Raw genomic sequence first — 55219 nt, 5'->3', positions numbered from 1 at the left:
CACGGCACCTCGCCGCACGGGTGCAAAGGCCACGATGCTCCGCATCGAGACCTTCGCCCCCGCACGCCGATGCACCGCACCGAGCACCTCCTCGCAACGGCGCTGGACCACCAGACAGGACCTAGAGCGCACGCTCGAGCGCTGCGGTCAGTGCGACCGGGCGCACCTCGAGCCCGTCGAACCGCCAGCCCTCGTCGGTGCGGCGCGCGCTGTACAGGTGCACGGCGGCCGCGATCGCCTCGGTGTTGTCGTCGAGGACGTAGACCGCGGTGTCGTGCGCGCGCACGGTCGCGGTGTCGCCGTCGACCTCGATCACCAGGTTCGACTTGTTGTGCAGAGTGCGGACGTAGTCGTCGTGACGCGCTCGCGCCATGGCGATGATCGCCTCGACGCCCTTGGCCTCGCCGCGGCGGGACCTGACGACGACGTCCTGGGTGAACAGGCGGTCGCTCTCGTCGTACCGGTGCTCGTCGATCCACAGGCTGTGGCGGGCGACCAGGTCGGCCAGTTCGGTGCGGTCGATCAGTTCTTGCAGGTCAGTCATGGCGGACTCCTGAATGATTAGTCTGTCTAACGTTGGCTGTGCCAATGAATATAGATCGTTAGTCCGACTAACGCAAGCGGCGTATGCTGGCTCTCATGGAGCCGGGTGAGCTGCGTTTCGACCACGGCGACGAAACGCCGGAGCGCCTCAAGGTGCAGCTGTCACGCCTGCTCGGGATGACCGCGGGCCAGACCCAACGCGTCGCGGCGGACGCGCTCCGTGCCGTGGGCGCACACAAGGACCACTTCGTGGTGCTGGCCGCACTCGACGAGTTCGGCCCCGCGAGCCAGGCGGCCGTCGCCGGTCGCGCCCGCGTCTACAAGAGCGACCTGGTAGCGGTCCTCAACGAACTCGAAGCCGGCGGCTGGATCCGCCGCACCCCCGACCCCGCCGACAAACGCCGCAACGTCATCACCCTCACGCCTACCGGCCACGACCGCGTCGCAGAGCTGGACCGCATCCTCACAACCGTCAACGCCCACATCACCGCACCCCTGACCACCGAGGAACGCACCCAGCTCTTCACCCTCCTCAACCGAATCAACACCCACCTGTCCCCACAACAACCGCCCCCGCGACGCTGACGCCCCGGCGGCTAACCGCGTCTAACCGCCGCGCCGCCTGCTTACCGCGCTGACGCCGGCTCGCCGGAGGCTCAGCGTCAGGGCGCTTGGTGGGTGTCTGGGTTGGTGGGCGACGTCGGGGAGTCTGAGGTGCCGGCGGTCTGCAAGACGCCGGTGTGGTGGAGATGTGAGCGGGCAGCCTGGATCGCCTCGGGCGTGCTGGCGAAGACCCGGCCTGCCGCGTACAGGTCGTGGATCACCTCGAGTGCGTCCAGCGTGCGATGGTGACCGGCGCGGATTCCGGACATCAGAACCGTGATGCCGCGACGCTGGAGTTTCTCGATGGCGTCTTTGAGCACGAGCGCACCGCTCGCGTCGATCGCGCTGACCGCTGACATACGCAAGATGACGACGGAGACGTGCGCGACCTCGGACAGTTCGAGCAGGAACCGGTGCGCGGCGAACAGCAGCGGCCCATCGATGCGGTAGGCAACGATGTGCTCGTCCAGCAGGGCACGTTCCTCGACGGTGTGGTCACCAGGCAGATCCGGATGAAGAGGCATCTTCCGCAGACGGGCGCTGCGCGCGACCGCTCGCAACGCGAGCGCGCCGGCGACGACGAGTCCGAGCAGCACAGCCTTGACCAGGTCCAGGGCGAGGGTCGCGACAGCAGTCAGAGCCAGTACGACGGCGTCGGATCGTGTCGCGCGCGCCATTGCCCGGATCGAGCCGACTTCGACCATACGGATCGAGGTGGCCAGCAGCACCCCAGCCAGCGCCGCGAGCGGGATCCGCGCGACCAGCGGCGCCGCGGTGTAGACGATCGCCGCGAGCAGCGCGGCGTGGACGAGCGCGGCCAAGCGCGAGCCTGCTCCGGAGCGGACATTGACGGCGGTCCGGGCGATCGCGCCGGTGGCGGGTACACCTCCGAACAGTGGTGCGGCCAGGTTGGCCAGTCCCTGGCCGAACAGTTCGCGGTCCGGGTCATGTTTGTGGTTCACGCCCATACCGTCGGCGACCGCCGCCGACAGCAGTGACTCCAGCGCCGCCAGCGCCGCGACTGCAACCGCTGCTCCGGCGAGCGACCCGAGCGCCGACAGATCGAGGAACGACAGCGACGGTGCGGCGAGGCCGTCCGGCAAGCTGCCGATCCGCGCGACGTCCAGACCGGCGACCTCGGCGATGACCGTTACCGCCACAACCGCGACGATCGACAATGGAACCGTCGGCCGGATCCGGGCGCCGACCAGGATGATCACCGCGACACCGATCGCGATCGCGGCGGCCACCCAGTGCGGGTGTGCCGCGAACGCCGCGACCGAGCGAGCGGCCACCACGGCGACCTGGTCACCATGTGGCGTCGCAACACCCAGCGCGGCCGGCAGCTGCTGCAACCCGATGACACACGCGATGCCGAGCGTGAACCCTTCAACCACCGACGCGGGAACGAAGGCCATGTAGCGCCCGGCCTTGGCAATCGCCAGACCGACCAGGATCAGCCCGGCCATCAGTCCAACCGTCAGCACCCCACTCGCCCCGTGCGCATGCATGATCGGCACCAGCACCACGGTCATCGCGCCGGTAGGTCCCGACACCTGCAGACCGGACCCACCAAACGCAGCAGCCACCGCCCCAGCCACCACCGCCGTCGTCAGACCCGCAGCCGCCCCCAACCCGGACGAGATCCCAAACCCAAGCGCGAGCGGAAGCGCAACAATCGCCACCGTCACCCCCGCGACAAGATCACGCCGCGGCTGCCGCACCATCGCAGCCAGGTCCTCCCTCCCCGGAAGCAAAGACCCCACAAGCCTCCAAACGACCAACACCAACCTCACCCAGCCACCTTCTCGTCCTCACGCACTACCGACCCCACCCTCACCGGGCCGCCTCGTCGGGCTCGGGCGGGTGTTGGCGCCGAGATCACGGAGTCGCCTCTTCGGCCTCGCGTAGTTCGGCCAGGAGTTCGCTTTGGCCGGTGAGTATCTCGGTCAGGAATCGGCGTGCGATTCTCAGCAGCTCGGCGATGTCGCCGCCGGCGAGCTCGTAGATCACCGTCGACGCCTCGCGGTGCGAGGTCACGATGCCGTAGCGGCGCAGTACCGCCAGTTGCTGGGACAGGTTGGACGGCTCGATCCCGATCTCGGCCAGCAGATCCCGCACCGGCCGCGGCCGATCCTGCAGCAGCTCCAGTACCCGGATCCGAACCGGGTGCCCCAACACCCGAAAGAACTCAGCTTTTGCCTGATACAGCGGAACCCCCGCCGTCATCGCCGCTCCCCGGAGTCGCCCGCAGCCCCAAGCCCGCCTTCATCGACATCGACGTCGTGCTCGAGTGCCAGCCTCAGCAGACTCTCGAGTTCACCGGTGCGGACATCCACGGCGTAGAAGTCCCCAGCCGCCTTCGCCGCGTCCAGCGCCTCGCGCGCCTCACGCACCCGCCGCCGCAAATCACTCGCGAACTCACTGCTGCCCACAACACCTCCACCGCGGCTCCGCCCTGACGGCTTCAGAATGTAGCGAATTGAAGAATTTTGCAAATCGTCAAGACTCCGAGCCCACGCCGACCAGCAGCGTGCGGTTGCTGGGTGGCGGGTGGTGTGGGTCAGGAGGGGATCAGGTGGTGGGTGGCTAGGTGGGCCAGTGCGGCGGAGGTGTCGGCGAGGACCGCGTCGTCGAAGCGGACGAGGCTCGAGTGGTTGGAGGGGGCTTCTTCGGGGGTGACGTCGTCGGGGCGTGCGCCGACCATTGCGAAGGTGCCTGGTACCTCGCGGAGGACCATCGAGAAGTCCTCCGCGCCCATCAGGGGGTTCTCCAAACGCTGCACCCGGTCCGCGCCGAACACGTCGGTGAGCAGTTCGGTGGTTTCCGCCGTGCGTCCGGCGTCGTTGACCGTCACCGGGTACTGCGGGTCGAGGCGCGCTTCGACCGTGCAGCCGTGCGCGGCCGCGATTCGCTCCGCCAACGCCGGCAGTTCACGGGTCAGCTGCTCCAGCATCGCGTCGGACAGCGTGCGGACGGTCGCGCCGAGGCGGGCCGTGTTCGGGATGACGTTGATCGCGACGCCCGCCTCCAGTTGCGTCACAGTGATCACCACCGGGTCGAACACGTTCACCCGCCGCGTGGTGTAGGCCTGCAATGCCAGCACGATCTCTGCTACCACCGGCACCGGGTCCACGGTGCGATCCGGCATCGACCCGTGCCCGCCCTTCCCGCGCACCGTGATGTGGAGCTGGTTCGAGCTTGCCATGATCGTCCCCGGCCGCAGCTGGAACGTCCCCTTCGGTGCCTGCGACCAGACGTGCAACGCGTACGCCGCGGTCGGCTTGTCGCCGGTTGCCTCCAGAAGACCCTCGCGCAGCATGTATCCCGCGCCGCCGAGACCTTCCTCGCCCGGCTGGAACATGAAGATGACGTTGCCGTGCAGTTCGTCTCGGTGCGCGCTCAGCAAGCGGGCCGCTCCGATCAGCCCCGCGGTGTGCAGATCGTGGCCGCAGGCATGCATGTTGCCGTTCTCGGCGGCGTACTCGAGGCCGGTCTCTTCCACGACCGGCAACGCATCCATGTCGCCGCGCAGCAACACGGTCGGCCCCGGTGCCCCGCCTCGCAGCACCGCCACGACCGACGTCACCTCTGTGCCCGTGGTGATTTCCAGCGGCAACCCCGCCAGTGCATCCATCACCACCGCCTGAGTCCGAGGCAAGATCAATCCCACCTCGGGCTCCCGATGGAGCACCCGCCGGACCTCGACCAGTTCGGCCAACCTTTCGGCACCCTCAGCAACCAGGTCCACCGATGCTCCTCTCGTCGCGGGCTCTTCATCCGCGCCTCCTGCCGGCGTCCAGTCACCGTACCCGGCCTCGGCGCCGTGGCTGTGCCCCGGGCACACTCGCCCAACCTTGTTGCACTGCGTCAGTCCCGCGACAACCTGGTAGGTCCCGAGGCCGACCGTCGGTGCCTGCCAGGCGCAGCGCTCCAGCTCGGCGGCTGAGTCGAGCCCTGGCCTCCCTGCGCCGGACCGTCAGAGCCCTGACCGCCGGAGCGTGGTTCCTGGGAGTGCGGGCCTTCGGAGTGCAAGCCCTCGGTCTGCGGACTGTTGGGCTGCGAGCCGTCGGAAGCTCGGCTGCCGTGCTGCGGCCGATCCGGCGTCCGATGTGGTGTCGTCGTGGGGCCGAGACCGGCGTCAAGTGCCCGGCGCAGGTCCTGGTTGCCGGCCCAGTGCTCGGCGATCGTCTGGATCTCCGCAGTTGCGTTCCGGAATGCGCTCCGTCCCGCGAGACCGGCCATGCGAAGGTCCGAGGGGTCGTTCTTGTCGTAGTCGTAGACAGCGGCGAACGGTGCGTGCATGGCCTCGGCGATGCGGCTCATCGCGTCGGCCCTCGCGGTCTCCGGAACCAGTCGGCTCAGATGCTTCGTGTACAGGAGCTCCGCGGCGACCTTGAACTTCTCAGCGGTGTTCACCACCGCTATTCGGTGGATGACCTCGGAGGGGTCCAGGCCGACGTCCGCGCCGACCGCGGTACTGAATGCGTCGACTGCAGGGGTGTAGGCCGCATAGGCCTGCAGGCTCTGCCCCCTCCTGATGCCGGGAGCGATCTGCTCGAGACCGAGCTCGTCGATGAAGTTGTTGAGCTCGTTCTGTGTCGCCCGCTCGGTGACTCCCTCCTCGAAGACCTTGTATGCCCTGCCCTCGTACGCATCGAGCGGGAAAGCCAACGACGTACCTGGCCCGGCCAGCAGGTGGATGTTCTCGTGGAACAGGGTGCGCAGAGCTTCGCGGTACCTGTCGAGTGTCTCGTCGTCGTGCTGCAGGTAGGCACGATCGAACATGTCCTGCAGCGGCTCGATGACGTCCTGCGGGTGGTACAGGATCGTGCCGTCCCAGGTCACCTTGGACACTTGGTCGTCGCCGCGCGGGAGCACCCGGTAACGCTTGTTCCAGGCAGAGTGGTGCGCGCGCATCACTGCCACGGTGAGGTCCGCCTGGAGCCGCATCAGCTCCGCGAAGCTCGTGATCACGGTCGACGGTCCGCGCTACTCGGCGTGCCCCGGAGCGTCTCGTAGGTCGGGGTTGTTGAAGCGGATGCCCTCGATGTCCATCGCGAGCGGCTCGCCGAGCTGGCGGATCCGGGTTGCCTCGACTCCTGCCGCGGTCCTGGCGATCCGGCCGATCTCGGCGATCGCAGCCTGGAGGAGCTCGATGCGCTCTGCCGGGGTGCCTGTGGAGCCGAGCCCCCGCGACTGCACCTTGAGCGCTGCTGCCATCTCGTCGGACATCGGGGGGGCCTTGTAGTTCAGCACGTACTCCAGTGAGGACAGGCTCCGCTCGGCACGCTCCCGATCCGCCGCCGGCTCCACTGTCGGGACCAGGCTCCGCAGTCGTTCAACTTCGATCGGCAGCCGCTCCTCGGGGATCTCTTTGGCCATCACTGCCTCGACAAGCCGCTGCTCCTCTGCGTCATACGCCGCGTAGTCCATGCCCCTCAGTATCCCGGCGGCTGGGGGGCTCCCGGTGCTGGGCGAACTGACGGTGCGCGGGGTGGGGTCGGGTGGGCGGCGTATGAGTGGCTGCCGGACGTCTGAGTGTTGGGGTGGCGAGTCCGGACAGGGCCGATTCGTGGGGTGACGGCGCACTGCGGATCGGGGCGGGAGGTGGGAGGGCGCAGTCGTCGAGGTGTCCGGCGGAGTCGGTGGTGTGAGTTTCGCGGCGGAGGTCGGTGAGGATCTGAGTGGCGGTTGCCAGGGAGTGCTTGCCGGCGACGCCGGGTGGGGCCAGTTCATAGGTGTCGAGGTGGGCGAGGCCGGAGCGGAGGATCGTTTCGAGGCGGGCGCGGGTGTCGGTGTCAGGGAGATCGTGGGACTTGCAGACGAGGTCGACGAGTAGGGGGAACTGACCGGCTGCGGTCTGGCGGTTGAGCAGCGCCAGGGTTTCGCCGGGGGAGAGAGCGTTGCGGGCGTCGAGGTCCGTGGTGAGCTTGCGGACGGCGGGGACGAAGGCGGCGTAGTACCCGGTGGACCGGACGGAATCGATGCCTGGCGCAACCTTGTCGATGCCGAGCCGGCGGAGGAAGTCGTCGAGGTGGTCCTGGGCCCAGGCCTCCGTGACGCCTTCCTCCAGTTGGCGGCTGCCGGGTTTGGTGAAGGCTTCGCGGGCCGCTTCCTGGGTGGCGCCGTCCGGGCCGAGGAAGTGGGCATGCTCGTGGAGCAGCGTTGCCAGGGACTCGCGGTAGGCGACGAGGGTCGGTGTCGAACGTGTCGTGCCGGCGTGTTCGTAGAGGTGGCGGAGCGGGTCGACGATCGACTCGCGGTCGAGGTAGAGGGTGCCGTCCCAGTGGGCGAGGCCGAGCATCGCGCTGGACGATTCGATGATGTGGCCGTTCCAAGCGGACCGGTCGGCGCCGGCGAGCTCGCGAGCGGTGTCCCCGCTCGCCGCCAGCAACTCCGGGACCGAGGTCGGGTGGGCCGCCAGGGCCGTCGTCACGAGCGCAGCGCGGACGAGAGCCGGACCAGCGAGTCCGCCGTGCGGCGCAGGCGCGCGCGATCCTCCGGATCGTCGGCCTGGGCCGCGAGGCGGACGAGCTCGGTGATCAGCCAGTCGGCCCGGGCCTGCCGTTCGGCGCGCGGGACGAGTCCGGCCGGCGGCAGGTCGGGTGGTGCGAGGGGTGTCGGGCTGGGCGGCGTACCGATCGAATGCTGCATGAGATGTCCTCCCGAGTCGTGAAGTCGGCGGAGAACATACGGAGATCGGCCCCGGAATCCACGGCGGATTTCGGAACTGTGGATAACCCAGGCACCCGGCGTACCGATGGGCCTACTGCTGTGCGGACTCCTGCAGCTCGTGGATCAGCGCTGACATCGGGAAGTACGCCCGAAGCGCCGTGATGCGATCACCGTCGACGTCGTAGAAGACGGTGTACGGCAGGCGGACCGTGGTGCCTGTCGCCGGTACGCCGGCGAACTCGGCCGTGTGCTTTCCGACGAAGACGGCTTCCAGCGCCGCGACGCCGTCGCCGGACGCGACGTTCCTGACTTCCGGTGACGCGTCGAACAGCTGGGTGTGCATCGCGAGGATGAAGTCGCGGACGGCCTCCCGGCCACGCACCTCGTCCCCGGTCTCCATCGTCGTCCACACGATGTCGTCGCTGAAGAACGACGCGAAGTCGCCGCCGTTCAACAGCGCCGCCAAGTAGTCGCGCAGTGTGGATTCGGTCTGTGCCACGGACATCAGGGGCCCCCTTTCAACGGAAGGCCGCGGCCCGATGTCGCGGCCTCTGGACCGGCGTCCCGGTCCCCCCACCGGTCAGTCAAGCACCGTGCCCGTACGGGGGAAAGGGGGCTCATCGGCCGGGCGCGAAGGTCAAACGCATGACGTTCAGAACAGGGTCGGAGGCTCGCTCGCGATCGGCTCGGGAAGCGGAGCGATTTCGGGGACGGCGGCAGCGACGGTCGTGTGGAAGCGGCGGGCGAGGTCGAGGGACTCGGCGTTGTCCGGGGTGTGCAGGAAGATCGTCGGGGAGCGCCCCTCGGACAGCCAGGTGACGACCAGTTCGACGAGGTACGCCCAGCCTTCGACGGTCTCGTCCACGGAGTCGCGGCCGATGTAGCGGACGATCGGATGACCGGTCAGTGCGCGGGTCCGGCGGGAGACGCGCGGCTTCTTCATCCAGGCGTCGCGCTCGGCCAGGCTGGTGGGACGGCGGGCGAACAGTGTGCCGGTGTCGAACGGGATCCACTCCGCGTTCGCGCGGGCCAGGACGCGTTCCAGGTTCGCGGCGGCTCGGGGGTCGTCGAAGAAGTCGCGGTGCCGGACCTCGACGGCGTACCGGTGTTCGCGGGGCGCCTGGTGCAGGAAGGCGGCGAGGGTGCCGAGGCCGCTCGGCGAGAAGGCGGCGGGAAGCTGGATCCAGACTGCGTGGTTGCGCGGGCCGAGCGACTCGATCGCCGTGAGGAAAGCGCGAAATTCGGCGTCGACGTTCGTGAGCCGGCGCTCGTGGGTGACGACCTGCGGCAGTTTCACCACGAACCGGAAGTCGGGCGGCGTCTGCGCGGCCCACGACGCCACCGTCGACACGGACGGCGTCCCGTAGAACGTGGTGTTGCTCTCCACCGCGTTGCACCACGAGGCGTACGAACGCAGCTTCTCCCGACCGGGCTGCGGCCACGCGGGATGTGTCCATTGGGCACATCCCACGTGGAGCCGCATCGTCACAATCTAGCGAGGGACCTCAGCGCTCGACCTCGCCGCGGATGAACTTCTCCACCAGCTCGCGGCAGACGTCGTCGGCGTACTGCTCCGGCGGGGACTTCATGAAGTACGACGACGCGGACAGGATCGGGCCGCCGATGCCGCGGTCCTTGGCGATCTTCGCGGCGCGGATGGCGTCGATGATGATGCCGGCCGAGTTCGGCGAGTCCCAGACCTCGAGCTTGTACTCCAGGGACAGCGGGACGTCGCCGAAGTTGCGGCCCTCGAGGCGGATGAACGCCCACTTGCGGTCGTCCAGCCAGGCCACGTAGTCCGACGGGCCGATGTGCACGTTGCGGTCGTCGATCTCGTCGCGCAGCTGCGAGGTGACGGACTGGGTCTTGCTGATCTTCTTGGACTCCAGCCGCTCGCGCTCGAGCATGTTCTTGAAGTCCATGTTGCCGCCGACGTTCAGCTGGTACGTGCGGTCCACGGTCACGCCGCGGTCCTCGAACAGCTTGGTCAGCACCCGGTGCGTGATGGTGGCGCCGATCTGGGACTTGATGTCGTCACCGACGATCGGCAGGCCGGCGGCGGTGAACTTGTCCGCCCACTCCTTGGTACCGGCGATGAAGACCGGCAGCGCGTTGACGAAGGCGACACCGGCGTCGATGGCGCACTGCGCGTAGAACTTCGCGGCCTGCTCCGAACCCACCGGCAGGTAGCAGACCAGGACGTCGACCGCCGCCTCACGCAGCGCCGCCACGACGTCGACCGGCGCGGCGTCCGACTCGGTGATGGTCTCGCGGTAGTACTTGCCGAGGCCGTCGAGGGTGTGACCGCGCTGCACCGTGATGCCGGTCGGCGGCACGTCGCAGATCTTGATCGTGTTGTTCTCGCTGGCGCCGATCGCGTCGGCGAGGTCCAGCCCGACCTTCTTGCCGTCGACGTCGAACGCGGCCACGAACTCCACGTCCCGGACGTGGTAGTCGCCGAACTGGACGTGCATCAGACCGGGGACGCGCTCCTCGGGCTTCGCGTCGCGGTAGTAGTGCACGCCCTGGACGAGCGAGCTGGCGCAGTTGCCGACGCCGACGATCGCTACGCGGATCGAGGTCATCTGGAATCTCCTTGGGTAGGCGGGTGGTGCTGGTCAGGGGGCCGCTGTTGCCGCCGCTCGCCGTCGATCAGTTCGTTCAGCCAGCGGACCTCGCGCTCGGCCGACTCCAGGCCGTGCCGTTGCAGCTCGAGGGTGTAGGCGTCGACTCGCTCCGCCGTCCGGCTCATGGCCGCCCGGAAGTTGGCCAGCCGCTCCTCCATCCGGGCCCTGCGGCCCTCGAGGATGCGCAACCGGGTGGCCGGGTCGGTCCGGCCGAAGAACGAGAATCGGACGCCGAACGTGTCGTCCTCCCAGGCCGACGGCCCGGCTTCGTGCATCGCGTGCGCGAAGTAGTCCTTGCCGTCGGCGGTGATCGTGTACACGATCTTGGGCCGCCGGCCCGACTCCGGTGTCCCGGGGTCGGCCGTGATCAGCCCGTTGCGGAGCATCGCTTTCAGGCACGGGTACAGCGAACCGAACGACAGCACGCGTCCCCACCCGAACTGGGCGTTGACGCGCTTGCGGAGCTCGTAACCGTGCATCGGCGCTTCGTGCAGCAGACCGAGTACGGCGAGCTCGAGGACACCACTGCGGTTTCCCATGAGCCACCTCCCTCGGTCTAGTTTGTCATGACCTGATGTATCGACTCGATACATCGTGCCGCCACTGTAAGCAGACCTGGCACCTGTGGACAACCCCTGACAAAGAAGACCTTTGTCACCCGCGCCGCACGGCACGCCCGGGAACCTGTTACGTCAGGCGCTGATCTGCGTTAATCGAATGACACTCAGCGTCGTAGCTCGGGAGCGGACAGTAATGACCGACAGTCATGCGAAGCACGCCAGGCCCGACATCGCCGCCGAGGGGGTGCTCGCCCGGCTGGCGCTGCGGTTCACCGCGTTCACCGAGAAGTGGCTGCCGGACGCGTTCGGCTTCGTCCTGGTCGGCACGTTCGTGGTGCTGCTGTTCGGCCTGGTCACCGGTGAGCCGCTGCTGAAGCGCCCCGACGACCCGGCCGCGACCAAGGGGTTCGGGCTGGTCGATGCCTGGGGCATCGGGTTCTGGTCGCTGATCACGTTCACCCTGCAGATGGCGATGATCATCATCGGCGGGTACGCCGTCGCGACCAGCGGACCGGTCGCGCGGTTGATCACCCGCCTCGCGCGGCTCCCGCAGACGCCGCGGTCCGCCGTCGCGTTCGTCGCCGCGATCGCGATGCTGGCGTCGTACCTGAACTGGGCGTTCAGCCTGATCTTCGCGGCCATCCTCGCGCGGGAGGTCGCGCGCAACGTGCCGAAGGCGGACTATCGCGCGCTCGGTGCGATGGCGTTTCTCGGCCTCGGTACGGTGTGGGCGCAGGGACTGTCCGGCTCGGCCGCGTTGCAGGTGGCGAGTGCGAGCAGCAGCCCGCCGCCGGTGCAGGAGGTCATCAAGGCCGGCGGTCACGCCGGCGGGCTGATCCCGCTCAGCGACACGATCTTCACCTGGCAGGCGTTGGTGGCGACGCTGATCGTGTACGTCGTGGGCGTCGCGATGGCCTGGTTCATCGCACCGGGCGAGGGCAACGCGCGGACCGCTGAGCAGATCGGCATCGAGCTCAAGCCGCTCATCGGGCGCGGCTCGGCGTACAACGGTCAACGGCAGGAGACGCGCAGACCCGGCGACTGGCTCGAGCACTCGCCGCTGTTCAGCCTGCTGATCGTCCTGCTCGGCGTGACCTACCTGGTGCGCTACTTCAGCGCGAAGAGCTTCTTCAGCGCGCTGGACCTCAACACGGTCAACCTGATCCTGTTCCTGCTCGCGCTGCTCCTGCACTGGCGGCCGTGGCGGATGGCGCGTGCGGTGCGCGACGGCGCGCCCGCGGCGGCCGGCGTACTGCTCCAGTTCCCCTTGTACGGCGGCATCTTCGGCATGATCGCCTACACCGGGATTTCCGCGCGCCTCGCCGGGTGGCTGGTGCAGGCGAGCAATCAGATTCTGTTCCCGCCCCTGGTCGCGATCTACTCGTGCGTGCTCGGCATCTTCGTCCCGAGCGGCGGCAGCAAGTGGGTGATCGAGGCGCCGTACGTGCTGCAGGCCGCGAACGAGCTGCGCGTCGACGCCGGGTGGATGGTCGTCGTGTACGACCTGGGCGAGGCGAGCGCGAACCTGCTGCAACCGTTCTGGATGCTGCCGACGCTCGCGATCCTCGGCCTCAAGGCGCGGGACATCATGGGCTACACGTTCACGATGTTCCTGGCCTGTTTTCCGGCGGCGCTGATCGCCGTGACCTTGCTCGCACCACACATGACGGGGTAACCGCTTGCATCGGCTTTGAGCCCCGCCGGACCGGCTTGCTACTATCCGGAGCGGATTCGGGCGTATTACCACACCCACCGTAGTCTGTGGGGCAATGACTTCCGCGAGATCGTCGAGGATTGCACAGTGAGTGAAGCTCGTAGAAAGGCCGCCCCGCCTCCCCGGCGGAAGAAACATTGGGCGGTCCGGGTGCTCGGCTGGCTGGCCGCACTCGTCTTCCTCGGCATCATCGGCTCGGTTGCCGCGTTCTTCGTCGTCTACCAGACCACGAAGATCCCGGACCCGAACAAGGAGTTCGCCACCAACACCACCACGGTGACGTACGCCGACGGCCGCAACCCGCTGGGCACCTTCTACGAGCAGAACCGGCACACGGTGCCGCTGGCGCAGATCCCGAAGCACGTGCAGGACTCGGTGATCGCGGCCGAGGACCGGACCTTCTGGACCAACCCCGGCATCTCCCCGAGCGGCATGGTGCGGGCCGCGGTCAACATCGCGCGCGGCGAGCAGCTCCAGGGTGGTTCGACGATCACCCAGCAGTACGTGAAGATCATGTACCTGACCCAGGAGCGGACGGTCTCCCGGAAGTTCAAGGAACTGTTCATCGCGACCAAGCTCGGCCGGCAGCAGGACAAGAGCAAGACCCTCGAGGGCTACCTCAACACCATCTACTTCGGCCAGGGCGCGTACGGCATCGCGGCCGCGGGTGACACGTACTTCCAGGTGAAGGACCCGAAGGACCTGTCGGTCCCGCAGGCGGCTCTGCTCGCGACCGTCCTGAACAACCCGTCGCTGTTCGACGTCACCGACTCGGATCCGCGAACCAAGGCCCGGATCATCGAGCGGTACAAGTACGTCCTCGACGGCATGCAGCAGATGGGCACGATCAGCGAGGCCAAGGAGAGGCAGTACGCCGCCAAGCTGCCCGACCTGAGCAAGATGAAGAAGAAGAGCAGCCGGTACGCCGGGCCGAACGGCTTCCTGCTCGACATGGCCCGGAAGGAGCTGGCGCAGCGCGGCTTCGACGAGGACGAGATCACCGGCGGCGGCCTGAAGGTGACGACCACCTTCAACGCCACCCAGCAGAACAAGATGCTGGAGGCCGCCAAGGAGCTCCCGAAGAAGAACGCCGGCCTGCACATCGGAATGGCCGCCGTGAAACCGGGCACCGGCCAGCTGCTGGCGATGTACGGCGGGCCTGACTTCCTCAAGAGCCAGCTGAACTGGGCGACGACGAAGGCCAGGCCCGGTTCCTCGTTCAAGCCGTTCGCACTGGCGGCCGCGCTGCAGGACAAGAAGTCGCTGTGGGACGTCTACCAGGGTGACAGCCCGATCGTGGTCCAGGGGCAGAAGTTCGGCAACGAGCTCAGCACCGACTACGGCGACGTCACGCTGATGAAGGCGACCGAGCAGTCGATCAACACCGCCTTCTACGACCTGGTCGACAACGACATGGACGACGGCCCTTCCAAGGTCGTCGACGCTGCCGAGGCGGCCGGCATCCCGGCGACGAAGACGCTGGAGAAGGACCGGCAGGCACCGGCGACGGTGCTCGGTCCGGACGCGTACGCGTCGCCGGTCGACATGGCGAACGCGTACGCGACCTTCGCTGCCGAGGGCAAGTACACGCCGCTGCACGTGATCAAGGAAGTCCGCGGCCCGGACGGAAAGGTGCTGTGGTCGGAAGCGAGCGTCCTGAAGCAGCAGAAGCAGGCCTTTACGCCGGAGATCGCGAACCTGGTCAACTACGCGCTGCAGAACGTGGTCGAGAAGGGCACCGGTGAGGGCGCCAAGGACCTGGACCGCGCAGTCGCCGGGAAGACCGGCACCGCCGGTGGTGTCGCGGTCGAGGACCGCAAGGCGAACGCCGCGTGTGACGGCTGTAAAGATGGCTCGGCGACCCTGACCTCGTGGTGGACGGGTTACACGCCGGAGGAGTCCACCTCGGTGCTGTACCGGGCCGGCGCGACCGGTGAGTCGGACCTCGACCCGTACAGCGACGACCCGGCGTTCTTCGGCGGCAACTGGCCGCTGAAGACCTGGCTGGCGTTCATGAAGTCCGCCCTCGACGGCGTGCCCGAGGCCGAGTTCAACGAGCCGGACAAGGAACAGATCAAGGACACGTCGACGCCGACGTACACCCCTCCGCCCAGCACCCCGCCGCCGAGCACTCCTCCGCCCAGTACGCCGCCCCCGAGCACTCCTCCGCCGAGCACCCCGCCGCCGAACACGCCGACGGGCAAGCCGACGAAGACCAAGCCGACGCAGACGACGACCACCCCGGTCATCCCGACGCTGCCGACCGGTGGGCCGACCCAACCCACCGACACGCCGCGAACACCGGGCGGGGGTCAATAGCGTCCACCATCGGGGACTGCTACCCGGATGGGGGACGATAGGGCTGTGACTCGGGTGGACTGTGGTGTGCGGCGGTGCTGGCGTGTTTGAGCGTTCGGCCGCCGACGAGTCACGGCCGAATCGGGCCCGGCGGGCCCGGGTCGAGGGGGTCGGGTGGCAGCGGTGGATGCCGACGGCGATGACCCGGGAAGTGCTCGGGTGGTGGCTGGTCTCCCGGATCGCGCTGTTCGTGCTGTCGATCTCCGCGCCGCTGCTGTTCAACCGGGGCAGCGACTTCCCGAACGTGTGGAAGGCCTGGCTGCAGTGGGACGTCTGGCACCTGAAGGCGGTAGCCGAATTCGGCTACAACCACGGTGAGCCGTCCGGTGCGCCGCTGGCCGCGTTCTTCCCTGGCTTCCCGTTGCTGGTGCGGCTGGTCGGCTACACGGGCATCGGCTACGTCGCCGCCGGCATCGTAGTGTCCGCCGTCGCCAGCGCCGTCGCGGGCGTATATCTCGCGCGCCTGGCGCAGTACGAGTTCCCGGAACTGAAAGGCCTCGGCCCGAATGCGGCGATGATCTGGTACTGCGCTCCGGTCGGCGTCTTCCTGGCGGCCGGGTACACCGAGGCGCTGTTCTGCGCTTTCGCGTTCCCCGCCTGGCTGGCCGCGCGGCAGGGCCGCTGGGCGCGCGCCGCGATCTTCGTCGCGCTGGCGTCGACGGTGCGGGTGTCCGGGCTCTTCCTGATCTTCGCGCTGCTCGTCGAGTTCCTGACGTCGAAGAAGCGGGACTGGTTGTCGCTGCCGTGGCTGGCGCTGCCCGCCGTACCGGTGCTCGGCTTCATGGCGTACCTGAAGCAGATCCACGGCTCCTGGTTCGCCTGGCAGGAGGCGCAGGAGAAGGGCTGGGCGCGCGAGTTCACCTGGCCGTGGACCTCGCTGGTGCACACTTTCGAGGCCGCGAGCAAGGGCCACTTCGCGCCCGACCGCAGCGACTGGACCTGGATGTTCCGGGCCGAGCTGGTCGCGCTGTTCATCGGGCTGCTGCTGCTCGCCTGGCTGTTCTGGCGCCGCTCCTGGGGTGAGGCCGCCTGGGTCGCGGCCACGATCGGCGCCTTCTGTACGTCGTTCTGGATCTACTCGCTCACCCGGGCCACCCTGCTCATGTGGCCGCTGTGGATCGGGCTCGCGGTGCTCGCCAGACGCAGACCGTGGATCGGCCGCCTGTATCTGGCCGTGGCGATACCGCTCGCCGCGGTCTGGGCGGCCGGCTTCTTCACCGGCCGCTGGTCCGGCTGAGTAGTTCTGCTCATGCCCTGAACCCGCCGCGCACTTAGCGTGATCCCATGGAAGCCCGGACGATCGGCAGGGTCGCCCTGCAGGCGGTGCTCGTCGGTGTGCTGGCCGGCGCCGCGTACGCGTTGATGCGTCAGTTCGGCGCCCCACTGTGCCCGCCGACCGGGGTGAGCTGTGCGGTGGAGCACGGTGGCGCGTTGTTCGCCGTACAACTCGGCGGTTTGGCGACGGCTCTGGCGCTGCCGGTGCTGGCGCTGCGGGCCGGTCTCGGATGGGTGTTCGCGGTCGCCGCGACGGCCGGTGTCCTGGTCGTGAACGTGGCCTGGTTCGTGGCGTTGTCCGACATGTGGACAGTTCTGGGCTGAGGCAACCCTCGACGGGGTTCGAACGTCGGTAGAGGTGAAGGGGTGGCAGTCCGGGCGGGGACCGCCACCCCTCCTTCACCTTCCGGCGGAACCTTTCAGGGGCAGGCTCCGCCGGTGACGGTACCGAGGGCGACGGCAGCAGCCGTCGCCCTCAGTCATGTCAGCCGTAGTTGCGGTCGATCGACTGCGACGGTGTCGGGCTCGGCTTGGTCTCGGCGACGCGCTTGTCGCTCGGGTGGGTGCCGGTCTCGATGCCCTTCAGCGTGCCGAGCAGTTCGATCTCGGACAGCGTGACGCCGTCGGCGCCGGACGCCGGTGTGAGCACCAGGCGGTACTGCGTATAGGCCTTCGGCGAGGCGATGCTGAAGGACCTGGTGTACGACGTCCAGGCCCATGTCTCGCCGGTACGCCGATCCACCGTGCTCCACGTCGTACCGTCGTTCGATCCCTCGAGCGTCCACCCTGACGGCGCCGTACCGGTGGCACCGCTCGTCAGCGTGTACATGCCGACCGGGCGACCCTGCGGCAGGGCCACGGTGACGGTCGGCTGTGCACCGGTCAGCGTGACCTGCGTCTTCGTGTCGTTGTCGATCAGCGCGGAGACGTCCGTGCTGCCCGCACCGATCACCGCGCCGGTGTCGGACGTCGAGTCACGCCACGTCATCGGGTCCTCGCCCGGCTTCGTGATCGACGGCGGCGCGTCGTTGCGGCCGGTGCCCCACTTGCTCGGCTGGTCGGTCATCTCGAACTCGATCTTGCCGCCGCCGGCGATCAGGTCGTGCGGCAGCGCGGTCGAGGTCCAGTTCTTGCCGTTGACCTTGACGCTCTTCACGTAGACGTTGCGCGAGCTGTTGTTCGGTGCGCTGATCACCAGCTTCTTGCCGCCGGCCAGCCGGACCGTCGCCTTGGTGAACAGCGGCGAGCCGATCGCGTACGACGGCGACCCGACCTGCAGCGGGTAGAAGCCGAGCGCGCTGAACAGGAACCACGACGACATCTCGCCGTTGTCCTCGTCACCCGGGTACCCCTGCCCGATCTCGGAGCCGAGGTACGCCCGCGACAGCACCTCGCGGACCTTCTCCTGCGTCTTCCACGGCTGCCCCGCCACGTCGTACATGTAGGTGATGTGGTGCGACGGCTGGTTGCTGTGGCCGTACTGCCCCATCCGGACGTCACGCGCCTCGAGCATCTCGTGGATCGTGCCGCCGTACCCGCCGGTGTGCAGCGCGTCCTCCGGCGTACTGAAGAACTCGTCCAGCTTCTTCGCCAGCCCGTCCCGCCCGCCGTAGATCGCGGCCAGGCCGGCGCCGTCCTGCGGCGTCGAGAACGCCATGTTCCAGGCGTTGGTCTCGGTGTAGTCGTGGCCCCAGTCCTGCGGGTCGAAGGTGCTCGGGGAGTTGCCCCAGACCCCGTCCGGGCCCTTGCCCTGGAAGAAGCCGACCGTCGGGTCGTACAGCGTGACGTAGTTGCGGGCCCGGTTCAGGAAGTACTTGTAGTTGTCCAGGTACTCCTGCTTGCGCGGGTCGTTCTTCTTCGCCTTGTCGTACAGCGCCTTCGACAGGTTCGCGATGCCGAAGTCGTTGATGTAGCCGTCCATCGACCAGCTGAAGCCTTCACCGGTGGTGTTGGCGGTGTAGCCGTTGAAGGTGGCCAGGTCCATGCCCTTGCGGCCGACGTTCTGCGACGGCGGTACGACGGACGCGTTCTTCACCGCCGCGTCGTACATCGCCTGGACATCGATCCCCTTGATGCCCTTCAGGTACGCGTCCGCGAAGGCGACGTCGGACGACGTACCGACCATCAGGTTCGCGTAGCCGGGGGAGGACCAGCGGGAGATCCAGCCGCCGTCCTTGTACTGCTGGACGAATCCGTTGACCAGCTCCGCCGCCTCGTCCTGGGCGAACAGCGAGTACGCCGGCCACACGGTCCGGTACGTGTCCCAGAAGCCGTTGTTCACGTACGTCTGGCCGGCCACGATCTTCGAGCCGGTCGTGGTCGGGGTGTCGGTGCCTACCTTCGGCGAGGTCGGCGAGGCGTACTTGATCACCGGGTCCTTCGTGGTGCCGGTGTTCTCGGAGCCATTGTTCGGGTAGAGGAACAGCCGGTAGAGGTTCGAGTACAGGCTGGTCAGTTGGTCGGCCGTGGCACCCTCGACCTGGATGGTGCTCAACTTGGCATCCCAGGCGGCCTGTGCGGCGTCCTTGACCTTGCTGAACTTGGAGTCCGCCGGGAGCTCCTGCTCCAGGTTCTTGCGGGCCTGCTCCGTGCCGATCAGCGACGTGGCCATGCGCAGCTGCACCTGCGTGGTCTTGGCGTCGAACGTGAAGTAGCCGCCCACGTTGGCGCCGCCACCGTTGGACAGCTTGCCGGACGCAACCACCTTCTGGTCGACCACGCCGTACACGAACAGCCGGCCGGCGCCCGTGGACAGTCCGCTCTTGACGTCGGAGTACCCCGTGACCACGCCAGTCGCCGGGTCGAGCGTCAGGCCGCCGTTGTTGTTCACGTTGTCGAAGACCAGCGATGCCTTACCGGCCGGGAAGCTGAACCGCAGCAGCGCGGCGTGGTCGGTCGGGGCGATCTCGGCCGCGTTGCCGTTGTCGAACGTGACGCCGTAGTAGTACGGACGCGCGATCTCGTTGTCGTGCGTGAACGACCAGGCGCGGGCTTTGCGGTCCGCGGTCGGTGTCGCCGCGACGGACGGCATCACCTGGAACGTCTGCCGGTCACCCATCCACGGGCTGGGCTCGTGGCTGATCGACAGCGCCTGCATGGTCGGCCGGTTCGCTTCGTTGTTGCCCTTGGCGTAGTCGTACAGCCAGGACGTGGACCCTGCGTTGGTGACCGGCGTCCAGAAGTTGAAGCCGTGCGGTACGGCGGTGGCAGGGAAGTTGTTGCCCCGCGAGAAACCGCCCGTGGCGTTCGTGCCGCGCGTGGTCAGCGCCAAGTCCGACGGGTGCTTGGCCGCGGTCTTCTGCGCCGCGCGGTCCGGGTTGATCGCGGCGGCGATCCGGATGTCGTCGAGCCAGCCGCGGAAGTCGGCCGGACCGGACGGCTTGTCGTAGCCGACCAGGATCCGCTTGATCGTCTTGCCGGCGGCCACCTTGCCGAGATCGGCCTCGACGTTGTTCCACTGGTTCGTGTAGAGCGCCTTGGAGTCGCCCTGGCCGCGCGGGCTCAGCTCGAACCCGTGGTGGTCGCGAGCCTTCAGGTCGCTCAGGTAGGTGCCGTCGTCGAACGCCAGGTCGACCGCGGCGTACGTGCTCGGGTAGCTCAGATCGCCCTCGACGTGCTCCGGGAAGATCTTGTACGACAGGCGGGTGTCCTTACCCACCTGTAGATCGACGTCGGAGATCTTGTTCCACGTGTAGCCGCGGCCCTCGGCGTCCTGGTGCCCGGCGTACCGGAAGGACTTGACGCCGGTGAAGCCGACGCGGGCGCGGGCGTTGTAAGCACTGGTCGGGCCGGAGTCCAGCCGCGACTCGGCGACCGGACCGGGCGGCGGCAGCGGGGCGCCGTTCGAGAGGTACCAGTCGGCCAGCTGGACGATGTTCTCGCCGTGGTTCAGCGTGATGTCCAGCTTGAAGTACGTGTACGCCGTGTCGTTGGCGAAGCTGTACTCCTTGGTCTGGAACCGGTTCTCGAAGCTCTGGCCGGTCTGGGTGTCCAGCGTGGTCCAGGTGCTGCCGTCGTTCGACCCGGACACGGTCCAGTTCTGCGGGTCGCGGCCGTCGGCGTCGTTCGCCGAGGTGAGCGCGTACTTCTTGATCACCACCGGGGCCGAGGTCTGGTAGACCAGCCAGCCGGTCTTCTCGAACACCAGCCACTTGGTGAACTTGTCACCGTCGGCGGCGTTGGTGGCGATCTCGCCGCCACCGGTGTTCTCACCGTTCGCGGTCACCTTGGTGACCTTGTCCATCTCGCTGCCACCGATCCCGGTCGGCGTCGGCCCGCGCACCCCCTCGGTACGCGGCTTCCCGTCCGGACCGGTCTCGACCGTGTCGGTGTAGCCCGGCTGCGGTTGCCCGGGCTCGAACGAGGTGAAGTACGACGAACCGCTCACCACCGGCTGCTCGGAGGCAGCAGGCGACGCGGCATGCGCTGGCGTCATGGCAACAGACATTGTCACAACCAGCGCGAGAGACGTGACGAGCCCCAGTGGGCGGCGGAGATTCATCCACGCTCCTTGCACATCCGGCCGGCACCACGGGACGCCCCCGTCCACCGGTGTGGGTACGCGGCCCCGATGACAAGGTTGTCAGCCCGCGCCCGGCCGGAATCGTCTCCCGCCGATCACGCGCGGTCAAGACTTCGTCGCGTTCAGTCCGCTTCCGATCGGAGTTTTCCACAAGTGGCAACGCGATCGTGGTGCGACAGGCACAGACGGTGACTACAGTTGGCCTGCGCGGTCCGCTGGGGAGGCCGCATGTTCTCGGGAGGATGCGTGGCTGTGGAGCGCGCCGGGCTCGCTCGTCGGCAGCACACCCACCTGCTCCTGCCGCATGCCGCCCTGGACGCGCCGCAGCGGGCGCTGTTCGAGGTGGCGCTCCGCCCGGCTGGGTGGGTCGCGGATCCGGACGGCACCTCCTCGATGTCCCTGCGGTGGAAACGTGACGATGCGGCCTTGCGGGTCCAGACGCTCGGCTGGTTTCCGCTCCTGGTCACCGTCGGGCCGATCGGGAAGCCGAGCGCCGTCCACCGCGATGCCGCGGCGAGGCTGACCGCGGCGGTGCTGGCAGGCGGCGGGAAGAGCTTCACGGACCAGCAACTGGTCGAGTACCTGCCTCAGGCGCAGGCGCGCTGGCAGCGTGCCCTGCTGGAACGACGGCGGTTGTCCACAGCCGAGCGCCTGCTCCAGGCACGCCTTTGCCGGTCCTGCGGCGCCTGGTCAGGTATGTCGGCGACGCACTGTGCCGGCTGTCGTCGCCGGTTCACTACGGCCGACGACGCGGAGCGCGACACGACCGTCAGCCGGGCGTCAGCGACCGTTCAGGAAGCAGAGGGGATCCTCGCGGACCTGGCGCGCGGCGTTGTCCTGGACCGGCTGAACGGTGCACAGCATGGTTGAGCCGGCAGTCGTGACGCGTGAAGCCGAGCAGTGGGGCTGGGAGTATCGCGGGCGTGAAGTCGTGGTCGTCGAGCAACGCGACCCGCCCGTTCCCGCCGTACCGCCGCCGTCTGTCCTCGCGACGCTCGAGAGCAAGCGGGCGAACGCTGCGCGGATGAGGTCGGCCCTGACCTGGACGACGGTCTCGGCCATTGTGGCGACGGGCGCGGTCGGAGTCGTAGTCCATCCGCTCGTCGCGCTGGTGCCTGCCGCGGTGGCGACCGGTCTCGGCTGGTTGTGCTGGGGTCGTCCGGAGATGCTCCGGCGCTCGGCCGTCAAGGAGCATCAGCTGTGGCTGGCCCGCTGCGTCACTGCGATGGCCGGGTTCGAGCGTGACGTACAGGCGTGGCAGCAGGAGCTGAGCGACCGGGAGCAAGCGAAGTCGCAACAGGTCAGCGCCGTACGGCCGTGGGTTCCGGTCGGCCCCGTGACGAAGGAACGAGTCGACCTGTACGGCGGGACGGCCGCGGGATGGCGGGCCGCGTTGCTCGCGATGGGCAGGTCGCTGATGAGTGCGGGCGGGCGGCTCGTGGTGCTCGACCTCACCCAGGATTCCGTGGCCGAGCCGTTGCATCGCCTGGCCTCTGAGCACGGCGCACCGATCCGGGCGGCCGTCGTACCGGACGAGGCGCGGACGTTGAACCCGCTCACCGGTCTGAGTCCGGACGAGATCGGTGTGGCTGTAGCGGAAGGCCTACGCGCGGCGGAGCCCGAACAGACCGAGTCACGTGGTGTCGATACCGCCTTGGTGCAGCAGGTCGTCGAGTGCCTGACGGACGCTCCCATCACCTTCACGAGACTTCACATGGCGTTCCAGGTGCTGCTGCGGCAGCTCACACCGGATCAGCGCGGTGAGCTGACCAAGGCCGAGTACGCGAAGCTCTCCGATTTGTTGAGCGAGTCAGCCCGGCGTGCGGCCGAGGCACGGTTGTTTCGGCTGGCGGCCGGCGTGCAGCGGCTGTCCGCCGTCACGGGTGACTCGGAGATGGACACCTGGGACGAGGACGACATCTCGCTGCGGGTGTTCGAGCTCTCGCACCGTGAGCCGGAGCTGACCGTGTCGTTGCTCAGGCATCTGCTGTTCCAGATCACGATGGTCCGGATCCAGCGCGGGCGGTTGTCGGGGCGGGGCGAGCGCATCGTGGTGATCGCCGGCGCCGACGCGGTCGCGCGGCCGGAGCTCGAGCGGTTCGACAGCACCTGCCGGCGGAGCGGGATCCGGCTGGTGCTGCTGTTCGCGCATCTGCGGGACGGCGCGGTCGAGTTGCTCGGCGGCGGGGACGCCGTGTTGTTCATGCGGCTGGGGAACGCCAAGGAGGCCGAGCAGGCCGCGACGTTCATCGGGCGGCAGCACCGGTTGGTCGCGAGTCAGTTCACCTACTCGCACGGGACCAACACGTCCACGTCGACGTCGGACAGCACGACTCGCGGGAACAGTTCTTCCACCAGTGACTCGGTTGGCGTGCAGACGTCCGACAGCCGGCAGGCGACGTTCGGGTTGCTGTTCAGCCGGCGGCATCGATCCGGTTCGAAGAGCTCCGGTGAGCAGTACTCGTCGTCGACCACCGGTGGTACGTCGTGGTCGGAGGCGACGTCGAGTTCGGCGTCGAGCGGGACCACGGAGAGTGCGTCGATCGGGTATCAGCGCACGTACGAGTACTCGGTCGAGCCGACCGTGCTGCAGGGCTTGTCGCCGACGGCGTTCGTGATGGTGGATCCGCTGGATCCGGCGAGTCCCCGGCTCGGCGACTGCGATCCGCGATTGGGGCCGTTGTGATCCCGCAGTGGCGCATCACCGAGGTGCCGCTGGCTGGTGGGCCGGATGCGGAGATGGCGCAACGGTTGACGGCGCTGCGGCGCGGCCTGTTGCCTGCGTTGACGTTTCAGGCAGCGGCGGGCCGGACCTTCAGCTGCTGCTGGACCCGTGCGACGGATGGCGGCCCGATCGAGGTACGCGTGGGGATCGAGCCTGCGGACGGCGCGGTCTCCTACCCCGTGGGCGCGCGAGCCGTCGCCGCCGACGAGGCTTCCTTTCCGTGCTGGGTGGGTCTGGACGGAGCACACGACGTACTCACCGCGCTGCCGGAGACCGAGGTCGAGTCGGCCGGGACGCTGGAGGATCTCGCGGAGGCTTTGCCGGCTTTCGCCTGGTTGGTCCGGGCGATTCCTCTCGATGCGGAGAGGCGGAGCGAATTGCTCGACGACCTCCATCTGCGGATGACGATCGGGCTGGACCGGGAGAAGATCTCCGGGCGGGACGCACTGGAGCTCGAGCGCAGCCGCGCACGCTACCGGGACTTCTCGGCGGCGCAGGGTGGGCTGTGGTCCGTGCAGATCCTCGCTGGTGGGGCAGATGAGTCCTCGGCGCAGTTGGTCGCGCGGACCTTGGCCGGGGCGGCTGACTTGCACGCGACGCCGTACACGTTGACGGCCCGGGCCGAAGAGACTGGCGGCTTCGAGGCGACCGGAGAGCTGCTCGCAGCCGTGGCGCGGCCGCCGGTGCGCGAGATCGCCGGGGCCCGGGTGGTCGAACAGGTACGTTTCGATCTGACGCCGGAGACGCCCTCGGACGGGATTCCGCTCGGCGACGTCATCGATGCGTCGGGTCGGCCCGTCGGGACGATGACCGTGTCGCCGGACACGCTGAACCGGCACGCCTTCGTCGCCGGCGCCACCGGCTCCGGGAAGTCGCAAACGATCCGGTATCTGCTCGAGGGTCTGAGCGCGGCATCCGTGCCATGGCTGGTGATCGAGCCGGCGAAGGCGGAGTACGCCGGGATGGCCGGGCGGCTCGGATCGGATTCCTCGGTCGCGGTCATCCGCCTGGGGGACCCCGACGCCGTACCGCTCAGCCTGAACCCACTCGAACCCGAGCCCGGCTTCCCGCTGCAGACCCACCTGGACCTGGTGCGCGCCCTCTTCCTCGCTGCCTTCGAGGCGAACGAGCCCTTTCCGCAGGTGCTGAGTCAGGCGCTGACGCTGTGCTACATGTCGTACGGCTGGGACCTCGCACTGAGCCGGGGCGCCACGCAGTACCCGACGCTCGCGGACCTGCAGCGCACGGCGCGGGCGGTCGTCGACGACATCGGGTACGGCGCCGAGCTCGCGGCAGACGTTCGCGGATTCGTGGACGTCCGACTGACCTCGTTGCTGCTCGGGACACCCGGGCGGTTCCTCGGCGGCGGACATCCGCTCGACGTCGCGGACCTGCTCAGCCGCAATGTCGTACTCGAACTCGAGGACGTCGGCGACGACCAGGACAAGGCGTTCTGCATGGGCGTCGTCCTCATCCGCCTGATCGAACACCTCCGGGTGCACCGCGGATCGTCGCCCGGCCTGCGCCACGTCACCGTGGTCGAGGAGGCACACCGCTTGCTCAAGGCAAGCACCGACGGCACCGCCGGCCACGCGGTCGAGATGTTCGCCGGCCTGCTCGCCGAAATCCGCGCCTACGGCGAAGGCCTCGTCATCGCCGAACAGATCCCCGGCAAAGTCATCCCCGACGTCGTCAAGAACTCCGCCCTCAAGATCCTCCACCGCCTCCCCGCAGCCGACGACCGCGAAACCGTCGGCGCCACCATGAACCTCGACCCCGCCCAATCCCGAGCCGTCGTCTCCCTCCCACCCGGCCGAGCCACCACCTTCACCGACGGCATGGACCGCCCCGTCCTCCTCCGAATCCCCCACCACGAACCCCGAGAACACCGACCCCCTAAACCCCCGACCGTCGCCACCGCCATCCGCCGCACGCCGGCCTGCGGCCCAATCTGCGCAACCACCCCCTGCACCACCCGCGACATCGGCAACGCGACTGCGACGCTCGCCGAGCATCCACAACTGACCGTGTGGGTCGAGCTCCTGACCGTCGCTCATGTTGCCGGCCTTCCAAGGCCGGTCCCGATCTCTGCACCGCTGCCGAAGGGCTGGCCCGACAGACTTCGCGAGTGTGTCGCAGCCGAAGCAGTCACTCGGGCAGTCACTGCTCGATCCCCCTTGATCCGCGCGGACTACGCACCGGAGACCCTGGTCGAACACCTTGCGTCCGTGGTTGACCGGGCCCTGGTCGGCGGCGCTCCGGCATGTCCAGTCTCGTCGGAGACGCACTGGCAAGCCGGTCGCTACCGTTTCGCCGACGTCCCACTGGCGTTGCACCACTGGTCCGGACCGCGGGACCGGCCGCACCCGTTGACCGAAGTTTGGCGCGACCGCGGCCTGACGCTCGTCGGCACTACGCTCGACGAGCAACTCCTCAGTTACGCCAATCGTCCCAGTAGTCGTCTCCCCGCGAGCGAGTTCCTGTGGGGCGATGGATGCCTCGAGGTCGCGATCGGTCAGCTCTCCGGTGCGGGCGAGACGACCCGGCGACTCATCGACGCTGCCGCGTTCCTGCGCGTTCCCGACGACTGGCATCATCACGTCTTCCAGTTGGCTGCCACCGCCGACGAGCTGCTCGAACCCGGCGGCCTCCGTGGCTGAACTACGGCTGAGTGAATCGGCCCCGGACGAGCAACCGCCGGAACCGGCACCGGATCATCGTCCGACGGCGGACTCGAAGCCGGCGGTCACCGATGACACGATCACCCGGATCCGGTACGTCCCAGAACCGCAGCGGCAGCCCGATCGCGCTCCCTCGCCGTCCACGACTCCGGTCGTCGATCGTCGGGAGGCGTCCCGGAGCCCCGACGATCGTCCAGAGCCAACAGAAACGGTCCGCGAGGTGCGTAACGCTCTGAGCGATCGTCATCCGGACGTTTCCGGTGTCGTCGAGCGGCTGGTCGAAGACAAGGATCATCCACTGGACGTCGTGGCCAGCCTGAACAATCGCGAGCGGCGACCGAAGGCGCTGGCGACCATTCGAGAACTCGCCGACGAGCGGCTGGTCGCGGATCGTGGACTGGAGAAGTTCGCCGCCGACTGCCCTGGTCGCGGTCCGCTGTTCGAGCCGGCTCCCCGCGAGATCAACCAGCACGAAGACGGTCAGTCTCGCAAATCGGTGTACGTTGCCCACTGCAAGAGCGTCGATGCCGCACGCACGGTCGGGCCGCAACCGTCCACCGACGATCGGGCGCTCGTTCAGGACTACGGTCGCCGCCTGGTCGACGACGTCGTCCCGCAGGTACGACGCGAGGTACGAGATATCGCCGGCGAGGTGGATGGTCGCAGCAGCATCCGGGCCAAGGATGCTGACGGGCTGCTGGACAAGGTCGAGCGGATGTCGGCGGGATCCGACGAGCGCCCCGGCCGGGCCGACTATCAGGTCGGCGACGTGATCGACGCCGTCGGGGCACGGATCACGGTCGCGGACACCGATCGCCTCGAACGCCTGCTGTTGACCGTCGAGGAGCGCTTCGGCTCGGGCGACGGCGGGCGCATCCTCGAGCTGGAGAACATGTACGCCGACCCGAAGGCGCACAATCCGTCGTACCGGGTGGTGCCGTTGATCATCGCGGTCGAGGTGAACAAGACGCCGTACACGTTCGAGCTGCAATTGTGCACCTGGCGCGCCTCGATCGCCTCGGATCTCGAACACAACACCGTCTACAAGCCGTACATCCGCCCGACGATCGCCGAGCAGGACAAGGTGCGTCGTATGCAGGCAGAAGCAGCGGCCCTGGATCAGGACGAGACAAGGAGCAGATGGCATGACTGACGCAGATAACCTGTGGATCGGCATCGGATATGTGACGATAGACGGCGATCTCAGGGCGGCGTTCGTCGTGGATGCCCGCGGCTACGTGGATGACTCGGCGGCTCGCGACGTGATCAAGCAAGCCGGAGCGGTGCTGCGGGAGCGACAGATGGCCGGGCAGTTCGAGTTCCACGAGGTCTCCGCTGACGAGCCGGTCCCGTTCGACCTTCCGGACTGGGACGAGTACCGGGACGGCACGCTCCGTGGCTGAGATGCGGATCTTCGCGGGTTGGGACAGTTGGAGCGCTGCGGAGGCTGACCTGCGGACGGTCCTTCCCCGGCAGATCGTCGACGAGTTGGGCCTGGCATTCGAGGCTGCGGTCGAGTGGCACGCGGGCCAGACGAGACCGGCGGGTGAGCCGTACTGGCAGCATTTGCTTCAGGTACTGCAAGTCATGGCCACCGGACTCGGCGTCGAGGATGTCGATCTGCTCAGAGCCGGGCTGCTGCACGACGTGGTGGAGGACACCGGTGCAACGCGCGCCGATCTGGTCGTCCGGTTCGGCGAGTGTACGGCGGAGCTGGTGGACGCGGTCACGATTCCGGAGGTCGGTGCGGGCGAGTCGAAGGACGAAGTGCGAACGGCGTACCTCGCCAAACTCGCGCGGGCGCCACGCGACGTACTGCGTTTGAAACTGTCGGATCGGTACAGCAACGTGCAGCGGCTGCACACGCATCCCCGGGTCGCGAAGCAGCGTTCGTACTACGCGGAGACCATCGAGCGGTTCGTACCGCTGGCCGGCGTGGATGAGCGCCTGGATGAGTGGTTCGGTGCCTGGGCAAATGCGTACTCGTACCTCACCGGACCCGTCGACACTGTCGAGACGGCTGACAAACTCGCGGCCGCGGTCCACCGTGAGCAGGTCGACAAAAGTGGGCAGCCGTACGTCCTTCACGTTCGCGGCGCCGCAGACATCGCTCGGGGCAACGGAGCCGACGCTCACCAGCAGATGGCGGCGCTGCTTCACGACTCCGTCGAGGACACGAGTTGCACCCTGGTCCAACTGCTCGACCTGGGTGTTCCGCGGCAGGTGGTCGAAATGGTCGACGCTCTGACCCACCGTCCCGACGAGTCTCAGGACGCCTACCTGACCCGCCTGGCCCGGACGCCCCGCGCGGTCCTCGTCAAGCGAGCCGACATCGAACACAACAGCAGCCCGTCTCGCCAGAGCCGGCTGGATCCGGGGACGCAAGCCCGGCTGCGCGAGAAGTACGCTCGCGCGATCCGAGTTCTTGACGAGGCCGCCGGCCACCACGGATAGCCGCCGTCACAGCGCCGACAACGTCACCTCGCATGAGGCCGACGAGAGTCCGGCTCCGGACCGCCCGCCGGACCACGAGGTGACGAGAACGGCCGGAGCTGCGACACGGCCGAGGCAAGCAACCGGTGGCTGAGCGTCACCGGCGAATGGTTTAGCCCTCAGCCATCCGCTGCCTTCACTCCGGAGGTAGGTTGAAGCACATGGACGAACGTGTGCTGGTCACCGGGGCCTCGGGGTTCATCGGGCGGGCTGTGGTGGGGGCTCTGCGGGGGCGTGGGGTGGCGGTTACTGCTGTGGATCGGGAGCCGCCGGATGCTTCCTGGGACGGCGGGGTGCACGTGGTGACGGGGGATCTGGCGGAGCAGGAGACGTGTGTCGCGGCGTTCGAGACGCGGCCTACGAGTGTGGTGCATCTGGCGGCGTTGACGTCGGTGTTGCGGTCGGTGGATGCGCCGATGCAGACGTTCGCGCAGAACGTGACGATCACGCAGGTGCTGCTGGAGTTGAGTCGCGGTAGCGGGGTCGAGGCGTTCGTGCTGGCGTCGACCAACGCGGTGGTGGGGAACGTCGGTACGTCGGTGATCAACGTCGACCTGCCGCTGCGGCCGCTGACGCCGTACGGCGCAACGAAGGCGGCGTGCGAGATGTTGCTGTCGGCGTACTCGGGGAGCTACGGGATGGCGACCGCGGCGCTGCGGTTCACGAACGTGTACGGGCCGGGGATGTCGCACAAGGACAGCTTCGTGCCGCGGATGATGCGGGCGGCGCTGAGCGGCACCGGGGTGAAGGTGTACGGCGACGGGCAGCAGCGGCGGGACCTGGTGTTCATCGACGACGTGGTGAGCGGCGTCCTGCGGGCGCTCGACACCAGGTACGACGGTCGCGCGATCATCGGGTCCGGGCGGTCCGTCTCGGTGCTGGAGATGATCGACACGGTGCGCGCGGTGACCGGGCAGCCGGTGCCGGCCGAGCACATCGAGGCGCCGGCGGGCGAGATGCCGGCGGTGGTCGTGGACGTCGCCAACGATCTCGGCTACGAGCCGACGGTCTCGCTCGAAGACGGTCTGGCCCAGACGTGGCGGTACTTCGAAAAGCAGTGAGGAAGCACTGGCTGCTCGCCGTCTTCCTCACGCTGGGTCTGGTCCTGCGGGTCCTCGCGACCGTCGCCTACACGCCCGCGATCGTCTACACCGACTCCGTCCAGTACCTGACGAACATGGGCAAGCTGAGCCCGGACCAGCTCAACCCCATCGGGTACGACTTCGTGCTCGGCCCGCTGGTCTCGATCGGCGGGCTCACCTTCGTCGTCATCGTTCAGCACCTCACCGGACTGCTCCTCGGCGTCGCCATCTACGCCCTCGCGCGCAGGCTCACCGTCTATCGCTGGCTGGCGGCGCTCGCCGCCGCGCCGATCCTGCTTGACGCATACCAGGTGCAGATCGAACAGAACATCATGGCCGAGACCACGTTCGACGTGATCCTGGTGGCGATCCTCTGGCTCCTGCTGGGCAAGAGGGCGGCGCCGGGCTGGCGGCGTGCGGCCGTCGCCGGTGTGCTCGTGGGCGCCGCGTTCACCGTCCGCGCGATCGGCATGGTCCTGCTGATCGCCGGCGTGCTGTACCTGGTCGTGGTCGGGAACGCCTGGCGCAAGCGGCGGATGGCCGTCGTACGCCGGACCGCTGCCGCCGTGGCCGGCTTCGGTGTCGTCTTCGCGGCGTACGCCGGCTACTACCACGCGGAAACGGGCCGCTGGGGATTCACCGGCGCCGAGAACCAGATCCTGTACGGGCGGACCGCCACGGTCGCCAACTGCGACACCCTCCCGCTCAACGAGGGCACCCGGCTGTTCTGCCCGAAGGAACCGCTCGGTCAGCGTCTGGGCGTCGACAAGTACGCCCACAACCACTACGGCGACCCGAACTGGCCCGGTCCGCTCCCGCCGGGGACGACGAAGCGTCAGCTGGCGACCGAGTTCGCGCATCTGGTGATCAAGCACCAGCCGCTGGACGTCACGTGGGCGGCGCTGAAGGACTTCGCGAAGGGGTTCGCGCCGACGCGCACCAGCTCGCCCAACGACGTACCGCTGGACCGGTGGCAGTTCCAGCTCACCTATCCGAACCTCAAAGACCCGAACACCACCAAGGCCGCATTGAAATGGGGAGGGTCCGAGCCGCACGTCTCTCACACGCCTGCTGTCATCCTGCGCGCTTACCAGCTCCACGGCGGCTACACGTCCGGCATACTGCTCGCCCTGTGCGTACTGATCGCTCTTGTTGCGGCTGTACGTGCAAGAGAGCTCCGAGCGGCTGCGCTGTTCCCGGCAGCGGCGGGTGTGATCCTCCTGCTCGGCTCAGCCGCGTTCGAGTTCTCCTGGCGCTACCAGCTGCCAGGGCTGATCTTCTTCCCACTGGCAGGTGCCATAGGCCTCCGTGCCCTGCTCGGCAAGGACCAGGCGCGACCTGCGATGGCGGACTATCCGGACGCCGTCGATTCCGAGGCCGTAAAGGCCTTCAAGCACACGGACTTCGCACCGGTCGTCGTGGTCATCGCGGCGTACAACGAGGCCGGCGGCATCGGCCCGGTCCTCACCGACATGCCGCGAGCCTGCGCCGGCCTCCCGGTCGACGTCCTCGTCGTCGTGGACGGTGCCACCGACAACACCGCCGAGATCGCCCGTGAGCACGGGGCATCCGTGTGCGTTGCCCCGAGCAACCGCGGCCAAGGCGCCGCGCTCCGGCTCGGGTACCACCTGGCCGCGGCGGGCGGGGCGAAGTACATCGTCACGACCGACGCCGACGGTCAGTACGACAACGACGAGCTGGAGACGCTGCTGGAGCCGATCCTGCTCGACCGGGCCGATTTCGTCACCGGATCGCGCCGGCTCGGGGCGGAGGACGCGGACAGCCGGCTGCGCTGGGTCGGCGTGCGCGTGTTCGCCGTACTCGCGTCGATCCTGACCCGGCGGAAGCTGACCGACACGTCGTTCGGGTTCCGCGCGATGCGGGCTGAGCTCGCGACCGCCGTCACGTTGCGTGAACCGCAGTACCAGTCGTCGGAGCTGCTGCTCGGTGCGCTTGCGCTCGGCGCCCGCGTGGTCGAGCTGCCGATGACGATGCGCCGGCGCGGCGACGGGAGCAGCAAGAAGGGCCCCGGCGTCGTGTACGGCGCGAACTACGGCCGGGTCATGACGACGACGTGGTTACGGGAGTACGTGCTGCGTCGGCGGCGGCAGGCGGGCTCTTGGCGAACACCAGCCGATCGAACAGCACGAACTTCACGATGAACAGCACCGCGTAGGTCCCGAAGTACGAACCGGTCACCAGCAGCGTCTTCAGCGCGTGTGAGTCGACCGGCTGCACCAGGTGATCGGTCACCGAGGTGACCACGGCGGCCGTGACCGCGGAGCCGATCACGATCATTGTGTACGGCAACTTCTGACCGCTGCGGCCCCAGGTCCAGCGGCGGTTCAGCACGTAGTTCGGGACCGCACCGGCCAGCCACGCGACCAGGGTCGCGACCAGGGCCGCCGTACCGAACCAGTAACACAGAGCGAACGCGAGCTGGCTGACCACGGTGGCGACCACGGAGGACGCCGAGTACCTCGCCCAGAGCAACAATCGGGCGCGAGTGAGCTTGACCTTGGTGAGAGCACGCATCGCGGCCTATTCTGCACCTCCGGACCAGCCGGCGGCAGTCCGGCGGAAATTCTCAGCCGATTACCAGCCAATAGGTGGGACCGATCACGTTACGGGAGCGGGTACTCGGGATAGGAAGGACTGTGACGACTTTCCCCGACGGAAGGCGGCCGAGCCGTGCGCGTACTCGTCCTGGGCGGTGACGGCTACCTAGGGTGGCCGACAGCCCTGCACCTCTCCGACCGCGGCCACCACACGGCCGTGCTCGACAACATGGCCCGCCGCGGTTACGACCGTGAGCTGGGCGTCCAGAGTCTGGTCCCGATCGAGGATCTCGAAGCTCGGGTAGCCGCCTGGAAGGAGGTCTCCGGCCAGGAGATCCCGGCGTACGTCGGTGATCTGCTCGACGCCGACTTCGTCTACCGGGTACTCGGCGAGTTCCAGCCGGACGCGATCGTGCACTTCGCCGAACAGCGCGCCGCGCCGTACTCGATGATCGACCGCGAGCACGCCGTCTACACCCAGCACAACAACGTGGTCGGCACGCTGAACCTGATGTACGCGATCGCGGAGACCAACCCGGACATCCACCTGGTCAAGCTCGGCACGATGGGTGAGTACGGCACGCCCAACATCGACATCGAGGAAGGCTGGCTGGAGGTCGAGCACAACGGCCGCAAGGACCGGATGCTCTACCCGAAGAAGCCGGGCTCGTTCTACCACCTCAGCAAGGTGCACGACTCGCACAACCTCGAGTTCGGCTGCCGGATCTGGGGGATGCGCGTCACCGACCTCAACCAGGGTGTGGTGTACGGGCAGCAGACCGAGCAGACCGTGCGGGACTCCCGGCTGGCGACCCGGTTCGACTACGACGCCGTGTTCGGCACCGTTCTCAACCGGTTCTGCATCCAGGCCGTGCTGGGCGAGCCGCTGACCGTGTACGGCGCCGGCGGTCAGACGCGAGGCTTCCTGGACATCCGGGACACCGTCGAGTGCATCCGGCTCGCGGTCGAGAACCCGGCGGACGCCGGCGAGTTCCGGGTCTTCAACCAGATGACCGAGAGCTACTCGGTGGCGCAGCTCGCCGACCTGGTCGCGGAGTGCTTCCCGGGCCCGGTGCAGGTCGAGCACCTGGACAACCCGCGCGTCGAGCAGGCCGAGCACTACTACAACGTGAAGCACACCGGCCTCGTCGGCCTGGGCCTCCAGCCGCATCTGCTCTCGGAGACCCTGATCGAGTCGATGTTCGACATCGTCTCCGCCAACAAGGACCGCGTCGACCCGGCCGCGCTACTCCCGACCGTGCGCTGGCAGGGCCACCTCAAGCAGAGCTGACCTGCGACGCCGGGCCCGGCTGGACCATCAGTCGCGCCCGGCGTCCGGCACGCTAACGCCGTGCGCCGACAAGGAGCGTCGGGAGTACGGCAAGGAAGCGGTTGCGGCGGCCGCGGTCGGATTGTTCGGCGAGCCAGGTGTCGGCGTCACCCTGGGTGATCAGCGCCTTCTCGACCGCGGCGCCGGCGGCTGCGCTCAGCTGCGGCGCCATCAGCTCGTAGTCGGTGACGACCTCGGTGTGGACGGCGACCTCGACGTCGTGGAAGCCGGCGTCGAGGAGGAGGTCACGCAGCGTACGCGTCGCACGCGGCGACGCCGTACGGGACTCGAGGCCGAGCCGGATCACGTCGGTCAGGTCCTGGTCGGAGCTGTCGATCAGGACGAACCCGTAGTCCTGCCCGCCCAGCACGATCCGCCCGCCGGGACGCAGTACCCGGCGGGCCTCGGCGATCGTCGGGACCGGATCCTCGAGCAGGTGGAACAGCCGCAGCGCTCGGTACCCGTCCATCGACTCGCTCTCGAGTGGCAGCTCGCCGGAATGTGCCACGTGAAACATTGCCCCCGGCGCCCGCTCCCGGGCCGCCGCGATCGCCTCGGGATCGGCGTCGATCCCGGTCACCTTCAGGCCCTTGCGCGCCAGTTCGGCGACCGCATGCCCCGCTCCGCAGCCGACGTCGACGCAGGTCGCGCCCCGTTTCAGCGCCAGCATCCGGTACGACGTCGCGCGCAGCTCCGCCGCACCGGGCCCTTCCTCGATCCGTTCCAGAAACCTCATAGGGTCCACGCTGCAACTTCAGGTGGACCTGAAGTCAATCCATCGACACCTTGTCGAAGGTCGTCGTGGTGTAGCGGACGTCGAGGTCGATCACGTCGCCGACCGCCGGCGGGGCCACCGACGACGGCAGGAACAGCATGCTGGCCTGCATGTGCGGCGGTTCGGCGAACCAGCGCTGCTTGCCTTCGATGCTGAACGGCGACAGGGCCATGCCGGCCGCGTCCAGGCTGCCCTTGGCCATCGCGATCGCGCGCTGCCGCACGGTCGCCGCCGCGGTCGGGGCCTCCAGGCCGACGCCGTGCGCCGTACCGCCGGAGACGATCAGGATGTGGCCGTCGCCGCTGACCCGGCGCTGCCGGTAGCCGACGCGCTCGCCCCGGCGGACCGAGTGCACGTCGAGGACGGTCGCCTTGACCGACAGCGCGCCGCGGTCGCCGAGCCACAGGCCGGTGCCCATCCGCAGCTTCACGTCGTCGCCGATGTCGCCCAGCTTCTGCGCCGGCACGTGCGACACCCACAACGTGTTCTTCCGTACGTCGAGCGCCGCCTTCGCCAGTTGCTGCGCCTCGCGCAGGTTGGCCGACGTACCGCCGGCGCCCATCGGGAAGTGCAGCGACCAGCCCTCGAAGCGGATCCGGTCGAGAGCGTTCAGCAGCATCGTGTGCCGCAGTTCGCGGGCGCCGATGCCGTGCCGGCGCATCGAGGTCATCACCTCGATCAGCACCCGGCTGCCGGCCGGGATCGAGACCAGGTCGGCCAGCCGGCTGACCGTGTGGATCACGTTCTTGCTCTGCGGCACCTCGAGGAACGGCCGCCACGGCGACAGCACCACGACGTCCTCGCGCGGATCCGCGGGGACCTCGAAGTACGTGCCGACCGCGACCGTGCGGGCGCCGAGCGCGCGGGCCTCTGCGAACAGCCGGTGGTTGCCGAAGCCGTAGCCGTTGCCCTTGGCGACCGGGACGATGTCGGGGTTCCACGTGGAACGCAGGTGTTCACGCCATCGATCGGAATCGACGTGCAGGACTAGGGGCATGGTGTCAACGCCGTCTCATGTAGAGGTCGAATGCGGTGTAGAGCGCCTTGTTCAACGGCAGGTCCCACTCACCGACGTACTCGACGGCCTCGCCGCCGGTACCGGTCTTGAACTGGATCAGCCCGACGTGCGGGTCGTTCGGGTCCAAGGTGTCGGTGATGCCCCGTAGGTCGTACACGGTCGCACCCGCCGCGAGTGCGTCCGTCATCATGCGCCACTGGATCGCGTTCGATCCGCGCACATCGCGTTTGGCGGTCGAGCTGGCTCCGTAGGAGTACCAGGAATGACCGCCGACCCGGACCCAGATCGTCGACGCGACCAGGTCGCCCTCGTGATGGGCGTTGTAGATCCGGAAGTCACAGCAATCGGCCGGCTGGTTGGCCATCGCGGCGTACATCTTCTCGAAGTACGGCAGCGGGCGCGGCGTGAAGTGGTCGCGCTGCGCGGTCTCGACGTACAGCGCGTGGAACGCCTTGATGTCCTCGGTCCCGCCCTGCGAGACCTCGACGCCGGCCTTGCCGGCCTTCTTGATGTTGCGCCGCCAGAGCTGGTTCATGCCCTTGAGCAGGTCGTCCTCGGTGCGGCCGGCCAGCGGCACCTGGAAGACGTACTGCGGTTGCCCGGCCGCGAACCCCTCCGCGATCCGGGGCGCCTTCCAGCCGAGCTTGTGAAGCTTGTCGACGACCGTGGCGCCGGACGGCTCGATCACGTCCGGCCGGACGTCGCCGAGCCGCGGCTGCTGCCCGCCGGCGATGGCGTCCTTGATCGTCTGCGCGGTCCACCGCCGGGTCGCCACCGGCGGACCCATCCGGATGCCGAACGCGCCACGCTCCAGCAGGTGCGCCGCCAGCGGACGCAGGTAGCTGCCGAGGTCGATCGCGTCCCAGTCGATCACCGGGCCCTCGGGCAGGTAGGCGAGGTACCGCTTCACCTTCGGCATCTGCCGGTACAGCACCAGCCCGACGCCGACGAGGGTGCCGGGGGTGCCCGGTTCGTACCAGCCGAGCGACTCCGCCTTCCACTCGCTCTTCACCGCCGCCCACCCCGGGGTCTGCAGGAAGCTCGCCGACGGCTGGGCCGCGATGTAGGCCGCATGCTCGTCCGTCGAGATGGTCCGGATGCTCAAGTCACTCACGGTCGGTCAGGTTACCGGCCCAGCGACGGGAACCGTAGCTGAGCCGGTGTCTGATCAAAGCCACCTTGAGCACCCACCAACCATTTTCCGTCGCGGAGAGTGGTTGATCCGTGCTCAAGGTTGGTTCTCAGTCGACGAGCAGGCTTTCTGACAAGTCCCACAACCGAGTGGCCGACTCCGGATCTAGGGCGTAGTCCGCGACGCCGCCTTCCCGCCCGTCGACGTGCGGCAGGGCCTCGTTGTTGTCCTCGAAGTACTTACCGGTGACACCGGCGACCAGGGGGGACGCGGCCAGGAGCACCGACGTGGAGGCGCCTTGCTCGGTCGTCTTCCACGGGAAGTGCTCCCACTGCTGGAGGAGCTCGTCCGGGACGTGCCGCTGCAGAGGTGTCCGGATGCCGCCCGGCATCAGCGCGTTGGCGACGATCCCGTCACTCGCCCAGCGCTTGGCCGCCTCGACCGCGAACAGCACGTTCGCCGTCTTCGACTGGCCGTACGCGGCCCACTCGTCGTACGGACGGTTCTCGAAGTGGATGTCGTCGAAGTGCACGTCCGAGCGCAGGTGTGCGCTCGAGCTGACCGAGACGATCCGCGCGTCGCCGGCCGCGGCGAGTGCGCCGTGCAGGCCGAGGGCGAGCCCGAAATGGCCGAGGTGGTTGGTCGCGAACTGGTGCTCCCAGCCCTCCGGCGTCCGGGTCAGCGGCTCGGCCATCACACCGGCGTTGTTGACCAGGATGTGCAGCGGCCCGTCCCAGGTGGCGGCGAAGGCGCGCACCGAGGCGCGGTCGGCGAGTTCGATCGGCGCGACGAAGACGTGGTTGTTGCCGGTGGTGTCGATGATCTGGGCCGCGACCCGTTCGCCGGCGGCGGTGTTGCGGACGGCGAGGGTGACCTCGGCGCCCGCCGCGGCGAGAGCCCGGACGGTCTCGACACCGATCCCGGAAGCGCCGCCGGTGACGACGGCCCGGCGACCGGTCAGGTCGACGCCGCCGACGACCTCGGCGGCGGTGGAGTCATGCGTGAAAGGAGTGGTGATCCTGCTCATCAGGTTCGGTCCTGTTCTACGAGCTACGCTATAACCGGAGGAGCCTCCGGTAATTCCAGTTAAGCGGAGGTGCCTCCGGTTATCAAGTCCGCTAGGTTGTGAGGCCACGGAGGGAGGGGAGATGAGTACCAGTGAGCGCCCGCTGCGCGCGGACGCCCAGCGCAACCGGGACCAGATCGTGGCGGCCGCGGGACGCGCGTTCACGAAGTGCGGCCTGGAGGCCACGCTGGAGGGGATCGCGAAGGACGCCGGCGTCGGCATCGGCACGCTCTACCGGCACTTCCCGACCCGTGAGCTGCTGATCGAGGCGGCGTACCGGAACGAGCTGGCAGCGGTCTGCGACGCGTCCCCGGAGCTCCTCGCGAAGCTGCCGCCGGACCAGGCGCTGCGCGCGTGGATGGACCGCTTCATCGACTACATGGCCCGCAAGCGGGGCATGGCCGACGCGCTGCGAGCGGTCTTCGCCTCCGGTGCGAACCCGTACGCCCAGAGCTTCGAGCTCCTCGTCGGAGCGGTCCAGCCGCTGCTCGACGCCGGCGCGGCCGCCGGCCAGATCCGCTCGGACATCTCGGCCAAGGACCTGCTCGCCAGCATCGGCGGCGTCGGCGGTGCCGCGGCCGACGACCGCGACCAGGCGGGCCGGCTGCTCGACCTGCTGATGGACGGCCTACGGTACGGCGCATGAAGGTTGCTCTGGTGACCGGATCCGCGTCCGGTATCGGAGCCGCGACCGTACGGCGACTGGCCGCGGACGGGATGACCGTCGCGGTGCACTCGCGGTCCAGCCGCGCTGCCGGGCAGGCCTTGGCGGCGGAGTTGGGCGGGTCGTACCACCAGGCTGATCTGTCGGACGACGCTGCGGCGCAGGCGCTGGTGCCGGAGGTGGTGCGTGAGCACGGGCGCCTCGACGTACTCGTGAACAACGCCGGTATCAGCTGGCCGGTGCCGCACGCGGATCTCGACGGGTTGACCGCCGACGACTGGCGGCGGTTGCTCGACGTCAACCTGATCGCGCCGTGGCTGCTGTGTACGGCGGCCCTCCCGGCGCTCCGCGAATCCGGCGGATGCATCGTCAACGTGACCAGCCACGCAGGCGTCCGGCCCAAGGGCAGCTCGATCGCTTACGCCGCGTCGAAGGCGGCGCTCAACCACGTGACGAAGTTGCTCGCCGCCGCGCTCGGACCGGACGTCCGGGTCAACGCGGTCGCCCCTGGTCTCGTCGACACGCCGCTCACCGAGTCGTGGACCGCGGCCCAGGACCTGTGGAAAACCTCGAGCCCGATGCGTCGCGCCGCCCAGCCGGCGGACGTCGCCGACCTGATCTCGGCCGTTGTCCACAACGGCTACCTGACCGGTGAAGTCATCCTGCTCGACGGGGGCCTCAACCTGCGCTGATTCTGTCGGTGCCGATCCCTACGATCGCGGGATGTCTTTGGGTCGAGACTTCCGGCGGTTGTGGGTTGCGTTCACGGTCAGTGCGTTCGGATCGGCGGTCGGGCTCGGCGCGCTGCCGCTGGTCGCCGTGCTGGCTCTGGACTCCAGCACCCTCCAGGTCTCGATGCTCGCCGCGCTGTCCGCGGTGGCCGGTGCGGCGCTCGCGTTGCCGATGGGGGACTTCATCGAGCAGCGGCGGAAACGGCCGGTGATGATCGCTTCCGACGTGGTGCGGTTCGCGGCGCTGGTCTCGGTGCCGGTCGCCGCGGCGTTCGGCATGCTGACGTACGCGCACCTGTGCGTGGCGGGAGTGTTCCAGGCGGCGGGGACGATCGCGTTCCAGTCGGCGAGTGGCGCGCATCTGAAGGCGCTCGTCCCGGCCGAAGGACGGGCTGAGGCGAACAGCCGCTTCGAGCAGACGAACTGGGTGTCGCTGAGCGTCGGGCCGGCGCTCGGCGGTGTGCTGGTCGGTCTGGTCGGCGCGACCGTCACCCTGGCGGTCGACGCGGTCTCGTTCCTCGGGTCGGCGCTCGGGATCCGGCGGATCCAGCACCCCGAGCCGGAGCCGGTGAAGCGGGAAGGCAAGCGCGACATCACCGCGGGCTGGCGCTACATCCTGCGGCACCGCGGGCTGCGCATCCTGTTCTGGAACTCGCAGGTGTTCGGCGGGCCGGTGATGATGACCTCGCCGCTGCTGACCGTCTTCATGCTGCGCGACCTGGGGCTGTCGGCGTGGAGCTACGGCGTCTTCCTCGGCATCTCCTGCATCGGCGGTGTGATCGGTGCGCGGATGGCGCCGAGGCTGACCCGGAAGTACGGGCTGCACTGGATGCTGCTGGTCTTCGGCGTACTGCGGGCGCCGTGGCTCCTTCTGTTCCCGCTGGCGCCGCACGGGTGGGGCGGGTTCGTGCTGCTCACGGTCGCGGAGACCGGACTGCTCGTGGGAGCGGGGGCGTTCAATCCGTCGTTCGCGACGTACCGCATGGAGGTGACCGAGGACGGGTTCATGGCGCGCGTGGTCGGGTCCTGGTCGATCAGCTCACGGTGCGTGCAGCCCGCGTTCATGGCGCTCGGCGGCGTGCTCGCGACGCTGGTCGGGATGCGCGGGGCCCTGTGGGTCGCGGGCATCTGCTGCACGCTGAGCGCCGTACTGCTGCCGTGGCGCTCGGCTAAACCAGCTCCATTGCCTGAGCCAGTCTGACGATCGAGCCCACCTCTTCGGGCTGGCCGTCGAGGTACTCGGCGGCCTTCTCCGGCGCCAGCACCAGCACTTCGGTCACCTGTTCGCCGTCGTCCGGGTTGGTCGGCTCCTGCTCGACGACAACGTCCGCGACGTAGTTGGCCCAGTACGAGACCGGGTGCGGCAGGTGCGGACGGTACGGCGTTTCGCGGCGATGGTCGGCGCGATGGGCGCCGAGCCAGGTGAGCGGGCCGGTCAGCCGGGCGCCGGCCTCCTCGAGCAGCTCACGCCGGACGAGCTCCTCGATCGACTCGCCGGGCTCACGGGTCCCGCCCGGCAGGAAACGCCAGCCCAGGTCGTTGGTACACACAACGATTCCGCCGGCGGTCCGGCAGACGACGTGGACGTTGCTGATCAGCTCGTCCGGCGGTTCCTCGACGGTGTAACGGACGTCGAGCTCGCCCCACTCCCAGTAGCCCGGTGCGAACAGGTCGGGAAACCGCTCCGCCCAGGTCTGCATAACCTCATTCTGCGCTACCGTCGCTGCCATGGCGCACCCCGACCCCGAGCCCGAGCCCACCGCGGCCACCGAAGCCGCAGTGGAAGCCGAGGCTGCCCAGGACAACGGGGACGCCGGGGCCGCCGTGGAGAGCGAGGACGCGGCCGAACCGACGCCGGATCCCGAGAAGGCCGAGCGGACGATCGAGCGGCTGATGTGGTCCAGCGCCTGGCTCACCGTTCTGGTCGGCGTGTTCCTGGTCGTGGGCATCGCCAGGTCCGACAGCGACTACAGCGCCTTCGCCTGGCTCGGTGCGGTGGTGGCGTTCCTCGGCCTGCTCGCGCTGGCCGCGGCGTACTTCGCGTGCGCCCGCAAGCGCCTCACGCTGCGGACCCGCCTTCGCGGTCCCATCGACGTGTTCAAGGGCAGCACGGTGGTCATGGTGATCGTCGTGATCTGCGGCCTGCTCGTGCCGACCGACAACACCCCGGCGCTCGCCGTCCTGCTTCCGTGGGCCGTGACCTACTGGCTCTACGGCCTGGAGAAGACCGAGGCGCCTACGCCGTGAGGTGCGCCCGCAGGTAGTCGAGGTCGGCCTTCTGGCCGTTGTCCGCATTCGGCGTCTCGACGACGACCGGGGCGCCGGCGGCCTGCACGACCGCGACGATGTCGGCCGGGTCGATGTGGCCCTCCTCGAAGTTGCTGTGCCGGTCCGCGCCGGAGCCGAACTCGTCGCGGGAGCCGTTCGCGTGCACGAGGTCGATCCGGCCGGTGATCGCCAGCACCTTCTCGACGATCGTCGGCAGCTCCTCGCCGGCCGCGTGGAAGTGGCAGGTGTCGAGGCAGAAGCCGACGTTCTCCAGGCGGTCGTTGCCGGACGCCTGCACCGCATCCCAGAGCCGCGCGATCCGGTCCAGCTGGCGGGCCATCGCGTTCTCGCCGCCGGCCGTGTTCTCGATCAGCAGCGGGACCGGCAGCTCGGCGCGCTCGATGCACTTGCGCCAGTTGTCGAAGCCGGCCTCCGGGTCGTCCTCGTCGCCGACGTGCCCGCCGTGCACGATCACGCCCTTGACGTCGATCTCGGCGGCCTTGTCCAGCGTCTGCTGCAGCAGCTTCCGGCTCGGGATCCGGATCCGGTTGTTCGTGTTCGCGACGTTCAGCCGGTAGGGGGCGTGCACGTAGAGGTCGACGCCCGCGGCGGCGGCGCGCTCCTTCAGCGCCTCCTCGCCGTCGGCGTACGCGAGCTTGGGCGCCTTGTAGTCCTGCGGGTTTCCCAGGAAGAACTGCACCAGGTCGGCGCCCCGATCGGCCGCCTCGGCCAGCGGGTCTTCCTGGTCCACGTGCGCACCGAGCTTCACAGTCATACCCACCACCCTAGAACCGTCCGCCGACAGTTCAGGAACCCCATCCGGCCGACCGTGTCACCGTGCGGTGCTCAGCGGCCGGCGGCTGCACCGGGCGGCCCTCGAACTCCGTGGACAGCACGATGTGGGTGTTCATCTCGCCGTGCTCGCCGAGCCGTTCGAAGAGCCCTTCGAGGTGGCGCATCGAGGTGACGCGGACGCGCAGCATCGAGCACGAGTTGCCGCTCAGCTTGTGGATCTCCAGCACTTCGGGGAAGTCCTCGGCCCGGGTGGTCTTGAGCAGGCAACGGCCCGTCGTGCACCGCATCTGGACGAACGCCGACAGCGGCTGTCCCGCCCTGGCCGGATCCACGTCGGCCCGGTAGCCGGTGATCACCCCGGCCTCCTCCAGCCGCCGGACCCGGTCGGCGACCGCGGGCGGCGACAGGTTGACCCGCTTGCCGAGCTGGTTGAACGACAGCCGCCCGTCGGACTGCAGCTCTGCCAGGATCTGCCAGTCCGTGGAGTCCAGTTCGCGCTCCTGAAAGGTCATCACTCCAGAACACCTTCGATGTCGACCGTCCGCAAGGCCGCACGCCTTACATCGTGCCTTCAGCCGGGCCAGTCGCCTTCCTACCGTGGTGGCCATGCTGCTTCCCGTCGTTCTTGCCGCCGCGCTGATGAACGCGGCGATGGTCGCCGCGAGCGCGGTGAGCACCATCCTGACCGCCGACGAGCTCGGCTCCAGCCTGGCCGGCGTCCCGAACACGGCCGGCGTCCTGGGCACCGCGGCCGGAGCCATCGCCGTCGGCCGGTGGACCACTCGCCTCGGCCGCGCACACGCCCTCCGTCTCGGGTACGGCGTGGGTGTCGCCGGCGCGGCGTTGACCGTCGTGGCCGCGGTGGGCGCGCCGGTCGGGCTGCTGGTCGCCGGCATGTTCCTGCTCGGCGCCGGGAATGCGGCGAGCCTGCTGTCCAGGTACGCCGCCGGCGAGGCGGTACCCGAAGCGCGCCGGGCGTCGGCCATGAGTGCCGTCGTGTGGGCCAGTACGGCGGGCGCAGCGGGCGGGCCGTTCCTGATGGCGCCGTCCCAGTCCTTCGCCTCGTGGCTGGGGCTGCCTGCGGTCGCGGGCCCGTTCCTGCTCGCGGTCGCGGCCGTGTTCGGCGCGCTGGTCGCGTCGACGTACATCCGCACCGTTCAAGTCGTCGAGCAGCCGGCACACCCGCAGCACGAGGAGCCGGCGGGGCCCCGGCGTACGTCGGTCCTCCTGGCCGCCGGCGTGATGGTCGCCGGACACCTGGTGATGGTCGCGCTCATGTCGGCGGTCCCTGTGCACACGCACAGCCACGGCGAGGGACTTGGGCTCCTCGGTGTGATGCTGTCCGCGCATACGCTCGGCATGTTCGCCCTGTCGCCGCTGACCGGCTGGTGGATCGACCGGACCGGTCCGCGGCCGGTGATGCTGACCGGTCTGCTCCTGCTGGTCGTTGCCGCCGTCCTGACCACACAGTCCGGACCGGCCTTCACCCCGGCGCTCTTCCTGCTCGGCTACGCGTGGAATCTCTGCTACCTGGGTGGGAGCGCCCGGCTGCTCGGCACGCCGTTCGAGAGCAAGGTCGAGTCGTCCATCTGGGCGATCTCGGCGCTTGCCGCCGCCACGTCGCCGTGGCTCTACACGCTCGGCGGCTACCTGTTGTTGGCGGTGATCTCGTGCGTTCTCGCCGTACCGTTGTTGCTGCTCGTACTGCGGCGTACCACTCTGCGGGTCACTCAGCGGTGACGGAGAGTCATCGCAACAGGCCTGTGGATATGGTCAAGTGGCCGTCCGGACGCTGGTACTCTTTTGGATGTGGCCCGGTCCATCGACCGGGCTCGTTGCTTGGCGACGGCGGCAAGTGCCGTCGCGGAGCAGTCCGCATCGCCCTCCTGCCACGGAGAGACCGTGGCCGCCAAGTCCGAAGGAGGTGGAGTTCGCGCATGCGTCGTTACGAAGTCATGGTGATCCTCGACCCGGAGCTCGATGAGCGCACCGTGGAGCCGTCCATCGACCAGTACCTGAACATCGTCCGCAAGGAAGGTGGCACGGTCGAGAAGCTCGACATCTGGGGTCGTCGCAAGCTTGCCTATGACGTGAAGAAGAAGTCCGAAGGCATTTATGCCGTCGTCGACCTGACCGCCGAGCCGGCGGTTGTGAAGGAGCTCGACCGTCAGCTCACGCTGAACGAGTCGATCCTGCGCACGAAGGTCATCCGGCCGGACCAGCACTGAGCCTGGGGTCGTCAGCAGTCATCGGAACTGTCGGCTCCGGCCGATACCACTAGCTGCAGACGCAGTCACACCCGATAGCAGGAGGAACGGCAATGGCAGGCGAACCACCCATCACCCTGATCGGCAACCTGACGGGTGATCCGGAACTGCGGTTCACACCCTCGGGCGCCGCGGTGGCGAATTTCACCGTCGCGTGCACCCCGCGGACGCTGGATCGCCAATCCAACGAGTGGAAGGACGGGGAAACCCTCTTCATCTCGTGCGCGGTGTGGCGCCAGGTGGCCGAGAACGTTGCCGAGTCCCTGACCCGGGGTTCCCGGGTGGTCGTGACCGGGCGCCTGAAGGCGCGCAGCTACGACGACCGCGACGGGAACAAGCGGACCGTCTTCGAGTGTGACGTCGAGGAGATCGGCGCCAGCATGCGCTATGCGACGCTGAAGATCTCCAAGACCTCCCGCTCCGACGGCGGCGGTTTCGGTGGCGGCGGCAACCAGGGCGGCGGCTACCAAGGTGGCGGCAACCAGGGCGGCGGCTACGGCGGCGGCCAGGGTGGCGGCAACCAGGGTGGTCAGCAGAACGACCCCTGGGCGACCCCGCAGGGCGGTGGCGGCCAGTCCGCCCCGCAGAACGACCCCTGGGCCAGCCAGGGCGGCGGCTCGATGGAGGAGCCCCCGTTCTGATCGGCCCGCAATCCAGTCAGTGACCATTCCGGCACCCGTGCCGGGCTCTGGAAATAGGAAGAGAGCACCACAATGGCCAAGATCATTCGGAAGCCGAAGAAGAAGGTCTGCGGCTTCTGCAAGGACAAGGCGACGTACGTCGATTACAAGGACACCGCGCTGCTGCGCAAGTTCATCTCGGACCGCGGCAAGATCCGCGCCCGCCGGGTGACCGGGAACTGCGTGCAGCACCAGCGCGACGTGGCCACCGCTATCAAGAACGCTCGTGAGGTGGCCCTGCTGCCGTACACGAGCACGGCTCGCTGAGGGAGGCGCGGACCATGAAGCTCATCCTGTCTCAGGAGGTCGAGGGCCTCGGAGCCCCCGGCGACATCGTCGAGGTCAAGGACGGCTACGGCCGTAACTACCTGGTCCCGCGCGGCCTGGCCATCGGCTGGACCCGCGGCGCCGAGAAGCAGATCCAGACGATCAAGCGGGCGCGCGACGCCCGGGCGATCCAGGGCAAGGAGCACGCGAGCGAGGTCAAGAACCAGCTCGAGCAGCTTGCCGTCACGCTGGAGGTCAAGGCCGGTGACACCGGCCGCCTGTTCGGCTCGGTCACCCCGGCCGACATCGCCGGCGCCATCAAGGCCGCCGGCGGCCCGCTGGTCGAGAAGCGCGCGATCGCGATCGCGTCGCCGATCAAGACCACCGGCAAGCACCAGGTCGCCGTCCAGCTGCACCCGGAGGTGGCCGCCACGGTCCGCCTCGAGGTCGCGGCCGGCTGACACCGGCACCCACGCACAAGGCCCGCGTTCCCCGTTCGGGGGACGCGGGCCTCGTCGTTTCCGGGAGGGAGTGCCTCAGGAGCGTTCTCGGGAGCGAGTGCCTCAGGGCTTCTCGGGTGCCGGCCACTCCACCGGCTGCGGCTCGACCGTCTGTCCACCGCTGCTCGGCGCCTCGACCGTGGGCCAGTCGACCGGCTCCGGCTCGACGCCGTCCGCGAGCGCCCGGGACGGCGCCAACAGCATGCCGATGGCAACCAGTGCGGTCGCGATCCGCGCCGTGCGACGCGTAGGCCGGCTCATGTCGCCGGGTCCAATGCGTAGAGGACGGAGTTGTACACGACGACGGCGCGCTTGCCGGCCACGCCCCACGGCCGCGTGGTGCCCTCGTTCTGCGGGTAGGTGTTCCAGTTCGGCGACACGGCGGTCAGCTTGCTGCTGATCGTGCCGTAGAGCATCGATCCGCTGACCGACAGCGGCTGGAAGCCGGGCAGAATCCGGGTGTTGTTCTTGGTCAGCGTCAGGTTGACGAGGCACGCACCCCAGGCGGCGAACTTCCGGTTCGGGTCGGGCACCCAGTCCCAGCCGTTGTTGTCGCCGTTGCGGATCGACCCGCAGCTCGCGACCACCTTGCCGCTCGCCGACGAGTGCACCGACGGGATGACCTCTTCCGGGTTCTTGGCGTTGGTCCACAGGGCCTGGACGTAGTCGGGGCTGGCCGAGACCACCTGGATGATGGAGCCCGCACCGCCCGGCGGCTGCAGCTTCACCTCCACCGTCTCCTTGTCCGGCTGGGCCCAGAAGAGCGGGCCGTAGTACTGCGCCATCAAGGTGCGATCGCCCTCGGCGAGCAGGATGGTGGAGCTCCGCGGCTTCTCCGGAACCGTCTTGAGGACGCCGCCCGAGATCACCATCGCGCCCGACTCGTTCGACAGCATGATGAGTGGCGACTTGCCGAAGAACTGCACCTTGGCGCTGTCCGGCAGCTCGATCGTCTTCGCCTCGGCGCCGCCGCCCGCCCAGTAGTACAGGGTGGACGGCGTGGTGAGCGCCAGCACGAGCTTGCCGTCGATCGTGGTGTAGGTCGGGCTCTCGGCGTCCTTCGGCACCTTGTCCTGCCACAGCACCTTGCCGTTGCTGTCGAAGACGGCGACCTTCTGGTCGGTGGTCAGGATCGCGACCTCGGTGCCGTCGGGCTTGATCGCCGGCGTGCTGTCCGCGGCGATGTCGACCGTCCAGCCCGCGTGCGTCGAGTAGCCGAGCGGCTGGGTCCTCGGGGGGAACTCGTCGGCGTGCACGGACGGTGCCGGCAGCTCGGGCAGCTTGGGCGACTCGGTCACCTGCGGCTTGCCCTCGCCCAGCTTGCTGAAGACGGTGATGTACAACGTCGTACCGGCGATCAGCACCACCGCCACGGCCATCGCCACCACAATCGGCCAGACCGGCTTCTTGCCCTTGCGGGGGTCGGTCTCGATCGCCTCCACCTGGCCGTCCGGGTGGATGATGAGCGGCCAGGAGGCGCCGTCGGCCTCGACCGCGGTCGCCTTCACGGCGCGGCCGAGCTGGGCGGCCTGCTCGCTGACGAGCTGGAGCGCCGCCTGCCGGGGATCGTGGTGGTTGATCGGGTGACTGCGGCCGGCGATCTTCACCTCGGCGTTGTGGTCGTCGTACAGCCGGATCGTGACCTTCGGCCAGGACGGGATCTTCTCAGCCACGATGACCTCTCATTCCCGCCACAGATCTCCCTCGCTCCACCGGTTACGTCGTCCTCGTTCTAGCATGTCCCCCGCACGAGGCATGCCAGGGATTCCGGGCAGGCAGAAACCACGCGAGCCCGGCGGCTCGACTGACCCCGACAAGGGGGTAGAAACATCCTCGCCTGTGGATGGGTCACGAAAGTACACCCGGAAAGCGAGAGAATACTGTGGGCGACAGCCTGTGACGCACCGCGAGAGGAGGGGCCATGACGCAGAACCCGTGGACACGAGAGCAGTCTCCGGGTCCGCAGCAGCCGTCGCCGGGCCCGACTCCTCAGCCGGACATCACCCCGCGGGGGCCGTCCGCGCCCCAGCACGGGGTGCCGGCGCCCGCGGAGGATCAGCGCCTGCCCAAGTTCGCGATTCCGGCGGCCGACACGCTGTGGTGGGTCGGTGTCCACGGCGGCGCCGGCGAGACCACGATGTCGGTCCTGCTCCCCGGCACCAGGGCGGCCAATCATCGCTGGCCGATCCCGCCGCCGCCGGTGCCGACTCCGGTGATCCTGGTTGCCCGGACCCATGGGTCCGGCCTGCGCGCCGCGCAGCGAGCCGCGATCGAGTGGGCCTCGGGCGTCGTCCAGGGTGTCGCGGTGCTCGGCCTGGTGCTGATCGCGGACGCCCCCGGCCGGTTGCCCCGGGTGCTCGACGACTTCGCCGACATCGTCGGCGGAGGTGTTCCGAGGGTCTGGGACATCCCGTGGATCGAGGAGTGGCGCAGAGGGGAGGCTCCCACGCCTGACAACACGCCGGACGAGGTTTTCGAAGTACTTGAATCCATCTACGCACTTCGCGCGTCAAACCCAGCGGACTATCCCGCCCCGTACTGAAAGGCTCTCGAGAACATGATGTTGCTTCATCTGGTCAACGACCTCCCGAACACCCTGCCGTTGGAGCCACCGCCTTCAGAGGTGACCGACGGGCTGCGGAAAGTTCTCGGCTGGGTCAAGTGGATCGCGTACCTGATCTGTGCCCTCGGCATCATCATCGCCGGCGGCATGATGGCCGTCGGTCAGCGTCGCGGCGAGGGTGGCGAGCACGCCGCCCGGCTCGGCTGGGTCCTGGCGGCCTGCATCGTCATCGGCGCGGCGACCGCCCTCGTCGACGCCCTCGGCGGCACCACGTAAGTGGGACTGTTCAGTAGGAACCCGGACTCCGGTGACGGTTCGGACGGCGAGAAGACCAGCTTCCTCGAGGAGCGTGGCTTCATCGCGTCCGCGATCGTCATCGGAGCGGTGCTGATCTGCCTCGTGGTGTGGTTCGTCGCGGGAGGCCGGTCGGAGACTCCGTCGGCCGACCCGACCCAGTCACCGAGCACGGTCGCTCCTACCGGACAGCCCACCGAGCAACAGCCCACCGAGCCGCCGCCCGCGTCGCCGACCGAAGTACCGAGCACGACCCGGAACACTCCGCCACCGCCCACCAGCACCACCGGCGGCTGCCACGCCAAGAACCCGAGCCAGGTGATCCCCCGGGTCGCCGCGCCGCTGTCGGTCTCGTGGCAGTTCGAGGGGAAGATGCTGATCCCCATCCAGGCGGCGAGCGGGCCGGCGACCACCAGCCCGAGCGGTGTGCGCTCCTGCTTCGCGCATTCGCCGACGGGTGCGGTGCTCGCGGCGATGGTCCTGCTCGGCCAGATCCAGAACCCGGAGGTCAGCATCGCCGCACTGCACAACCGGGTGTACCCGGGGCCGGGCCGGGACGCGGCCATCGCGCAGGCCAAGCTGACGGCCAAGACGCCGTCGACGGTCGCCGGTGACGTCCAGTTCGCCGGCTTCAAGGTGCTCGACTACCCGGAGAACGCGACCCGCGCCCTCATCCAGATCGTTGCCGATCTCAACGGCAAGGCGTACGGCGCGATGCCGATCACGATGCGCTGGTACCGCGGCGACTGGTACGTCGAGCTGCAGACGGACGGCAGCTTCAACGGCTCGGTCGAGCCGGACATCCTGACCAGTCTCAGCGGCTACGTCAGGTTCAGTGGTGCGGCATGATCATCCTCGGATGCTCGGGCTGGCCCTGGGACTGGGACGACTGCTTCAAGGAGGGCCTGAAGACCGCGCTCGAGTGGGCCTTCGGCAAGTTCTTCGACTTCATCTGGGAGGCGATCGCCAGGGTCGTCATCCACGCCGTCGAAGCGGTCATGAAGGCCGTCGGCCTGCTCTGGGTCTACATCCCGACCCCGAACATCGCCGAGAACACCCCGGCCGTGTGGATCCAGCAGCACACCAACTTCATCATGGTGTTCATCGCTTCGCTCGCGGTCGTCGTCGGCGCGATCCAGATGGCGGTCTCGCATCGCGGTGAGCCGGCCAGAGACATCCTCAAGTCGCTGGTCACCCTGGTCGTGGTGACCGGGTCGGCGACGGTGTTCGCCGGCACGCTGATCTCGGCCGCGGACGGGTTCTCGTCGTGGATCATCAACGCGGCGCTGAAGAAGGACGACCACAACTACGCGAAGAACCTGCTCGACATGATGGACGAGCCGTTCGGCTGGTTGCTGGTCATCTTCGTCGGAATCCTGATGGTCATCACGGCGATCGTCCAGCTGGCGCTGATGATCGTCCGGTACGGGATGCTCGTGCTGCTGGTCGGCGTGCTGCCGCTGACCGCGGCGGCGACCAACACCGAGATGGGCATGATGTGGTTCAAGCGCGCCCTGGCCTGGCTGGCCTCCTTCATCATCTATAAACCGGTGGCCGCGATCATCTATGCCACCGCGTTCAGTCTGATGGGTTCCGAAGGCGCATCGCACATCCTCAAGGTCATCATGGGCGTGACGCTGATGATCGTGGCAGTCGTCGCACTGCCGGCCATTCTTCGATTCGTCTCACCGAGGACATCCTGACGTGATTCCGCTCGATGTGATCGACTGGGCGATCGACCTCATGAAGAAAGCCCTCGAGGTCGTCTTCGCCCCTGTCATGGAACTGGTGATGAAGTTCGTGTTCGAGCCAATTCTCAAAGCCATCGGCGCAGCGGTCGGAACCCTGATGAGCACGATCGCCACCTTCTGGGTCTACGTACCGACCATTGCTGTTGGCAACGATCAGGGCAGGCCGGCCAACGACACGGTGGACTGGATCTGGCAGCACACGCAGTTCATCGCGCTCTTCATCGCCGCGATCGGGCTGATCGTCGGTGCCGTCCAGATGGCCTGGACACAGCGCGGCGAGTCGGCCCGCGAGCTGCTCCGCTCGCTGATCACCCTCGCCGTCGCCGCGGCGTTCTCGATCGCCGTCGCCCAGGCGCTGATCACCGTCGGCGACATCTTCTCCAGCTGCATCATCAGCAGCGCGCTCGACTCGAAAACCGCCGGTTGGGTCGACGGCTGCCAGAACATCGGCTCCGGCGACTCGCAGGCCTTCGGCGAGAAGATGGGCGCGGTCCTGGGATTCGCCGCGATCGTCGGCATCGCCGGCTCACCGGTGCTGATCGGGATCATGATCGCGGTCGGCATCCTGTGCGTGATCGCCAGCCTGATCCAGATCGTGCTGATGGTCGTCCGCAGCGCCATGCTGGTGCTGCTGCTCGGCGTGCTGCCGATCGCGGCCGCCGCGACGAACACCGAGATGGGCCGGAGTTGGTTCAAACGCATCATCTCCTGGCTGCTCGCCTTCATCCTCTACAAGCCGGTGGCGGCCATCGTCTACGCGACGGCGATCCGGCTGGTCTCGGACAACGGCGCCCCACTGCACTACGACGCCAGCAACCCGGACGAGATCGGCAGCATGGTGATGAACGTGGTCACCGGCCTCACGATGCTGGTGCTCGCGCTGTTCGCGATGCCGGCGCTGATGCGGTTCATCGTGCCGATGGTCGGGGCGACCGCGGGGTCGGCCGGTGCCGGCATGATCGCGGCCAAGATGGTCGGTGCCGACAAGGTCGGCGACATGGTGAGCAAGGGCGCCGACCAAGGCGCCGACGGCGGTGGTGGCGGTGGCGGTGACGGCCCGAGCGGTGCACAGAACGTCGGACGGGCGTCGCAGCAGGCCCCGAGCGGCGGCGGTGGCGGCGGAGGCGGCGGTGCCCAAGGCGCGGCGGCCGGCGGCGAGGGCGGTGCTGCAGGTGCCGCCGGTGGAGCCGGCGGCGGAGCGGCCGGTGGTGCGGCAGCCGGTGGTGGTGCGGCAGCCGGCGGTGGAGCCGCGGCTGCTGGTGGTGGAGCGGCGGCTGCTGCCGGACCGGCTGCGGTCGCGGTGGTCGCGGTCAAGGCCGGTGTCGACGCGACCAAGGCGGTCGCCCAGACGGCCGCGTCCGAGACGATGGGCAACGACGAGATGGACCAGGGCTCCCAAGGCTCCCAGGGTGGGGGCGGCGGCGGTGGGGGTGGCGGCGGCCCCAGCGGCAGCGGCCGGGGCGGCGACCTGAGCCGCGAGCGCGACCGCGCACCGCGCGACTATCGCGACGACGACCGCAACGACTACCAACCACCACCGGACGGACCAAGTGGCAGCAGCTGAGAACGTACGACGCGCTCCTCGCACCTACGGCAACTGGCGCAGGCCCGCCTCGGCGGGCATCGCCGGCCTGGGCATGCTCGGCACCGCCATCATGATGGGTGGCCTGCTGCTCGTCGTGATCGCGACGATGGCGGGCGGCATCAAGGCCGCCCTCATCAGCTTGCTGATCGTGGGCGCGGCACTCGGCCTGCTGGTCACGAAGGACAAGCACGGGTACTCCACGCTGCAACGGCTCTCGACGCACATTGGATGGCAACGAGCAAAGATGGCTAAGCACAACATTTACCGCTCCGGACCGCTCGGCCGGACCGCCTGGGGCAAGTTCCAGCTCCCCGGGCTGGCCGCCGCTTCCCAGCTGAGCGAGTACCAGGACTCGTACGGACGGCCGTTCGCGCTGCTCTACTACCCGAGCACCCGGCACTTCACCGTCGTGATCAACGCCGAGCCCGACGGCGCCTCCCTCGTCGACGAGGAGCAGGTCGACGTCTGGGTGGCGCACTGGGGTCAGTGGCTGGCCTCCCTCGGCCACGAGCCGGGCATCGTCGCCGCGTCGGTGACGGTGGAGAGCGCGCCCGACACCGGTATCCGGCTGCGCCGCGAGGTCGGCGGCAACATGGTGGACGGGAGCCCGGCGATCGCCCGGGCGATGCTGACCGAGGTCGTCCAGACGTACCCGGAGGGCTCGGCGCTGGTCTCGGCCCGGGTCGCGCTGACCTTCAAGGGCACCGACCGGAGCGGCAAGCGCCGCAAGGAAGACGACATGGGCCGCGAGCTCGCGGCCCGGCTGCCCGCCCTCACCCAGAGCCTGAACGCGACCGGTGCGGGCGCCGCCCGGCCGGTCAGCGCGCAGGAGCTGTGCGAGGCGATCCGGATCGCCTACGACCCGGCGTCGGCCGCGCTGATCGACGAAGCACGCGCCCAGGGCATGCCGCCGGAGCTGCAGTGGACCGATGTCGGCCCGGCCGCCACCCAGTCGTACTGGGACAAGTACCGGCACGACTCCGCCTGGTCGGTGACCTGGCAGATGTCGCAGGCTCCGCGCGGCGAGGTGTTCTCGTCGGTGCTGTCCCAGCTGGTCGCGCCGCACCCCGACATCGACCGCAAGCGCGTGACCATGCTCTACCGCCCGCTCGACGCCGGTACGGCGGCCCGGATGGTGGAGGCCGACAAGCGCAACGCGTCGTTCCGCGCCACGGCCTCGGCCCGTCCGTCCGCGCGCAACCTGGCCGAGGCACGGGCCGCCGACCGGTCCGCGCAGGAAGAGGCGCGGGGCGCCGGCCTGGTCAACTTCGGCATGGCCGTCACCGGCACCGTGATGACCGCCGAGCAGATCCCGGACATGATCGCCGCGATCGACAACCTCGGCGCCACCGCGCGTGTTCTGCTCCGGCCGGTGTACGGCTCGCAGGACTCCGCGTTCGTCGCCGCGCTGCCGCTCGGCATCGTCGTCCAGAACCACCTCGCGGTACCGGCGGGGCTGCGGGAATCCCTATGATGAGACTTCGCACAGTGACACCTGGGGGGTCACAGTGAGCAAGAAGCAGAAGAAGCCGGTCGACCCGAGCCGCCGCGGGCGGCGGCCGATGCCCCGTGGCTGGCCCGGTATGGGCGCCGGCTACTCGACGTACCTGCAGGCCCCGCAGGAATGGCGCGGTACGACGGTCCAGGTCTGCGGGATGTGGCCGTTCTCGGCCGGCACCGGCAGCCCGATGGTCGGCGTACCGATCGGCCGGAACATCCTCTCCGGCGCGACCATGTGCTGCGACCCGATCAGCTGGTTCATGCGGGCCAAGCTGATCTCGAACCCGTCGATGTTCGTTCTCGGCAAGCCGGGTCTGGGCAAGTCGACGATCACCCGGCGGATGGCGCTCGGCATGGCCGGGTACGGCGTGATGCCGCTGGTGCTCGGCGACCTGAAGCCCGACTACAAGGACCTGATCGAGGCGCTCGGCGGCCAGGTCATCCAGCTCGGCCGCGGCCGCGGGCACCTGAACGTGCTCGACCCGGGCGAGTCCCGGGAGGCCGCGCTCCGGCTGACCGGCAAGGCCCGGGAGGCGATCCAGGCCGACGCGCACGGTCGCCGGCAGACGATGGTCTCGGCGCTGATCGCGATCATGCGCAACCAGAACCCGAACGACCGCGAGGAGACCATCCTCGACGAGGCGCTCAAGGTCCTCGACGAGCGGTTCCAGGGCACGCCGGTGCTCAAGGACCTGCTGCAGGTCATCCAGGACGCCCCGGACCGGGTCCGCAACGTCGCCCTGGACCGCGGCAGCCTGGACCGGTACAGGCAGATCACCGAGGGCCTGGAGGCGTCGCTGATCGGTCTGGTCGGCGGTGGCCGGCTCGGCGAGATCTTCTCCGCGCCGACCGACAACCCGATGCAGATGGACCGTCCGGTGGTGTTCGACGTGTCCAACGTCGACGACTCCGAGACCAGCCTGCAGGCCGCCGTACTGCTGGCCTGCTGGTCGTACGGGTTCGGCGCGGTCGCGGTCTCGCAGGCGCTGGCCGACGCCGGCCTGGAGCCACGGCGGCACTACTTCGTCATCCTCGACGAGCTGTGGCGGGTGCTGCGGGCCGGGAGCGGCCTGGTCGACCGGGTCGACGCGCTGACCCGTCTGAACCGGCAGCGCGGTGTCGGGATGGCGATGATCTCGCACACCATGTCCGACCTGCTCGCGCTGCCGAACCCCGAGGACCGGATGAAGGCGAAGGGCTTCGTCGAGCGCTCCGGCATGGTCATCTGCGGCGGTCTGCCGCGTGCCGAGATGGAGAACCTGACCGAGGTCGTGTCGATGTCCATGGAGGAGCAGAACATGCTCGTCGGCTGGCAGGACCCGCCCGCGTGGGACCCGTCCACCGGCAAGGAGGCCGCACCTCCCGGCCGAGGGAACTTCCTGATCAAGGTCGGTGGCCGGCCGGGGATCCCCGTGCACGTCGGGCTCACCTCCGTCGAGCGCGAGATCAACGACACCAACAAGCTGTGGACGACCGGCAACGACGGCAAGCCGCAGAAGGTGGAGGTCGCCCCGGACGGCACCCAGGAGGTCGTCGGCGAGTACAGCCTGGACGACCCGATGCTGCTGCCGCCGCCCGACCCGACCACCCGCGTGGGGAGCTGACGAGTCATGG

At 68.7% G+C, this 55219-nt stretch carries 55 protein-coding genes (1 of these 55 cut by a window edge); 31 read left to right on the top strand and 24 right to left on the bottom strand.

The annotated features are described in order from the left end of the window. Positions 1-121: 121 nt before the first annotated feature. Positions 122-544 carry a nuclear transport factor 2 family protein gene (locus AB0I12_RS31100; RefSeq protein ID WP_359936176.1) on the bottom strand — a complete coding sequence of 141 codons (423 nt, stop codon included), beginning with the start codon at positions 542-544 and terminating at the stop codon, positions 122-124. A 95-nt stretch (positions 545-639) separates the two neighbouring features. On the opposite strand from AB0I12_RS31100, the gene AB0I12_RS31095 reads away from it, so the two are divergent. Beyond that, the gene (locus AB0I12_RS31095; protein ID WP_359936174.1) at positions 640-1128 is read left to right on the top strand and encodes a MarR family winged helix-turn-helix transcriptional regulator; all 489 of its coding nucleotides are present in this window, start codon (positions 640-642) and stop codon (positions 1126-1128) included. A gap of 77 nt (positions 1129-1205) precedes the next feature. Here the strand turns inward: AB0I12_RS31095 and AB0I12_RS31090 are convergent, their stop codons facing one another. From AB0I12_RS31090 to AB0I12_RS31035, 12 genes are all read right to left on the bottom strand, one after another. Further along, positions 1206-2912: a SulP family inorganic anion transporter gene (locus tag AB0I12_RS31090; protein WP_359936172.1), complete on the bottom strand. Its 1707-nt coding sequence runs from the start codon at positions 2910-2912 to the stop codon at positions 1206-1208. A gap of 115 nt (positions 2913-3027) precedes the next feature. Beyond that, positions 3028-3375, bottom strand: coding sequence for a metalloregulator ArsR/SmtB family transcription factor (locus AB0I12_RS31085; RefSeq protein WP_359936170.1), 348 nt, complete (start codon positions 3373-3375; stop codon positions 3028-3030). Continuing rightward, on the bottom strand, positions 3372-3581 hold the full coding sequence (locus AB0I12_RS31080; protein WP_359936169.1) for a hypothetical protein: 210 nt from the start codon (positions 3579-3581) through the stop codon (positions 3372-3374). Before AB0I12_RS31080 ends, AB0I12_RS31085 begins: the two co-directional genes overlap by 4 nt. A 128-nt stretch (positions 3582-3709) precedes the next feature. Further along, a complete protein-coding gene (locus AB0I12_RS31075; protein ID WP_359936167.1) occupies positions 3710-4897 on the bottom strand; it encodes a M20 family metallopeptidase in 1188 nt (395 codons plus the stop codon). A gap of 119 nt (positions 4898-5016) precedes the next feature. Then, positions 5017-6123 (bottom strand): hypothetical protein, encoded by a 1107-nt coding sequence (locus tag AB0I12_RS31070; protein WP_359936165.1) that lies wholly within the window; start codon positions 6121-6123, stop codon positions 5017-5019. Positions 6124-6138: 15 nt separating this feature from the next. After that, positions 6139-6582, bottom strand: a complete 444-nt coding sequence (locus AB0I12_RS31065) for a hypothetical protein (RefSeq protein WP_359936163.1) — start codon at positions 6580-6582, stop codon at positions 6139-6141. After that, positions 6563-7585 carry a hypothetical protein gene (locus AB0I12_RS31060; protein ID WP_359936161.1) on the bottom strand — a complete coding sequence of 341 codons (1023 nt, stop codon included), beginning with the start codon at positions 7583-7585 and terminating at the stop codon, positions 6563-6565. Before AB0I12_RS31060 ends, AB0I12_RS31065 begins: the two co-directional genes overlap by 20 nt. After that, positions 7582-7803, bottom strand: a complete 222-nt coding sequence (locus AB0I12_RS31055; RefSeq protein WP_359936159.1) for a hypothetical protein — start codon at positions 7801-7803, stop codon at positions 7582-7584. Before AB0I12_RS31055 ends, AB0I12_RS31060 begins: the two co-directional genes overlap by 4 nt. Before the next feature lie 112 nt (positions 7804-7915). Continuing rightward, on the bottom strand, positions 7916-8329 hold the full coding sequence (locus tag AB0I12_RS31050) for a nuclear transport factor 2 family protein (RefSeq protein ID WP_355693811.1): 414 nt from the start codon (positions 8327-8329) through the stop codon (positions 7916-7918). Positions 8330-8476: 147 nt separating this feature from the next. Next, a complete protein-coding gene (locus tag AB0I12_RS31045) occupies positions 8477-9307 on the bottom strand; it encodes a DUF72 domain-containing protein (protein ID WP_359936157.1) in 831 nt (276 codons plus the stop codon). Positions 9308-9329: 22 nt separating this feature from the next. Next, on the bottom strand, positions 9330-10409 hold the full coding sequence (locus AB0I12_RS31040) for an inositol-3-phosphate synthase (RefSeq protein ID WP_359936155.1): 1080 nt from the start codon (positions 10407-10409) through the stop codon (positions 9330-9332). Beyond that, complete coding sequence (locus tag AB0I12_RS31035) at positions 10406-10990, bottom strand: PadR family transcriptional regulator (protein WP_131284360.1); 585 nt, start codon at positions 10988-10990, stop codon at positions 10406-10408. The genes AB0I12_RS31040 and AB0I12_RS31035 overlap by 4 nt, the downstream gene beginning before the upstream one ends. A 214-nt stretch (positions 10991-11204) precedes the next feature. Between AB0I12_RS31035 and AB0I12_RS31030 the strand changes: the two genes are divergently transcribed. The 4 genes from AB0I12_RS31030 to AB0I12_RS31015 all read left to right on the top strand — a co-directional run bounded on the left by AB0I12_RS31030 (position 11205) and on the right by AB0I12_RS31015 (position 16682). Further along, on the top strand, positions 11205-12686 hold the full coding sequence (locus AB0I12_RS31030; protein WP_359936153.1) for a TIGR00366 family protein: 1482 nt from the start codon (positions 11205-11207) through the stop codon (positions 12684-12686). 126 nt (positions 12687-12812) lie between these two features. Then, positions 12813-15044: a transglycosylase domain-containing protein gene (locus tag AB0I12_RS31025; protein ID WP_359936151.1), complete on the top strand. Its 2232-nt coding sequence runs from the start codon at positions 12813-12815 to the stop codon at positions 15042-15044. An 82-nt stretch (positions 15045-15126) separates the two neighbouring features. Beyond that, complete coding sequence (locus AB0I12_RS31020; protein WP_359936149.1) at positions 15127-16320, top strand: mannosyltransferase family protein; 1194 nt, start codon at positions 15127-15129, stop codon at positions 16318-16320. Between the two features lie 47 nt (positions 16321-16367). Next, the gene (locus AB0I12_RS31015; protein ID WP_359936147.1) at positions 16368-16682 is read left to right on the top strand and encodes a hypothetical protein; all 315 of its coding nucleotides are present in this window, start codon (positions 16368-16370) and stop codon (positions 16680-16682) included. 160 nt (positions 16683-16842) lie between these two features. Here AB0I12_RS31015 and AB0I12_RS31010 read toward each other — a convergent pair whose 3' ends face one another. Next, positions 16843-20793, bottom strand: coding sequence for a GH92 family glycosyl hydrolase (locus AB0I12_RS31010; protein ID WP_359936145.1), 3951 nt, complete (start codon positions 20791-20793; stop codon positions 16843-16845). A 333-nt stretch (positions 20794-21126) separates the two neighbouring features. On the opposite strand from AB0I12_RS31010, the gene AB0I12_RS31005 reads away from it, so the two are divergent. The 8 genes from AB0I12_RS31005 (at position 21127) to AB0I12_RS30970 (ending at position 32023) form a co-directional block, all read left to right on the top strand. Continuing rightward, positions 21127-21750: a hypothetical protein gene (locus AB0I12_RS31005; protein WP_359936143.1), complete on the top strand. Its 624-nt coding sequence runs from the start codon at positions 21127-21129 to the stop codon at positions 21748-21750. After that, entirely contained in the window at positions 21743-23566 is a 1824-nt protein-coding gene (locus AB0I12_RS31000) for a hypothetical protein (RefSeq protein ID WP_359936141.1), read from the top strand. Before AB0I12_RS31005 ends, AB0I12_RS31000 begins: the two co-directional genes overlap by 8 nt. Continuing rightward, entirely contained in the window at positions 23563-26265 is a 2703-nt protein-coding gene (locus AB0I12_RS30995) for an ATP-binding protein (RefSeq protein ID WP_359936139.1), read from the top strand. Before AB0I12_RS31000 ends, AB0I12_RS30995 begins: the two co-directional genes overlap by 4 nt. Before the next feature lie 241 nt (positions 26266-26506). After that, positions 26507-27439 carry a hypothetical protein gene (locus AB0I12_RS30990; protein ID WP_359936137.1) on the top strand — a complete coding sequence of 311 codons (933 nt, stop codon included), beginning with the start codon at positions 26507-26509 and terminating at the stop codon, positions 27437-27439. After that, positions 27432-27689 carry a hypothetical protein gene (locus AB0I12_RS30985; RefSeq protein ID WP_359936135.1) on the top strand — a complete coding sequence of 86 codons (258 nt, stop codon included), beginning with the start codon at positions 27432-27434 and terminating at the stop codon, positions 27687-27689. Before AB0I12_RS30990 ends, AB0I12_RS30985 begins: the two co-directional genes overlap by 8 nt. 1 nt (position 27690) lies before the next feature. Beyond that, positions 27691-28740: an HD domain-containing protein gene (locus AB0I12_RS30980; RefSeq protein ID WP_359936133.1), complete on the top strand. Its 1050-nt coding sequence runs from the start codon at positions 27691-27693 to the stop codon at positions 28738-28740. Between the two features lie 200 nt (positions 28741-28940). After that, positions 28941-29840, top strand: coding sequence for an NAD-dependent epimerase/dehydratase family protein (locus AB0I12_RS30975; RefSeq protein ID WP_359936131.1), 900 nt, complete (start codon positions 28941-28943; stop codon positions 29838-29840). Next, a complete protein-coding gene (locus AB0I12_RS30970) occupies positions 29837-32023 on the top strand; it encodes a glycosyltransferase family 2 protein (RefSeq protein WP_359936129.1) in 2187 nt (728 codons plus the stop codon). The genes AB0I12_RS30975 and AB0I12_RS30970 overlap by 4 nt, the downstream gene beginning before the upstream one ends. Here the strand turns inward: AB0I12_RS30970 and AB0I12_RS30965 are convergent. Further along, a complete protein-coding gene (locus tag AB0I12_RS30965) occupies positions 31923-32396 on the bottom strand; it encodes a GtrA family protein (protein ID WP_359936127.1) in 474 nt (157 codons plus the stop codon). The two genes, AB0I12_RS30970 and AB0I12_RS30965, sit on opposite strands and share 101 nt — an antisense overlap. Before the next feature lie 156 nt (positions 32397-32552). Here AB0I12_RS30965 and AB0I12_RS30960 point away from each other — a divergent pair, with 156 nt between their 5' ends. Further along, positions 32553-33710, top strand: coding sequence for an NAD-dependent epimerase/dehydratase family protein (locus AB0I12_RS30960; protein ID WP_359936125.1), 1158 nt, complete (start codon positions 32553-32555; stop codon positions 33708-33710). Between the two features lie 52 nt (positions 33711-33762). Here AB0I12_RS30960 and AB0I12_RS30955 read toward each other — a convergent pair whose 3' ends face one another. The 4 genes from AB0I12_RS30955 to AB0I12_RS30940 form a co-directional block, all read right to left on the bottom strand. Then, the gene (locus tag AB0I12_RS30955) at positions 33763-34485 is read right to left on the bottom strand and encodes a methyltransferase domain-containing protein (RefSeq protein WP_359936123.1); all 723 of its coding nucleotides are present in this window, start codon (positions 34483-34485) and stop codon (positions 33763-33765) included. A gap of 34 nt (positions 34486-34519) precedes the next feature. Next, on the bottom strand, positions 34520-35521 hold the full coding sequence (locus tag AB0I12_RS30950) for an alanine racemase (RefSeq protein ID WP_359936121.1): 1002 nt from the start codon (positions 35519-35521) through the stop codon (positions 34520-34522). 4 nt (positions 35522-35525) lie between these two features. Then, a complete protein-coding gene (locus AB0I12_RS30945; RefSeq protein ID WP_359936119.1) occupies positions 35526-36656 on the bottom strand; it encodes a peptidoglycan bridge formation glycyltransferase FemA/FemB family protein in 1131 nt (376 codons plus the stop codon). A 127-nt stretch (positions 36657-36783) separates the two neighbouring features. Further along, positions 36784-37701 carry an SDR family NAD(P)-dependent oxidoreductase gene (locus AB0I12_RS30940; protein ID WP_359936117.1) on the bottom strand — a complete coding sequence of 306 codons (918 nt, stop codon included), beginning with the start codon at positions 37699-37701 and terminating at the stop codon, positions 36784-36786. Positions 37702-37822: 121 nt separating this feature from the next. On the opposite strand from AB0I12_RS30940, the gene AB0I12_RS30935 reads away from it, so the two are divergent. The 3 genes from AB0I12_RS30935 to AB0I12_RS30925 are packed head-to-tail and all read left to right on the top strand — an operon-like array spanning position 37823 to position 40336. Beyond that, entirely contained in the window at positions 37823-38386 is a 564-nt protein-coding gene (locus AB0I12_RS30935) for a TetR/AcrR family transcriptional regulator (RefSeq protein ID WP_359936115.1), read from the top strand. Continuing rightward, positions 38383-39096: an SDR family oxidoreductase gene (locus AB0I12_RS30930; RefSeq protein ID WP_359936113.1), complete on the top strand. Its 714-nt coding sequence runs from the start codon at positions 38383-38385 to the stop codon at positions 39094-39096. Before AB0I12_RS30935 ends, AB0I12_RS30930 begins: the two co-directional genes overlap by 4 nt. 31 nt (positions 39097-39127) lie before the next feature. Further along, positions 39128-40336, top strand: a complete 1209-nt coding sequence (locus tag AB0I12_RS30925) for an MFS transporter (RefSeq protein WP_359936111.1) — start codon at positions 39128-39130, stop codon at positions 40334-40336. Here the strand turns inward: AB0I12_RS30925 and AB0I12_RS30920 are convergent. After that, positions 40305-40835, bottom strand: coding sequence for an NUDIX domain-containing protein (locus AB0I12_RS30920; protein WP_359936109.1), 531 nt, complete (start codon positions 40833-40835; stop codon positions 40305-40307). The two genes, AB0I12_RS30925 and AB0I12_RS30920, sit on opposite strands and share 32 nt — an antisense overlap. Positions 40836-40863: 28 nt before the next feature. Between AB0I12_RS30920 and AB0I12_RS30915 the strand changes: the two genes are divergently transcribed. Then, entirely contained in the window at positions 40864-41382 is a 519-nt protein-coding gene (locus AB0I12_RS30915) for a hypothetical protein (protein WP_359936107.1), read from the top strand. Here the strand turns inward: AB0I12_RS30915 and AB0I12_RS30910 are convergent. Then, the gene (locus tag AB0I12_RS30910; protein ID WP_359936105.1) at positions 41372-42178 is read right to left on the bottom strand and encodes a deoxyribonuclease IV; all 807 of its coding nucleotides are present in this window, start codon (positions 42176-42178) and stop codon (positions 41372-41374) included. The genes AB0I12_RS30915 and AB0I12_RS30910 overlap by 11 nt on opposite strands. Positions 42179-42209: 31 nt before the next feature. After that, positions 42210-42710: an Lrp/AsnC family transcriptional regulator gene (locus AB0I12_RS30905; RefSeq protein WP_359936103.1), complete on the bottom strand. Its 501-nt coding sequence runs from the start codon at positions 42708-42710 to the stop codon at positions 42210-42212. A gap of 94 nt (positions 42711-42804) precedes the next feature. Here AB0I12_RS30905 and AB0I12_RS30900 point away from each other — a divergent pair, with 94 nt between their 5' ends. From AB0I12_RS30900 to rplI, 5 genes are all read left to right on the top strand, one after another. After that, on the top strand, positions 42805-43938 hold the full coding sequence (locus AB0I12_RS30900) for an MFS transporter (RefSeq protein WP_359936101.1): 1134 nt from the start codon (positions 42805-42807) through the stop codon (positions 43936-43938). A 197-nt stretch (positions 43939-44135) separates the two neighbouring features. After that, on the top strand, positions 44136-44426 hold the full coding sequence (rpsF, locus tag AB0I12_RS30895) for a 30S ribosomal protein S6 (protein ID WP_130386399.1): 291 nt from the start codon (positions 44136-44138) through the stop codon (positions 44424-44426). Between the two features lie 92 nt (positions 44427-44518). Continuing rightward, positions 44519-45106, top strand: a complete 588-nt coding sequence (locus tag AB0I12_RS30890; RefSeq protein ID WP_359936099.1) for a single-stranded DNA-binding protein — start codon at positions 44519-44521, stop codon at positions 45104-45106. Between the two features lie 72 nt (positions 45107-45178). Then, on the top strand, positions 45179-45412 hold the full coding sequence (gene rpsR, locus AB0I12_RS30885) for a 30S ribosomal protein S18 (protein WP_012924539.1): 234 nt from the start codon (positions 45179-45181) through the stop codon (positions 45410-45412). A gap of 14 nt (positions 45413-45426) precedes the next feature. Beyond that, on the top strand, positions 45427-45873 hold the full coding sequence (gene rplI / locus AB0I12_RS30880; RefSeq protein WP_359936096.1) for a 50S ribosomal protein L9: 447 nt from the start codon (positions 45427-45429) through the stop codon (positions 45871-45873). Between the two features lie 102 nt (positions 45874-45975). Here the strand turns inward: rplI and AB0I12_RS30875 are convergent, their stop codons facing one another. Continuing rightward, positions 45976-46173 carry a hypothetical protein gene (locus AB0I12_RS30875; protein ID WP_359936094.1) on the bottom strand — a complete coding sequence of 66 codons (198 nt, stop codon included), beginning with the start codon at positions 46171-46173 and terminating at the stop codon, positions 45976-45978. Further along, a complete protein-coding gene (locus AB0I12_RS30870; RefSeq protein ID WP_359936092.1) occupies positions 46170-47585 on the bottom strand; it encodes a hypothetical protein in 1416 nt (471 codons plus the stop codon). The genes AB0I12_RS30875 and AB0I12_RS30870 overlap by 4 nt, the downstream gene beginning before the upstream one ends. 248 nt (positions 47586-47833) lie before the next feature. On the opposite strand from AB0I12_RS30870, the gene AB0I12_RS30865 reads away from it, so the two are divergent. The 8 genes in view from AB0I12_RS30865 to AB0I12_RS30830 are tightly spaced (at most 34 nt apart) and all read left to right on the top strand, a layout consistent with a single transcriptional unit that may run on beyond the window. Then, entirely contained in the window at positions 47834-48454 is a 621-nt protein-coding gene (locus AB0I12_RS30865; RefSeq protein WP_359936090.1) for a DUF6668 family protein, read from the top strand. 15 nt (positions 48455-48469) lie between these two features. Further along, on the top strand, positions 48470-48751 hold the full coding sequence (locus AB0I12_RS30860; RefSeq protein ID WP_359936088.1) for a TrbC/VirB2 family protein: 282 nt from the start codon (positions 48470-48472) through the stop codon (positions 48749-48751). Then, positions 48752-49618, top strand: coding sequence for a hypothetical protein (locus AB0I12_RS30855; RefSeq protein WP_359936086.1), 867 nt, complete (start codon positions 48752-48754; stop codon positions 49616-49618). After that, positions 49615-50472, top strand: a complete 858-nt coding sequence (locus AB0I12_RS30850; RefSeq protein ID WP_359936084.1) for a hypothetical protein — start codon at positions 49615-49617, stop codon at positions 50470-50472. The genes AB0I12_RS30855 and AB0I12_RS30850 overlap by 4 nt, the downstream gene beginning before the upstream one ends. Position 50473: 1 nt before the next feature. Then, complete coding sequence (locus tag AB0I12_RS30845) at positions 50474-52084, top strand: type IV secretion system protein (protein ID WP_359936082.1); 1611 nt, start codon at positions 50474-50476, stop codon at positions 52082-52084. Further along, the gene (locus tag AB0I12_RS30840; protein ID WP_359936080.1) at positions 52071-53579 is read left to right on the top strand and encodes an SCO6880 family protein; all 1509 of its coding nucleotides are present in this window, start codon (positions 52071-52073) and stop codon (positions 53577-53579) included. Before AB0I12_RS30845 ends, AB0I12_RS30840 begins: the two co-directional genes overlap by 14 nt. Before the next feature lie 34 nt (positions 53580-53613). Further along, on the top strand, positions 53614-55209 hold the full coding sequence (locus AB0I12_RS30835; protein ID WP_359936078.1) for an ATP/GTP-binding protein: 1596 nt from the start codon (positions 53614-53616) through the stop codon (positions 55207-55209). Between the two features lie 6 nt (positions 55210-55215). Beyond that, positions 55216-55219 carry the beginning of a TraM recognition domain-containing protein gene (locus AB0I12_RS30830; protein ID WP_359936076.1) on the top strand. It continues 1832 nt past the right edge of the window, so only the first 4 of its 1836 coding nucleotides appear in the window; its start codon is at positions 55216-55218; its stop codon lies off the right edge, out of view.

This window comes from Kribbella sp. NPDC050459, assembly GCF_040655315.1.
GTDB lineage: Bacteria > Actinomycetota > Actinomycetes > Propionibacteriales > Kribbellaceae > Kribbella.
This window is presented reverse-complemented; position numbering and strand designations above follow the sequence as displayed.

Coding starts and splice junctions, on each gene's coding strand:
- AB0I12_RS30980 (WP_359936133.1), top strand. CDS start 27,691: ATGCGGATCTTCGCGGGTTGGGACAGTTGGAGCGCTGCGGAGGCTGAC.
- AB0I12_RS31050 (WP_355693811.1), bottom strand. CDS start 8,329: ATGTCCGTGGCACAGACCGAATCCACACTGCGCGACTACTTGGCGGCG.
- AB0I12_RS31045 (WP_359936157.1), bottom strand. CDS start 9,307: ATGCGGCTCCACGTGGGATGTGCCCAATGGACACATCCCGCGTGGCCG.
- AB0I12_RS30850 (WP_359936084.1), top strand. CDS start 49,615: ATGATCATCCTCGGATGCTCGGGCTGGCCCTGGGACTGGGACGACTGC.
- AB0I12_RS30920 (WP_359936109.1), bottom strand. CDS start 40,835: ATGCAGACCTGGGCGGAGCGGTTTCCCGACCTGTTCGCACCGGGCTAC.
- rpsF (WP_130386399.1), top strand. CDS start 44,136: ATGCGTCGTTACGAAGTCATGGTGATCCTCGACCCGGAGCTCGATGAG.
- AB0I12_RS30900 (WP_359936101.1), top strand. CDS start 42,805: ATGCTGCTTCCCGTCGTTCTTGCCGCCGCGCTGATGAACGCGGCGATG.
- AB0I12_RS30860 (WP_359936088.1), top strand. CDS start 48,470: ATGATGTTGCTTCATCTGGTCAACGACCTCCCGAACACCCTGCCGTTG.
- AB0I12_RS30875 (WP_359936094.1), bottom strand. CDS start 46,173: ATGAGCCGGCCTACGCGTCGCACGGCGCGGATCGCGACCGCACTGGTT.
- AB0I12_RS30935 (WP_359936115.1), top strand. CDS start 37,823: ATGAGTACCAGTGAGCGCCCGCTGCGCGCGGACGCCCAGCGCAACCGG.
- AB0I12_RS30975 (WP_359936131.1), top strand. CDS start 28,941: ATGGACGAACGTGTGCTGGTCACCGGGGCCTCGGGGTTCATCGGGCGG.
- AB0I12_RS31015 (WP_359936147.1), top strand. CDS start 16,368: ATGGAAGCCCGGACGATCGGCAGGGTCGCCCTGCAGGCGGTGCTCGTC.
- AB0I12_RS30950 (WP_359936121.1), bottom strand. CDS start 35,521: ATGCCCCTAGTCCTGCACGTCGATTCCGATCGATGGCGTGAACACCTG.
- AB0I12_RS31030 (WP_359936153.1), top strand. CDS start 11,205: ATGACCGACAGTCATGCGAAGCACGCCAGGCCCGACATCGCCGCCGAG.
- AB0I12_RS30915 (WP_359936107.1), top strand. CDS start 40,864: ATGGCGCACCCCGACCCCGAGCCCGAGCCCACCGCGGCCACCGAAGCC.
- AB0I12_RS31100 (WP_359936176.1), bottom strand. CDS start 544: ATGACTGACCTGCAAGAACTGATCGACCGCACCGAACTGGCCGACCTG.
- AB0I12_RS30925 (WP_359936111.1), top strand. CDS start 39,128: ATGTCTTTGGGTCGAGACTTCCGGCGGTTGTGGGTTGCGTTCACGGTC.
- AB0I12_RS31000 (WP_359936141.1), top strand. CDS start 21,743: ATGGTTGAGCCGGCAGTCGTGACGCGTGAAGCCGAGCAGTGGGGCTGG.
- AB0I12_RS31040 (WP_359936155.1), bottom strand. CDS start 10,409: ATGACCTCGATCCGCGTAGCGATCGTCGGCGTCGGCAACTGCGCCAGC.
- AB0I12_RS30905 (WP_359936103.1), bottom strand. CDS start 42,710: ATGACCTTTCAGGAGCGCGAACTGGACTCCACGGACTGGCAGATCCTG.
- AB0I12_RS30910 (WP_359936105.1), bottom strand. CDS start 42,178: ATGACTGTGAAGCTCGGTGCGCACGTGGACCAGGAAGACCCGCTGGCC.
- AB0I12_RS30930 (WP_359936113.1), top strand. CDS start 38,383: ATGAAGGTTGCTCTGGTGACCGGATCCGCGTCCGGTATCGGAGCCGCG.
- rpsR (WP_012924539.1), top strand. CDS start 45,179: ATGGCCAAGATCATTCGGAAGCCGAAGAAGAAGGTCTGCGGCTTCTGC.
- AB0I12_RS31035 (WP_131284360.1), bottom strand. CDS start 10,990: ATGGGAAACCGCAGTGGTGTCCTCGAGCTCGCCGTACTCGGTCTGCTG.
- rplI (WP_359936096.1), top strand. CDS start 45,427: ATGAAGCTCATCCTGTCTCAGGAGGTCGAGGGCCTCGGAGCCCCCGGC.
- AB0I12_RS30955 (WP_359936123.1), bottom strand. CDS start 34,485: ATGAGGTTTCTGGAACGGATCGAGGAAGGGCCCGGTGCGGCGGAGCTG.
- AB0I12_RS30965 (WP_359936127.1), bottom strand. CDS start 32,396: ATGCGTGCTCTCACCAAGGTCAAGCTCACTCGCGCCCGATTGTTGCTC.
- AB0I12_RS31065 (WP_359936163.1), bottom strand. CDS start 6,582: ATGGACTACGCGGCGTATGACGCAGAGGAGCAGCGGCTTGTCGAGGCA.
- AB0I12_RS31085 (WP_359936170.1), bottom strand. CDS start 3,375: ATGACGGCGGGGGTTCCGCTGTATCAGGCAAAAGCTGAGTTCTTTCGG.
- AB0I12_RS30890 (WP_359936099.1), top strand. CDS start 44,519: ATGGCAGGCGAACCACCCATCACCCTGATCGGCAACCTGACGGGTGAT.
- AB0I12_RS30940 (WP_359936117.1), bottom strand. CDS start 37,701: ATGAGCAGGATCACCACTCCTTTCACGCATGACTCCACCGCCGCCGAG.
- AB0I12_RS30985 (WP_359936135.1), top strand. CDS start 27,432: ATGACTGACGCAGATAACCTGTGGATCGGCATCGGATATGTGACGATA.
- AB0I12_RS31095 (WP_359936174.1), top strand. CDS start 640: ATGGAGCCGGGTGAGCTGCGTTTCGACCACGGCGACGAAACGCCGGAG.
- AB0I12_RS31010 (WP_359936145.1), bottom strand. CDS start 20,793: ATGACGCCAGCGCATGCCGCGTCGCCTGCTGCCTCCGAGCAGCCGGTG.
- AB0I12_RS31055 (WP_359936159.1), bottom strand. CDS start 7,803: ATGCAGCATTCGATCGGTACGCCGCCCAGCCCGACACCCCTCGCACCA.
- AB0I12_RS30865 (WP_359936090.1), top strand. CDS start 47,834: ATGACGCAGAACCCGTGGACACGAGAGCAGTCTCCGGGTCCGCAGCAG.